At 62.4% G+C, this 54982-nt stretch carries 64 protein-coding genes and 2 pseudogenes (2 of these 66 only partly in view); 41 read left to right on the top strand and 25 right to left on the bottom strand.

Annotated features, from left to right (window positions below; translation table 11 throughout):
• From F9288_RS21830 to F9288_RS21760, 15 genes are all read right to left on the bottom strand, one after another.
• Positions 1 to 1604, bottom strand: partial view of an efflux RND transporter permease subunit gene (locus tag F9288_RS21830; protein WP_174839334.1) — the 5' portion only. It extends 1534 nt beyond the left edge of the window; the window shows 1604 of its 3138 coding nt (coding positions 1–1604); it begins with the start codon at positions 1602 to 1604; the stop codon falls past the left edge of the window.
• The gene (locus F9288_RS21825; RefSeq protein WP_174839333.1) at positions 1601 to 3091 is read right to left on the bottom strand and encodes an efflux RND transporter periplasmic adaptor subunit; all 1491 of its coding nucleotides are present in this window, start codon (positions 3089 to 3091) and stop codon (positions 1601 to 1603) included. Before F9288_RS21825 ends, F9288_RS21830 begins: the two co-directional genes overlap by 4 nt.
• Positions 3088 to 4317 carry a TolC family protein gene (locus F9288_RS21820; RefSeq protein WP_174839332.1) on the bottom strand — a complete coding sequence of 410 codons (1230 nt, stop codon included), beginning with the start codon at positions 4315 to 4317 and terminating at the stop codon, positions 3088 to 3090. Before F9288_RS21820 ends, F9288_RS21825 begins: the two co-directional genes overlap by 4 nt.
• A 135-nt stretch (positions 4318 to 4452) precedes the next feature.
• Positions 4453 to 4746, bottom strand: a complete 294-nt coding sequence (locus F9288_RS21815) for a hypothetical protein (RefSeq protein ID WP_174839331.1) — start codon at positions 4744 to 4746, stop codon at positions 4453 to 4455.
• A 102-nt stretch (positions 4747 to 4848) separates the two neighbouring features.
• Positions 4849 to 5244, bottom strand: coding sequence for a hypothetical protein (locus tag F9288_RS21810; protein WP_254621239.1), 396 nt, complete (start codon positions 5242 to 5244; stop codon positions 4849 to 4851).
• A 25-nt stretch (positions 5245 to 5269) separates the two neighbouring features.
• Complete coding sequence (locus F9288_RS21805; protein WP_174839360.1) at positions 5270 to 5713, bottom strand: DUF411 domain-containing protein; 444 nt, start codon at positions 5711 to 5713, stop codon at positions 5270 to 5272.
• 43 nt (positions 5714 to 5756) lie between these two features.
• The gene (locus F9288_RS21800; protein WP_174839330.1) at positions 5757 to 6152 is read right to left on the bottom strand and encodes a DUF305 domain-containing protein; all 396 of its coding nucleotides are present in this window, start codon (positions 6150 to 6152) and stop codon (positions 5757 to 5759) included.
• Positions 6153 to 6222: 70 nt separating this feature from the next.
• Entirely contained in the window at positions 6223 to 6669 is a 447-nt protein-coding gene (locus tag F9288_RS21795; RefSeq protein WP_174839329.1) for a DUF305 domain-containing protein, read from the bottom strand.
• A 44-nt stretch (positions 6670 to 6713) separates the two neighbouring features.
• The gene (locus tag F9288_RS21790) at positions 6714 to 7352 is read right to left on the bottom strand and encodes a hypothetical protein (protein WP_254621238.1); all 639 of its coding nucleotides are present in this window, start codon (positions 7350 to 7352) and stop codon (positions 6714 to 6716) included.
• A 77-nt stretch (positions 7353 to 7429) separates the two neighbouring features.
• Positions 7430 to 8692 (bottom strand): copper resistance protein B, encoded by a 1263-nt coding sequence (locus F9288_RS21785; RefSeq protein ID WP_174839328.1) that lies wholly within the window; start codon positions 8690 to 8692, stop codon positions 7430 to 7432.
• Positions 8689 to 10584 carry a copper resistance system multicopper oxidase gene (locus F9288_RS21780; RefSeq protein ID WP_174839327.1) on the bottom strand — a complete coding sequence of 632 codons (1896 nt, stop codon included), beginning with the start codon at positions 10582 to 10584 and terminating at the stop codon, positions 8689 to 8691. Before F9288_RS21780 ends, F9288_RS21785 begins: the two co-directional genes overlap by 4 nt.
• A gap of 93 nt (positions 10585 to 10677) precedes the next feature.
• On the bottom strand, positions 10678 to 11250 hold the full coding sequence (locus tag F9288_RS21775) for an RNA polymerase sigma factor (RefSeq protein ID WP_174839326.1): 573 nt from the start codon (positions 11248 to 11250) through the stop codon (positions 10678 to 10680).
• Complete coding sequence (locus F9288_RS21770) at positions 11247 to 11684, bottom strand: periplasmic heavy metal sensor (RefSeq protein ID WP_174839325.1); 438 nt, start codon at positions 11682 to 11684, stop codon at positions 11247 to 11249. Before F9288_RS21770 ends, F9288_RS21775 begins: the two co-directional genes overlap by 4 nt.
• Positions 11681 to 11962 (bottom strand): hypothetical protein, encoded by a 282-nt coding sequence (locus F9288_RS21765; RefSeq protein ID WP_174839324.1) that lies wholly within the window; start codon positions 11960 to 11962, stop codon positions 11681 to 11683. The genes F9288_RS21770 and F9288_RS21765 overlap by 4 nt, the downstream gene beginning before the upstream one ends.
• Positions 11963 to 12101: 139 nt before the next feature.
• Positions 12102 to 12698, bottom strand: coding sequence for a cytochrome c (locus tag F9288_RS21760; protein ID WP_174839323.1), 597 nt, complete (start codon positions 12696 to 12698; stop codon positions 12102 to 12104).
• 209 nt (positions 12699 to 12907) lie between these two features.
• Here F9288_RS21760 and copC point away from each other — a divergent pair, with 209 nt between their 5' ends.
• Both copC and copD read left to right on the top strand, forming a co-directional pair.
• Positions 12908 to 13300 (top strand): copper homeostasis periplasmic binding protein CopC, encoded by a 393-nt coding sequence (copC, locus tag F9288_RS21755; protein ID WP_254621237.1) that lies wholly within the window; start codon positions 12908 to 12910, stop codon positions 13298 to 13300.
• A gap of 4 nt (positions 13301 to 13304) precedes the next feature.
• The gene (gene copD / locus F9288_RS21750) at positions 13305 to 14240 is read left to right on the top strand and encodes a copper homeostasis membrane protein CopD (RefSeq protein WP_174839322.1); all 936 of its coding nucleotides are present in this window, start codon (positions 13305 to 13307) and stop codon (positions 14238 to 14240) included.
• Between the two features lie 9 nt (positions 14241 to 14249).
• Here the strand turns inward: copD and F9288_RS21745 are convergent, their stop codons facing one another.
• Together F9288_RS21745 and F9288_RS21740 are read right to left on the bottom strand one after the other, a co-directional pair.
• Positions 14250 to 15533, bottom strand: a complete 1284-nt coding sequence (locus tag F9288_RS21745) for a type II restriction endonuclease (protein ID WP_174839321.1) — start codon at positions 15531 to 15533, stop codon at positions 14250 to 14252.
• 100 nt (positions 15534 to 15633) lie between these two features.
• A complete protein-coding gene (locus F9288_RS21740; RefSeq protein ID WP_149524083.1) occupies positions 15634 to 15906 on the bottom strand; it encodes a flagellar biosynthetic protein FliQ in 273 nt (90 codons plus the stop codon).
• 317 nt (positions 15907 to 16223) lie between these two features.
• Between F9288_RS21740 and F9288_RS21735 the strand changes: the two genes are divergently transcribed.
• The 11 genes and pseudogenes from F9288_RS21735 (at position 16224) to arsH (F9288_RS21685) (ending at position 24424) form a co-directional block, all read left to right on the top strand.
• Entirely contained in the window at positions 16224 to 17111 is an 888-nt protein-coding gene (locus F9288_RS21735) for an NAD(P)/FAD-dependent oxidoreductase (RefSeq protein ID WP_174839320.1), read from the top strand.
• Between the two features lie 209 nt (positions 17112 to 17320).
• Positions 17321 to 19579 carry a heavy metal translocating P-type ATPase gene (locus tag F9288_RS21730; RefSeq protein ID WP_254621253.1) on the top strand — a complete coding sequence of 753 codons (2259 nt, stop codon included), beginning with the start codon at positions 17321 to 17323 and terminating at the stop codon, positions 19577 to 19579.
• A complete protein-coding gene (locus F9288_RS21725) occupies positions 19576 to 19965 on the top strand; it encodes a MerR family transcriptional regulator (RefSeq protein ID WP_174839318.1) in 390 nt (129 codons plus the stop codon). The genes F9288_RS21730 and F9288_RS21725 overlap by 4 nt, the downstream gene beginning before the upstream one ends.
• 226 nt (positions 19966 to 20191) lie before the next feature.
• A complete protein-coding gene (locus tag F9288_RS21720; protein ID WP_368076243.1) occupies positions 20192 to 20722 on the top strand; it encodes a sigma-70 family RNA polymerase sigma factor in 531 nt (176 codons plus the stop codon).
• Positions 20719 to 21360 (top strand): NrsF family protein, encoded by a 642-nt coding sequence (locus tag F9288_RS21715; RefSeq protein ID WP_174839316.1) that lies wholly within the window; start codon positions 20719 to 20721, stop codon positions 21358 to 21360. Before F9288_RS21720 ends, F9288_RS21715 begins: the two co-directional genes overlap by 4 nt.
• A gap of 234 nt (positions 21361 to 21594) precedes the next feature.
• Entirely contained in the window at positions 21595 to 21972 is a 378-nt protein-coding gene (locus F9288_RS21710) for a hypothetical protein (RefSeq protein WP_174839315.1), read from the top strand.
• Positions 21973 to 22082: 110 nt separating this feature from the next.
• A complete protein-coding gene (locus F9288_RS21705) occupies positions 22083 to 22460 on the top strand; it encodes a hypothetical protein (protein ID WP_174839314.1) in 378 nt (125 codons plus the stop codon).
• 264 nt (positions 22461 to 22724) lie between these two features.
• A complete protein-coding gene (locus F9288_RS21700; protein WP_174839357.1) occupies positions 22725 to 23057 on the top strand; it encodes a helix-turn-helix transcriptional regulator in 333 nt (110 codons plus the stop codon).
• 11 nt (positions 23058 to 23068) lie between these two features.
• A pseudogene (locus tag F9288_RS21695) lies at positions 23069 to 23248 on the top strand (arsenate reductase ArsC); the annotation flags it as partial.
• A 34-nt stretch (positions 23249 to 23282) separates the two neighbouring features.
• Positions 23283 to 23684 (top strand): arsenic resistance N-acetyltransferase ArsN2, encoded by a 402-nt coding sequence (gene arsN2 / locus F9288_RS21690; protein WP_254621236.1) that lies wholly within the window; start codon positions 23283 to 23285, stop codon positions 23682 to 23684.
• Positions 23684 to 24424, top strand: coding sequence for an arsenical resistance protein ArsH (gene arsH, locus F9288_RS21685; protein WP_174839312.1), 741 nt, complete (start codon positions 23684 to 23686; stop codon positions 24422 to 24424). The genes arsN2 and arsH (F9288_RS21685) overlap by 1 nt, the downstream gene beginning before the upstream one ends.
• Here the strand turns inward: arsH (F9288_RS21685) and F9288_RS21680 are convergent.
• Positions 24407 to 24841, bottom strand: coding sequence for a helix-turn-helix domain-containing protein (locus F9288_RS21680; RefSeq protein WP_174839356.1), 435 nt, complete (start codon positions 24839 to 24841; stop codon positions 24407 to 24409). The genes arsH (F9288_RS21685) and F9288_RS21680 overlap by 18 nt on opposite strands.
• A gap of 78 nt (positions 24842 to 24919) precedes the next feature.
• On the opposite strand from F9288_RS21680, the gene F9288_RS21675 reads away from it, so the two are divergent.
• Entirely contained in the window at positions 24920 to 25288 is a 369-nt protein-coding gene (locus tag F9288_RS21675) for a mercuric reductase (protein ID WP_174839311.1), read from the top strand.
• Positions 25281 to 25508: a GDCCVxC domain-containing (seleno)protein gene (locus F9288_RS22290; protein WP_254621235.1), complete on the top strand. Its 228-nt coding sequence runs from the start codon at positions 25281 to 25283 to the stop codon at positions 25506 to 25508. The genes F9288_RS21675 and F9288_RS22290 overlap by 8 nt, the downstream gene beginning before the upstream one ends.
• Positions 25509 to 25536: 28 nt before the next feature.
• Here F9288_RS22290 and F9288_RS21670 read toward each other — a convergent pair whose 3' ends face one another.
• Both F9288_RS21670 and F9288_RS21665 read right to left on the bottom strand, forming a co-directional pair.
• Positions 25537 to 25896, bottom strand: coding sequence for a hypothetical protein (locus F9288_RS21670; protein ID WP_174839310.1), 360 nt, complete (start codon positions 25894 to 25896; stop codon positions 25537 to 25539).
• Positions 25893 to 26255: a hypothetical protein gene (locus F9288_RS21665; RefSeq protein ID WP_174839309.1), complete on the bottom strand. Its 363-nt coding sequence runs from the start codon at positions 26253 to 26255 to the stop codon at positions 25893 to 25895. Before F9288_RS21665 ends, F9288_RS21670 begins: the two co-directional genes overlap by 4 nt.
• 101 nt (positions 26256 to 26356) lie before the next feature.
• On the opposite strand from F9288_RS21665, the pseudogene F9288_RS21660 reads away from it, so the two are divergent.
• Together F9288_RS21660 and F9288_RS21655 are read left to right on the top strand one after the other, a co-directional pair.
• Positions 26357 to 26791: pseudogene (locus tag F9288_RS21660) on the top strand (helix-turn-helix domain-containing protein).
• 6 nt (positions 26792 to 26797) lie between these two features.
• A complete protein-coding gene (locus tag F9288_RS21655) occupies positions 26798 to 27139 on the top strand; it encodes a YnfA family protein (protein WP_174839308.1) in 342 nt (113 codons plus the stop codon).
• Between the two features lie 63 nt (positions 27140 to 27202).
• Here the strand turns inward: F9288_RS21655 and F9288_RS21650 are convergent, their stop codons facing one another.
• Complete coding sequence (locus F9288_RS21650) at positions 27203 to 28078, bottom strand: MBL fold metallo-hydrolase (protein WP_174839307.1); 876 nt, start codon at positions 28076 to 28078, stop codon at positions 27203 to 27205.
• A 70-nt stretch (positions 28079 to 28148) separates the two neighbouring features.
• On the opposite strand from F9288_RS21650, the gene F9288_RS21645 reads away from it, so the two are divergent.
• The 4 genes from F9288_RS21645 to F9288_RS21630 all read left to right on the top strand — a co-directional run bounded on the left by F9288_RS21645 (position 28149) and on the right by F9288_RS21630 (position 30125).
• Positions 28149 to 28463 (top strand): helix-turn-helix transcriptional regulator, encoded by a 315-nt coding sequence (locus tag F9288_RS21645; RefSeq protein ID WP_174839306.1) that lies wholly within the window; start codon positions 28149 to 28151, stop codon positions 28461 to 28463.
• Positions 28464 to 28467: 4 nt separating this feature from the next.
• Positions 28468 to 28986, top strand: coding sequence for a rhodanese family protein (locus F9288_RS21640; RefSeq protein ID WP_174839305.1), 519 nt, complete (start codon positions 28468 to 28470; stop codon positions 28984 to 28986).
• Positions 28987 to 28993: 7 nt separating this feature from the next.
• Positions 28994 to 29773 (top strand): sulfite exporter TauE/SafE family protein, encoded by a 780-nt coding sequence (locus tag F9288_RS21635; protein ID WP_174839304.1) that lies wholly within the window; start codon positions 28994 to 28996, stop codon positions 29771 to 29773.
• 88 nt (positions 29774 to 29861) lie between these two features.
• Positions 29862 to 30125 carry a Tn3 family transposase gene (locus tag F9288_RS21630; RefSeq protein ID WP_368076240.1) on the top strand — a complete coding sequence of 88 codons (264 nt, stop codon included), beginning with the start codon at positions 29862 to 29864 and terminating at the stop codon, positions 30123 to 30125.
• Here F9288_RS21630 and F9288_RS21625 read toward each other — a convergent pair.
• Positions 30062 to 31300 carry an integrase gene (locus F9288_RS21625; protein WP_174839302.1) on the bottom strand — a complete coding sequence of 413 codons (1239 nt, stop codon included), beginning with the start codon at positions 31298 to 31300 and terminating at the stop codon, positions 30062 to 30064. The genes F9288_RS21630 and F9288_RS21625 overlap by 64 nt on opposite strands.
• Positions 31301 to 31508: 208 nt before the next feature.
• Here F9288_RS21625 and F9288_RS21620 point away from each other — a divergent pair, with 208 nt between their 5' ends.
• Positions 31509 to 32387 carry a hypothetical protein gene (locus F9288_RS21620; protein WP_254621234.1) on the top strand — a complete coding sequence of 293 codons (879 nt, stop codon included), beginning with the start codon at positions 31509 to 31511 and terminating at the stop codon, positions 32385 to 32387.
• A 7-nt stretch (positions 32388 to 32394) separates the two neighbouring features.
• On the opposite strand, the gene F9288_RS21615 is transcribed toward F9288_RS21620, so the two are convergent.
• The 3 genes from F9288_RS21615 to F9288_RS21605 all read right to left on the bottom strand — a co-directional run bounded on the left by F9288_RS21615 (position 32395) and on the right by F9288_RS21605 (position 35944).
• On the bottom strand, positions 32395 to 33411 hold the full coding sequence (locus F9288_RS21615) for a ParB/RepB/Spo0J family partition protein (protein ID WP_174839300.1): 1017 nt from the start codon (positions 33409 to 33411) through the stop codon (positions 32395 to 32397).
• Between the two features lie 46 nt (positions 33412 to 33457).
• Positions 33458 to 34660, bottom strand: coding sequence for an AAA family ATPase (locus F9288_RS21610; RefSeq protein ID WP_149523971.1), 1203 nt, complete (start codon positions 34658 to 34660; stop codon positions 33458 to 33460).
• A 189-nt stretch (positions 34661 to 34849) separates the two neighbouring features.
• Positions 34850 to 35944, bottom strand: coding sequence for a replication initiation protein (locus F9288_RS21605; RefSeq protein WP_174839355.1), 1095 nt, complete (start codon positions 35942 to 35944; stop codon positions 34850 to 34852).
• A gap of 748 nt (positions 35945 to 36692) precedes the next feature.
• Between F9288_RS21605 and F9288_RS21600 the strand changes: the two genes are divergently transcribed.
• From F9288_RS21600 to F9288_RS21510, 19 genes are all read left to right on the top strand, one after another.
• Positions 36693 to 37013: a single-stranded DNA-binding protein gene (locus F9288_RS21600; protein WP_021243468.1), complete on the top strand. Its 321-nt coding sequence runs from the start codon at positions 36693 to 36695 to the stop codon at positions 37011 to 37013.
• An 80-nt stretch (positions 37014 to 37093) separates the two neighbouring features.
• On the top strand, positions 37094 to 37993 hold the full coding sequence (locus F9288_RS21595) for a toprim domain-containing protein (RefSeq protein ID WP_056356810.1): 900 nt from the start codon (positions 37094 to 37096) through the stop codon (positions 37991 to 37993).
• 69 nt (positions 37994 to 38062) lie between these two features.
• Positions 38063 to 42280, top strand: coding sequence for a strawberry notch-like NTP hydrolase domain-containing protein (locus F9288_RS21590; RefSeq protein WP_174839299.1), 4218 nt, complete (start codon positions 38063 to 38065; stop codon positions 42278 to 42280).
• A gap of 123 nt (positions 42281 to 42403) precedes the next feature.
• Positions 42404 to 44467 carry a ParB/RepB/Spo0J family partition protein gene (locus tag F9288_RS21585; protein WP_174839298.1) on the top strand — a complete coding sequence of 688 codons (2064 nt, stop codon included), beginning with the start codon at positions 42404 to 42406 and terminating at the stop codon, positions 44465 to 44467.
• A 138-nt stretch (positions 44468 to 44605) separates the two neighbouring features.
• Positions 44606 to 45529, top strand: coding sequence for an ArdC family protein (locus F9288_RS21580; protein ID WP_174839297.1), 924 nt, complete (start codon positions 44606 to 44608; stop codon positions 45527 to 45529).
• A 131-nt stretch (positions 45530 to 45660) separates the two neighbouring features.
• Positions 45661 to 46296: a hypothetical protein gene (locus tag F9288_RS21575; RefSeq protein WP_174839296.1), complete on the top strand. Its 636-nt coding sequence runs from the start codon at positions 45661 to 45663 to the stop codon at positions 46294 to 46296.
• A gap of 25 nt (positions 46297 to 46321) precedes the next feature.
• A complete protein-coding gene (locus tag F9288_RS21570) occupies positions 46322 to 46765 on the top strand; it encodes a hypothetical protein (protein ID WP_254621232.1) in 444 nt (147 codons plus the stop codon).
• Between the two features lie 255 nt (positions 46766 to 47020).
• Positions 47021 to 47848, top strand: a complete 828-nt coding sequence (locus F9288_RS21565; RefSeq protein WP_368076239.1) for a hypothetical protein — start codon at positions 47021 to 47023, stop codon at positions 47846 to 47848.
• Between the two features lie 26 nt (positions 47849 to 47874).
• The gene (locus F9288_RS21560) at positions 47875 to 48321 is read left to right on the top strand and encodes a hypothetical protein (protein ID WP_174839295.1); all 447 of its coding nucleotides are present in this window, start codon (positions 47875 to 47877) and stop codon (positions 48319 to 48321) included.
• A gap of 243 nt (positions 48322 to 48564) precedes the next feature.
• The gene (locus tag F9288_RS21555; RefSeq protein WP_174839294.1) at positions 48565 to 49512 is read left to right on the top strand and encodes a DUF2493 domain-containing protein; all 948 of its coding nucleotides are present in this window, start codon (positions 48565 to 48567) and stop codon (positions 49510 to 49512) included.
• Between the two features lie 226 nt (positions 49513 to 49738).
• Positions 49739 to 50353: a hypothetical protein gene (locus F9288_RS21550; RefSeq protein WP_254621249.1), complete on the top strand. Its 615-nt coding sequence runs from the start codon at positions 49739 to 49741 to the stop codon at positions 50351 to 50353.
• Positions 50354 to 50554: 201 nt separating this feature from the next.
• Positions 50555 to 50968 carry a single-stranded DNA-binding protein gene (locus F9288_RS21545; RefSeq protein ID WP_174839293.1) on the top strand — a complete coding sequence of 138 codons (414 nt, stop codon included), beginning with the start codon at positions 50555 to 50557 and terminating at the stop codon, positions 50966 to 50968.
• 102 nt (positions 50969 to 51070) lie between these two features.
• Entirely contained in the window at positions 51071 to 51403 is a 333-nt protein-coding gene (locus F9288_RS21540; protein ID WP_021243482.1) for a helix-turn-helix transcriptional regulator, read from the top strand.
• A gap of 11 nt (positions 51404 to 51414) precedes the next feature.
• Positions 51415 to 51936 carry an arsenate reductase ArsC gene (locus tag F9288_RS21535; protein WP_174839292.1) on the top strand — a complete coding sequence of 174 codons (522 nt, stop codon included), beginning with the start codon at positions 51415 to 51417 and terminating at the stop codon, positions 51934 to 51936.
• Positions 51933 to 52367, top strand: a complete 435-nt coding sequence (arsC, locus tag F9288_RS21530; RefSeq protein ID WP_149523984.1) for an arsenate reductase (glutaredoxin) — start codon at positions 51933 to 51935, stop codon at positions 52365 to 52367. The genes F9288_RS21535 and arsC overlap by 4 nt, the downstream gene beginning before the upstream one ends.
• A gap of 3 nt (positions 52368 to 52370) precedes the next feature.
• Positions 52371 to 52907, top strand: a complete 537-nt coding sequence (locus tag F9288_RS21525; protein ID WP_174839291.1) for a GNAT family N-acetyltransferase — start codon at positions 52371 to 52373, stop codon at positions 52905 to 52907.
• On the top strand, positions 52904 to 53971 hold the full coding sequence (gene arsB / locus F9288_RS21520) for an ACR3 family arsenite efflux transporter (RefSeq protein ID WP_174839290.1): 1068 nt from the start codon (positions 52904 to 52906) through the stop codon (positions 53969 to 53971). Before F9288_RS21525 ends, arsB begins: the two co-directional genes overlap by 4 nt.
• Positions 53968 to 54747 carry an arsenical resistance protein ArsH gene (arsH, locus tag F9288_RS21515; RefSeq protein WP_302675340.1) on the top strand — a complete coding sequence of 260 codons (780 nt, stop codon included), beginning with the start codon at positions 53968 to 53970 and terminating at the stop codon, positions 54745 to 54747. Before arsB ends, arsH (F9288_RS21515) begins: the two co-directional genes overlap by 4 nt.
• A gap of 58 nt (positions 54748 to 54805) precedes the next feature.
• Positions 54806 to 54982: the 5' portion of a hypothetical protein gene (locus F9288_RS21510; protein WP_174839289.1), read on the top strand. Its footprint extends 60 nt past the window's final position; 177 of the gene's 237 nt are visible here — the first part of the coding sequence; the start codon lies at positions 54806 to 54808; the stop codon falls past the right edge of the window.

Genomic DNA, 54982 nt, shown 5'->3' with positions numbered 1-54982 from the left:
TTTTTCATCGTCCAGTCGAGGGCGGGCCGGTAGATATTGGTCAGCCAGCGATTGATCGGGTTGGACTGCTCGGCGGGAATGCGGCCCCGGATGAGATACCCCATCAGGATGGGGACCAGCGTCACCGAGAGGATCGCGGCCGATGCCATCGCATAGGTCTTGGTGAAGGCGAGTGGCGCGAATAGCCGGCCCTCCTGCCCCTCCAATGTGAACACGGGAATGAACGAAAGTGTGATGATCAAGAGGCTGAAGAATAGCGCCGGGCCAACCTCGGCTGCAGCATCTGTGACTACGGTCCAGCGGGTCGGATTATCGAGCAGCTGCTGCGGGTTGTCATGTTCCCAGCGCTCGATCTTCTTGTGCGCGTTCTCGATCATGACCACCGCCGCATCGACCATCGCGCCGATCGCGATGGCAATGCCGCCCAGCGACATGATGTTGGCGTTTACCCCCTGGAACCGCATTACGACGAACGCCGCCAGCACGCCTATCGGCAGGGTCAGGATCGCAACCAGCGCCGAACGGGCGTGCCAGAGGAACAGGCCGCAGACGATCGCGACGACGATAAACTCCTCGATCAGCTTGTGGGTAAGGTTATCGACCGCACGGTCGATGAGCTGCGATCGGTCATAGGTGGTGACGATCTCGACGCCGGGCGGCAGGCTCGCCTTCAGGGTGGCGAGCTTGTCCTTGACCGCGGCGATGGTTTCGCGCGCATTCTTGCCCGACCGCAGGATCACGACGCCGCCGGCGACCTCGCCTTCGCCGTTTAACTCGGCGATTCCGCGCCGCATCTCGGGGCCAATCTGGACCGTGGCGACATCGCCTAGCCGCACGGGCACACCGCCCATTGCGGTCCGCAGGGGAATGGCCCGGAAATCGTCGAGCGTCTTCAGATAGCCCGAGGCACGGACCATATATTCGGCCTCGGCCATCTCCAGCACGGAGCCGCCCGCTTCCTGATTGGCCTGTTGGATCGCCTGCACGGCCTGCTGGTGCGTGATACCGTAAGCGGCGAGCTTCACCGGATCGAGCAGCACCTGGTACTGCTTGACCATGCCGCCGATGCTGGCGACCTCGGCAACACCGGGAACGGTTTTCAGCTCGTAGCGCAGGAACCAGTCCTGAAACGCGCGAAGCTGGGCCAGATCGTGCTGGCCGGTCTTATCGACCAGGGCATATTCATAGACCCAGCCGACACCGGTTGCATCGGGACCGAGCGCACTGCGGGCGCTCGCCGGCAGGCGGCCCTGTACCTGATTGAGATATTCGAGCACGCGGCTGCGCGCCCAATAGAGATCGGTGCCGTCCTCGAAGATCACATAGACGAAGCTGTCGCCGAAGAAGGAATAGCCGCGCACCGTCTTGGCACCCGGCACCGACAGCATGGTGGTCGTCAGCGGATAAGTGACCTGATTCTCGACGATCTGCGGCGCCTGTCCCGGATAGCTGGTGCGGATGATGACCTGCGTGTCGGAGAGGTCCGGTAGCGCGTCGATCGCGGTTGATCGCACCGCCCAGACACCCACGCCGATAAGGGCCAATACACCGATCAGGACGAAGAAGCGGTTCCTGACCGACCAGCGGATGAGATGGGCGATCACTGCCCCGCCACCTTCGCCATGCGCCGCACGGTCGGTCCGGCCGGCGGTTGATCGAACCCGAAACGGACACGATCGCCCGTCTTCAGGCCGCGCGCGACGTTCGGATCGGGAAGCTGGAAGGTCATCGTCATCGCCGGCCAGCCAATCGCCGGCACCGGCTCGTGGCTCAGCGTCACCGAATTGGCGGTAAGCTGCTCGATTTTGCCTACGGTCTCGTAGAGCGCGGCCGTAGCTGCGCGTTTGCCAACTGCCATCGGCACACCGCCACCGATCGGCCGTGCCTGCACGCCGGAAAGACTAGCCTCGGAGTCGATCAGGAATTGGCCCGAAGCGATGACCTTCTCGCCTTCGGAGAGCCCAGCGAGGATCTCGGTGTCGTCCCCGGATTCCCTGCCGGTTTGCACCTCGGCCGGCCGGTAGCGGCCCTTATCTAGCGCAAGCATCACCAAGGTCCGCTTGCCGGTGCGGATCAGCGCCTCGGAGGGTACGAGCAATGCTGGCTGTGCGCTGCCGCCGAACGACACGGTTGCGAACATGCCCGGGCGCAGACGACCACCACGATTGGGTAGTTCGATCCGCACGGTGAGCGTCCGGCTGTCGGCCTGCGTCGTAGGCAGGATCGCCGAGACACGGCCCGACAATGTCTCGCCGGGGAATACGGCAAGCGTGGCCTGCACGGTTTGTCCGGGCTTGAGCGGTCCTGCGATGGCTTCGGGCACGGCAGCATTGAGCCAGACCGTGCCAAGGCCGTTGACCTCGGCAAGCGTCTGTCCTGCCGTCATCGTCATGCCGGCCCGCACATCTAACGTCTTGATAACGCCGCCGGTTGGCGTGGAAATCGTGATGACATTGTGCGGCCGACCCGTTCGCTCAACCGATGCGACCGTACCAGACGGCATGCCAAGCAGTATGAGCCGCTGGCGCGCTGCCTGTATCAAAGCCGCGCTCCCGGTGCGGCGGACCGCCAGGAACTCGGCCTGTGCGCCACCCCATTCGGGAACGAGCAGGTCGGCGAGTGGGGCACCGGCGCCAATGATGTCGCCAGGCGCCCGGGCATAGACCCTTTGAACGAACCCGCCAGCGCGCGCCTGGACGATCGCGACATCGCGCTGGTTGAAGTCGATCGTGCCGGTGGCGGTCAGGCTGCTGGTCAGTTGTCCCCGTCGTACGGCGACCGCGCGCAGCCCCAGCGTTTGGGACGCAGCGGGATCGATGCGGATGCCCGGCGCGTTGCCGCCGCCTTCATCGGCATATTTGGGGATGGTCTTCATCCCCATCGACGAAAGCGTATCCGGATTGTTGTAGTGCTCTTGCGGCACCATAGGATCGTACCAGTAAAGCGCCTTACGACCGGAATCGGCTGTTTGCGTAGGAGCGGTTTCGCTCCCACCGAGATGGGCGATGCCATAGCCTGCGCCACCAGCGACGAGGGCGAGCGCTGCGGCGGCAAGACCCAGCCGGGCGCGCGGTGATATCTCGAGGCTCATCGATCTTCGCTCCGGTATGTGAGAGTCAATCGCGCGCCGTCAGCGGCAACCAGCGCCTCGCGGTCGAGGACAGTGAGGGTTGCGTCGGCCAGCGCGGCATAAGCGTCGGCGACATCGACAAGACTGGCGCGTCCAGCACCGTAGCTGGCGGTCTCCAGTTTCACGCGCTGCTCGGCCAGCGGCTGCAGCGTTCCTTGCGCGCGCATCCATTGTTCGTGGTGCATGACATGGTCGGCGATATCGGCATCGAGGTCGGCAGCAAGAGCGCGGCGCGCCGCTTCGCGTTCGGCCAGAACGCGCCCGGCATTGGCCTGGGCAGCGGCGATTCCGGCGTTCTGACGATTGCGGGTGAAGAACGGCAGGCTGACCGTCACGCCAGCAGAGACATAATCGCCGAAACGGGGATCGCGGCGCTGATAGGCGACATTCACGCCGAAGTCAGAACGCCGACCGGCATCCGCCACCCTTACATCGGCATCGGCTTGCCCAGCCTGGGCATCGATCATCTGGATGGTGGGATGGCGATCGAGGCCAGCACGAAGCTCGGTCCCATCGACCGGGAATTCGGGGATTGGCCCGGCAATCTCAGGCGCCGGATCGCCGGTCCACCGGGTCAGTGTAGCGCGGGCCCGCGCCACGCTCGAGACCAGTTCGCTGCGGCGATCCTGCATCATGGCGACCGCCTGCTGACCGGCAAGTGATTGCGCCGGCCGGGCGTTGCCCGATGCGATCGCGCTCGGTGTCGTTCTTACGACACGCTCGAGGTGGGACAGAACGTCGTCGAGAGCGGCCAGCCTGCGCTCGGCATAGGCCAGATTGATCCACGCCAACGCCGTACCTACCTCGACGGTGCGCGCCTCGACCGCCGTATCAGCCTCCGCCGCCCTGATGTCGCTATCGGCGCGCGCCTGCTGTGCATGGCGCTTGGCGAGGTTGGGAATGTCCTGAGACACGCCCACCCGCGCCATGGTAAAATTGTCCCGCTGCGGCTCGAACGCGAGCGGTCCTGATATCGGGAAGCTGTCTACGCCCACTGCGAGGGTGGGATCGGGCAGCGTTCCCGCGGCCCCACGCGCCGAACGCGCGGCATCAGTGCCAAGTGTCTTCGCTCGAATGGAGGGAGCATCGTGCTTAGCCTGGCGAAGCGCCGCATCGAAGGTCAGCGGACCGGCGAACGCAATCCCGGGGATCGCCGCGAGCAGCGGCGCACAAACAAACAATCGCATGGAAAACTCCTGATCGGAGGACCGGATCGGCCGCGCACACCATGACAGGCATATCAGTGGCGGCGGAATGGGGGGCATTCCGCCGCCACTGCTGGCCTAGCCGTCTATGCGACCTGAAGCGGCCAGAACTTTTGCCTAACCGACCGACGGGGCCGACGAAGGCGATGCCATGCTGTGCATCTGCTTCATGCAATCAGCAGCGTCGGCGCTGCTCATCTTCATCATGTCGCAGTCGCACGCCACCACTTGCGTGGTATCAGGCACCCAGACGCGCCGCTGTCCCTGGAGCGACGCACGCGGTCCATATTGCGGGACCGACTTCCACTCATAATGGCCGGACTGTTGGCTGTGGTCCGGTTGGCCGGCGAATGCGGCGACGGGTGCGGCAAGGGCTACGCCCAGCAGCGCATAGAAAACACGGTTCTTCATGACTGTAATCCTTTGGCAAATCATCGGGGTAGCCGCAGGTTGGACAGGAGGTTCGATACGCGACAGGCGCAACGACCCTTCCAGCCTTACGGCCGAGTTCGATCAGCCAAGGAGAGTCGGCGGTTCCGGTTCGGGAGCAAGGTCACTGCCGCGCAGGACAGTGGTGGTCGACCAGAAGGCCAGGGTCGGATCGGCCGCGCGCACCGCAAGCGTCGGTGCGTCATTGCGAACCGCCATGGGAATGACACAGCCCATCGCGGCGATGCAGGCGAGCGTCATGCCCTTGCAGGGTTTCTGCGCGGGCTGTTGTTGCTGCGTCATCATCTTCATGCAGTCTTCGGACATGCCGGAATCGGCCGTCCCGGTCATCGCCATCGATACGGACACTGCAGGCGGTGCTGACGCAAAGGCGGCTTCTTGGCCGAGCAGACCGATCAGGGCTCCGAGCAGGAGAAAGAGGGGAAGCGCACGTTTCACAGCTGTAACCGAATACGCCAATCTTGATCCAAGAGCAACGCCATGCTCATCCGCCGTGCCGCGCGTAGATAGTTTCGCGACCGGCACCAAAAGCAATGACATTGAAGGGTTGGGCCGGCTGTCCCGGAACTTCCATGCCTGGTGATCCGAGAGGCATGCCCGTTACGGCAAGACCGCTCACACCACGAGGACGCTGCGCGAGAACGCGCTTCATGTCCGCGATAGGGACGTGTCCCTCGAAAACCATGCCGTCGACGATCGCTGTATGACACGATGAAAGTCGAGCGGGCACGCCGTGCGTGCGCTGAAAGGCAGATCGTTGCTGATCATCGATTATGGCCACGCGCCGGCCGAATTGCTGGCGGACCTGGGCGGCCCATTTCTCGCAGCAACCACATCCTGGATCGCGATGGACTGTGATAGGTACAGCCGCGGCACTGGCGACCGAGACAGACGCGGCGAACGCAGCAAAAACGAGTTTCAGTGGCATATACACCTTCAGTTATCCCCCGCCCTTGGGCGGGGGAAAGTCTCTACTGCGCACGCTTGTGGTGAGCCCTTAGCCAGCCCTGCAGCTCGCCCACTTCCCGAGTCTGCTCGGTAATCGCCTTGGTCGCCATCGTTCGAACCTGCGCGTCCTTTGTGTCGCGCAAGACGATGCGTGACATCGCGATCGCGCCGCGATGATGCTCGATCATCTTGCGAACCCAGGTTTCCGTCGCGTCGCCGCCCATGGCGGACATCATCTTCTGATGCATCTCCATCTCGGCCGGCGGATACGGGTTGGCCGGCGTAGGGTTCATCATCTGGCCCATGTCCATCTTCGAATGGTCCATGCCCTGCATTTGCGCGATCGCGGGTGTGGTCAACAATCCGACGATCATGACGGCGATTATTTTCTTCACAATTCTCTCCTCATCGCCCCGCATTGTTAATACGCGCGAGCGCGCCAATACCCTCGCAAGCCTGCGCTAATTTTCGAGAATGGGATGGCGAAACCTACTTGCGGGCGAGAATAGCCTTCATCTCATCAATCTCGCGCCGCTGGGATTCCTCGATGCCACCGCACAGCCGGACGATTTCCGGGTCCTTCAAGGTCGCCTCGCGACACATGAGGATCGCCCCCGAATGGTGCGGGATCATCGAACGCAGGAATGCCGTGTCACCGATCGTCGTTTGCGTGCGGATCAGGGCGAACGATCCAGCAAATATCACAACCGAGCCGACCAGAAGAGCAGCATTGGCCACCTTTGATGGGAACATATGACCCATTGCGAGGATCATCAGCACCACCATCGGCGCGACCATCATCAGCGTCATGTAGACCATATTGAGATTATTGTAGAAGCTCCCCAAGCTGTCGATCATGACGAACATCACCAAATACATGATGATGCCGCCGACCAGCGTCTGCAGCGCGAGGCTTGCATAAGCATTCTTCATCATCGGTCGTCTCCTTTGGCCCCCGCCCAAGAATTCCCCATGTTCGTTCAGTTCTTGCGGCGGCGTTTTCGCGGCCAGCGAAAATACAAAAGGGCAGAACCAGCGATCGCGAGCGCAAGCCCCCCAGCGGCGAATCCAATCAGCCAAGGTGTGTTGAAATCCTCATGGTTCTTCCAGTCCATGATGTGGAGGCCCCAGAAGAAGTCGTAGAGACGCCAGGTGCCGTTCCTGACGGCGACGATTCGACCGCTGTTTTGCGCAACATAGATACGGGTCGCGTCGCGGTCCGGGAAATCGACCCGCCATGCCGGCAGCGTCGCCTTATATTCGGTGCTGGCGGTCAAAATGGCGCGTACGTTCGGCGTCGGCGCCACGCCGCGATAGGCTTGGACCGCGACTGCTCGCGCCATTGCAGCATTTAGAGGAGGGATGCGCTTTCCAGTCTCGGCATCCTGGAGCACTACCGCACCATCGGCCAGCTCGACCTCGGCGACCTCGCGTCCCAGCAGCAGACGATATCGGACCTCGCGCGCGGGTTTGTTCGCCTCGCGCAACACGATATCCAGCGGTGCACGGAGACGAGCTTGATCAAGCGTCGCTGGCGATACCCGCTCCACGAGACGTTCACCGCGAACCCGGTCGATCGGCAGCACGCTCATGATCAGGCCGCTGGCAAACCATAGCAAGAGCTGGACACCGATGATCAGAGCCAGCCAGCGGTGGACGCGGCTAGCCCCGACGTGGAGCCGAAGCCGGTTGCTCCTCAGAACCAGGTCCGCACGCCAATGACGAAACTGGTCGCCTTGACGCCTTTTCCATCGGCGCGGGCATAATCCGCAGTCTGCCCGAATTTTCGATCGTAGGACACGCCGATATAGGGCGCAAACTCACGTCGAATCTCATAGCGCAGGCGCAAGCCCAGCTCCGCGTTGGAGAGGCCCGACCCGATCCGGGTTTCGGGCACATCCTGGGCCGAAAGATTCAATTCGACGCGGGGCTGAAGGATCAAACGCTGCGTGAGGCGCTGATCGTAATAGCCCTCGATCCGTCCCAGCACCTCGCCCTTGTTCGATAGAAACACGGCTGCTTCTGTTTCGAACCAGTAAGGCGCGACGCCCTCGATGCCGATCGTTGCGTAGGTGCGGGAGGGATTGGGCTTGAAATCGTAGCGGACACCCGCCTGCACATTCCAGTAGGGATCGAGTGCGCGACTGTAGAGCGCCTGAACTTCGGCGCTATCGACGCCTTCTCGAAAAGCCCCCTCGCCCTCGGTCTTTACGACGAGCCGATCGAGATCCTTGCCGAACCACGCTTCGCCATCCCACCGATAGCCATCGCGACCATTTCGGACCTGATATTCGGCCAGGTTGAACAGGATCATCGAGGATGTGCTGCCGCCATGTTCGTTGTGCAACATAGCGCGGGAATCGGCCATCGCGCCGTTCTGGTAAATCCGATCCGCATAATGATCGCTCGGCGGCAATGGTGCCGGCGCGTTGCCCGGTACAAGGCTCGTGCCCCCTGCCCCATGCCCCGCCATCTGCCCATCCATCGCCATCCCGGGCATCGACGACATGTCATGCTCCATCGGCTGACCACTTCCAGCAGCAGGCATATTCATGCCGGGCATATCATGTTTCATAGCGCCACCCGCCGTGTCCGGCATTGTCATGCCAGGCATGCTCGACATGTCATGTCCGGCATGGGGATCGGCCTTCGGAGATGCCTCGCTTCCCGTCTTTCCCGACATATCCATTCCGGGCATGGTGCCCATTCCCGACATGTCGTGGGCGGCGGCATTGGGTTTCGCCGCAGGTGTCGCGCGCCTGGCGGGTGTTGGTCTGGTAGCCGGCTTGGCCGACGTTTTGCGCTTGGCGGGCGTAGCGGGCTTTGCTGCAGGCCTTTTCTTCGCGGGCGCCTTGGCTGCAGGCATGTTCATGCCCGGCATATTCTGCATGGATTGCGCGCTCGCCGGTACTGCGAAAGCGAGCGGCGCGGCGCTGATCAGGAGAAGAAGCGACTTCATGCGGCTTCTCCCCGGGGACGGACAGAGACTACGCGCATCATCCCGGCGTGCATGTGGTAGAGCATATGGCAGTGGAAGGCCCAATCTCCGACGGCGTTGGCGGTGAGATCGAAGCTCACCTTGCCGCCCGGCGCGACGTTCACCGTGTGCTTGCGCGGCGAATATTCGCCATGGCCCGTGACCAGCTCGAAAAAATGTCCGTGAAGATGGATCGGGTGCGACATCATCGTGTCGTTCACCAGCGTGACACGCACCCGTTCATTTTCGAGAAACGGAATCGGCTCCCGCTTGTCGCTCAGCTTCACGCCGTCGAACGACCACATATAGCGTTCCATGTTTCCGGTCAGATGAATCTCCATTGCGCGGTCGGGTGCCCGCACGTCGGGATTGCGGTCGACCGCCATGAGATCGCGATAGACCAGAACACGGTGCCCGACATCGTCAAGGCCCTGTCCGGGCTCTCCCGTGCGATCCATCGGCATAGGAGAGATCGTCTGCACGCCAGGCCCCATCTTGACCTGCGGGGCTTTGCTGGCGTCGCGCATATTCATGCCGCCCATTCCGCCCATCGCCATGCCGCCCATCGCGTCGCCGGCAGGCGCACCCATTCCAGGCATGTTCGCCATCGAACCATCGGCCGGCTTGTCCATTGCGGGCATCGAGGCCCCGGATTCCATGTTCATTCCAGCCATACCGCCTGCGGCGGCCCCGCTTGCCGACATGTCATGTTCCATCGCTGAGTGGTCCATGCCTTGCATGCCACCCATATCCATGTCCCCCATGCCCATGTCTTTCATATTAGCGAGGGGACGTTTGCGTAGCGCAGGCACTTCAGCTGCCATGCCTTCGCGCGGAGCCAAGGTTGCGCGGGCCATGCCCGACCGATCGACGGATTCGCCGACCAGCGTATAGGCGCGATCATCAGTCGGTGTGACGATGACGTCGTAAGTCTCGGCCACCGCGATCTGGAACTCGTCAACCTCGACAGGCCTGACGTTGAGCCCGTCGGCCTGAACGACCGTAAGTTTGAGGCCGGGAATCCTGACATTGAATGTCGTCATCGCAGAGGCGTTGACGAAACGCAGCCGGACGCGCTCGCCGGGCCGGAAGAGCGCAGTCCAATTGTCCTGCGGGCCATGCCCGTTCACAAGGTATGTATAGGTCGAACCCGTGACATCGGAAACGTCGGTCGGGTCCATACGCATATTGCCCCAGTCGAGACGTTCCTTGAGTGGTTGGTCTTTCTTGGCCAGCAGACCGGCCAGCGTTTGGCGCTGATAGTTGAAATAGCCCCCGCCGACCTGCTTGAGCTTCCGGAAAATCGCGTGGGGGTGCATCTGGCTATGGTCGGACAGCACGACGACATGCTCGCGATCCGAGCGGATCGGGTCCTCGCCTTCCGGATCGATGACGATCGGCCCATAATGGCCCATCTGCTCCTGCAACCCCGAATGACTATGATACCAGTAGGTCCCCGCCTGCACGATCGGGAACTCATAGACGAAGGTCGACTTGGGCTTGATGCCGGGAAAGCTGATCCCGGGCACGCCATCAAACTGGAATGGTACGAGTAAGCCATGCCAGTGGATCGAGCTGTCTTCGTCGAGATCGTTGATCACCGACAGGCGCGCCGTCTGGCCCTGGCGCAGCCGGATGAGGGGTGCCGGCACCGTGCCGTTGATGCCAATGGCATGGCTTGCCCGGCCATCGATCATCATCATCTGATGGGCGATTTTGAGCGTGATGTCGTTCCCGGTGACGATCGGGAGCGGCTTCACGATCCCGGCCGAAACGGGCTGAGCCCATGCCGGCATCCAGGCCGACAATGCCAGACCACCGCCGGTCAATGCGGCACCGCGGAAAAGGTCGCGGCGGTTCAATACCGGGGGCATAGTATCTCCTTGTTCAACATGCAGCACTCCGGGTCCGCAAAGGCGCTCGAGCGCGGTATCTCTCTGTCCTTACGCGCGAGCGGGGCGCACCCCTCATTCCTCGGCCAAGATTTCCGCAAGGCGCGACCGCGCACGGTAAAGGCGCGTCTCGACCGCCTTGCCACTTATCGAGAGCGCAGTTGCCGCTTCCGACTGATTCAGCCCTTCGACTGTGCGGAGCAACAGAACTTCCCGCAACGAGACCGGTAGCGCGCTAATTGCGGCGGCCATTCGTTTGATCTCCATTTTTGAGTCGGCGCTGGCATGCGCGGAGGGTGCATCATCCGGCACTTGTTCGATCTCGGCGTCGGACGCTGCATAACCGAAGGTGAAAAGCTGCCGCACCTTCTGGCGGCGGTGCCAGTCGCGGCATTTGTTAATCGCGATCCGGGACAGCCAAGCCCGGAGCGGCCGCGCGCCATCATATTTTCGCAGATGGCTGAACGCGGAGACGAAGCAGTCCTGGGTGAGGTCTAGCGCGTCCTCGGCATTCCCCACCAGGCCGCGTACCAGTCGAAATATCGCAGCCTGGTGCCGATGCATGATCTCTGCGAAGGCCGGCTGCCGACCCGCGAGCGTTAGCGCCGCAAGTTCACCGTCCGAGCACGCGCGAAGATCCAGACTCACCGTGCATCGTCGGTGAGCGCATGTACCACCGCCTGATCGAAGGTCTTGGCCTGATCAGGGCGCAAGATCTGGCGCATCGCGAAGATATGGCCAAGCGTTTCCTTCTGCAGCTCGCCCATCGCCTGATGCGACTGATCGACGGCCGCCGTGACACCCGGTCCGTTGCCATGTTCGGCTTCGATCGCGGCCGCGAGACGCGCGTTGTCCGCTCTCAGTTCGAGCTCCAGCGCGCGACGACGCACGGCAAAGCGCTGCTCAAGCAGTTCGATCTGCGCCTTCTGACGGTCGTCCAGGTCGAGCTTGCTGTGCAACACGTCGTGGAGTTCGACACCGGCCGCCTTGGGCTGGGGGAAGAAGTGACGCCCAAGGAAGACGCCCGCAACGGCTGCGACGAAGGCGACGACAGCTACCAAAACAAGCAACTTTGCCTTCATTGAGAGCCTACCAGCAGCGTCGAGGGGGCAAGCGGATTGGATGGCCCGAACGGCGAGAGCGTAACCGATGCCTCGGCAGGCGGCGTAAATCCGTTGCTGGCGATACCGAGCAGCACTGCTCCAAAGGCGGCCACTGCACCAAACCGGAGTTGAGAAGCGGCCGAAACCTGCGGCAATGCCGCAATGCGTTGGAACACGGCCTCCTCCAGACCGATCAGGCCCGGATGATCCGGTTCATTGCGCAAGCGGGTCAAAAGCCCATCCAAGTCTGTTTTCATCGCAAATCCCAATCTCTATCTGTTCAGCGCGCTGGCACGAGTGCCGCCCCCTCTGCCGTTCGCTCAACCGGCCCTCAGGGATTGCGTGCCCCGCGGTCGGTTTGGCTGAACGGCGACCTGTCGGCAGGCGGACACATTGTTACGGCATCATCTTTTTCATGCCAGGCATATCCTTCATCATCGCGTCATGGTCTTCAGGCGCACTGGCAAGTGCTGCCTGATATTGCGCCGGGGTCATCTTGGGCAGTTGCCGCACGAAAGCCACCATGTCCCAAATCAATTCGTCGCTATGCGTTTTACCCCAAGCCGGCATCGCAGTCAGCTTGACCCCATGCTTGATGATCCAGAATTGCTCCTTTGCCGATCTCTGTGGCTCCCGGAAAAGCTCGGGAGCCTTGGGATAAAGGCCTTGGCTGATCTCGGACTTTTCCAGCCCCGGTGCGAGATGGCAGCCGCTGCACATCTCGGTGTAAAGTCCTGCGCCGCTCTGCAGCCGTTTCACGTCCGCTAGGTTGGCTGGGACGCCCACGTTGCGAGCCCGGACGGCGATCGAGCGATCACGAAGCTGCTCTATCAGCCAATAGACCGGTCTGGTGTGCGGCGAATCCGCCCCGATGTCATAGGCGCCCACATATACGACAATCCCAGCCAGTGCACCGCCGACCAGCGCCGCGACCGCGATGAACGGGCCGCTCGGAAAATGTTTCCGAAGCCATGCCTTCCTTGAATCTTCCATCGCGTCCTCCCCAGCCAAAAAGCTCTCAGTCGATTGGTGATGTCGCACCCATCCACTTGATCATACGCGCGGCGAGCTTCCACCCCTCATCCGCCGCGCAGGTCTGCGGCGCACACCAGTGGCGCCCCGAATTCGAAGAAATCGTGCCCGTCGGATGAGGGGTCACGGTGCGCGGTGCGTAAATCGCTTTGTCGGCAGTATCGCCACCCATGGAGAAATCGATGTTTCGTAAAACTGCTTTTGCCGTCGCCATGGCGGCGTCTGTGTTCGCCGCTACCGCTGTTCAGGCGCACCCCAAACTCACCAATGCCACGCCCGCGGCCGATGCCGCCGTTTCGGCTCCGGCCAGAATTCAGCTCGTCTTTTCCGCAGCACTGGTCGCGCAATTTTCCGGGATCGACCTGACGATGACCGAAATGCCCGGCATGAAGATGGGGCCGATGAAGATGAACGGTGTCAAGGCGACCGTGGCCGCAGATGGCAAGACGCTCGTAGCCACGCTTGCCAAGCCGCTGCCGGTTGGAACCTACAAGGTCGACTATCACGTCGTCTCTACCGACACCCATCGCATTCAGGGCAGCTATACCTTCAAGGTCCAGTAAGAGCGTGCCGGACATCATAGCGATTGCGGTCAGGCTAGGGCTTTATCTCGATCTCATGCTGCTTTTCGGGTTGCCGATGTTCGGCCTATATACGTTACGCGGGACCGAGCGAGCATCCGGCTCGGTCCTGCGCTTTCGCTCGGTGTTGGCGACGATCGCGCTCGCCGGCATCGTATTATCGATCTTGGGCATGATAGCCTTGGCTGCCTCGATGGGCGGTGTGCCGGTCGATCAAGTGGACCGCGCCACTGTCAATCTTTTGATATCGGGCACAGCGATCGGCACCGTCTGGCAAGTTCGGGTGGCAGCACTCTTACTGGTCCTGTACTTTTCCATTGTCGGGTGGCGACGCCCTGCATTCGCGCTCTGGTCAGTTTCAGTAACGGCAGCGATCGCTCTCGCGACTTTGGCCTGGACTGGTCACGGCGCAGATGATGAAGGGTTGTGGGGATGGATCCATCTTGGCGCCGACATCACTCATCTGTTGGCCGCAGGCATATGGATTGGAGCGCTCTCCGCCCTGTGCCTGCTCATTTTTCGCCCAGCGGCCCGCATGGCGATCGATCATGTCCACCTGTCTCACCGGGCGTTGGAGGGCTTCGCAAAGGTAGGATCGATCGTCGTGGGTCTGCTCATCCTGTCAGGCTTCATCAACAGTTGGATCCTGGTAGGACCGTCCAACCTGGCGGCGCTTTTTACGAGCCTCTACGGCATGTTGCTGGCAGTGAAACTGGTGCTGTTCGGCGCGATGCTGTTCTTGGCCGCCGCTAATCGCTTCTTCCTTACCCCTGCCCTGGCGGGAGCGATCGAAACCGGGGAAATATCATCGGCGATCGGGTCACTTCGCCGCAGTCTCATTGTCGAGAGCGGCTGTGCGCTCACCATTCTCGCGCTTGTTGCCTGGTTGGGATTATTGGCCCCCCCTGCTTCGGGGATGTAGACATGCTGCCTACGGCAAAGCACGCGATATGGCCTTGATTGCTTTAAGGCCCGAACCGAACCGGGCAATCGCCTCTCTGTGGCGCTCGAGCTCGCCATAGGGAAGATAGGCAATCTCAAGATCTGCGATGCGACTGAATGCTGGCCGCGCGAGTTGTGCCCGCACTTCGCTCTCCCGTGCATCGGGGGCCACAAGGAACAGTCCGGCTGTGGCGTGCAGTTCGCTCCCGCTCAAGGCAAGGTCGAGCATCCGGACGATGCCCGAATAAATCGACGTCGAATGCTCGACTTCGAAGGCGGCCGTGACTCGGTCCCCGCCTCGCTCGAGCCAAAGCACATCGATAAGGCGGATGGCATCAGCGCCGGTCGATGTTGAAATTGAAGCTGGCAGGCTCTCAAGACACCCGTCCCCCAAGCGCACGCCATCGTGAAGTCGCCCCCGATCGTTGGATGCTATCCAGATATCGTAGCCCAACGCACGGCCTATATCGCGGAGCCAAGCCTGGATTTCCGAATGGGTTCGATCGCTCTCTCCCTGTTTCTGAAGGGCCTTGTTGAGCGTTTGCGCTTCGGCCCTGGCCTGTTCGAGACGGACCGCCCACGATCCTACCGTCTGGTCTTCCTCGTCACGCGGCGGCGCCGGGTAGCGGCCCGAGCCGATATCGAACAGGAGGCCGCCAATGGCGCCGAGATCGTTCGACAGCAGATCGCGAAACCGTTCGTTCAGGTCCAGCACACCCGAGCGCATCGCGAGAAAATGCTGCCAGCTTCCGAGCTTCACCCTGCCACCGGTCAGCTTGTTATAGCCGTTGACGATCGCCGTGTTGAACGGCGGCACGAGGGTCGGATGCAGGAAGTAGAGGAGATTGGCGACCGCAGGCCCAAGCCCCTTGATGTTCAGCCGATCGATCGTGTGAATACCTGCAATGATTTCTTCGGCAGTGTCGCAACAGGCGCAGTGATCGAGCAACCGGCCGAACGCGCGTTGGTTCGCTGGATTTTCATAGATGTCAGGGATGCGCAATTTGGGCTTCCAGAGAAACGCATGGTCAGCGCCTTTGAATATCTGCCTCTGCTCCGCGACTGAATGAACGACCGTTTCCAGCGAAGAGCCCCGATAGGCCACGCCAAACCGACCGTCTTCGATCTCTGCCACTACCTGAGCCAGACCACGCCGGATCGAACGGAAGTTTTTGATGCGCTCGTCCCAAAGAAACCAGCTTTGATAGGTCGCGTTGGGGTCTTCCTTCCATCGTTGGATCAGTTGCCGCGCAAGCAATTCAAATTCCGCCAAACCCCGTTCCCCCACTCACGTCGATCTTCTCCAACGCTAGCACTCCGCCCCGTATACGAACAGTTTTTGCGCGGCCGCCCAGGACGAAAGGCGGCCCGCGTCATCTGATGTCGTCGGGAATATGCATCAGCAGGTCACGGGTGTAGTCGATCAGAAGATCGCCAACGGTTGCCCCGTAAAGCGCGAGAAACAAGATGAACGCCAGGAGCTTGGGGACGAAGCTCACGGTCTGTTCGTTGATCGACGTCGCGGCCTGGATCATGGAGATAATGAGTCCGACCACCAACATGATTATAAGCGGTGGTCCAGCGACGAGCATCATCACCCAAAGCGCTCTGCCCATCGAAACCGAAAAAGGGCTGTAGGTCTCCATCTCTCCCCCGTCGATGATGGTGTCGTCGCCCCCCTGACGTTGCGACCAGTGGTTGTTGCGGGGGCGAGCAACATGGTGCGCGATCGGGTTTATACCCGTCCGTCTGCCCCACATCCGCTCGCCCCCGCGCCACGCTGCGACCCGTGGGCACCTGAGTTGTCCATCCTGCTTGGCGATGGTCTTCATCTGAATTTACGCAGCGACGCGGTTTACCCCTCGCGACCCACCGCTTTTTTTCGAAGAACGCGCAGGCTTTCGAGGGAAGAAGGGGCGTGCCGCGTAATAGGAGTGACGAGCGAGGTCAGCGAAAGGCAGGCATGTACGACTGCGTAATCATCGGAGGCGGCCCCGCGGGGCTGACAGCAGCCACCTACCTGGCCCGGTTTCTGCGTTCTACGCTGGTGATCGACGCTGGCGACGGCCGCGCCACCCGCATCCCGACGACACATAACCTCCTCGGTTTTCCAGACGGTATCTCAGGCGAAGATTTGCTTGTCCGTATGCATCGACATGCTGCGCAGTACGGTGCCGAATTGGTCACTGGGGTCGTCGATCGCATCGACCGGGTCGGGACGGGTTTCGTCGTCCATACGAATGCCAAGACTTTCAGCGCACGGACAATATTGCTTGCGCAAGGCGTGACAAATCATCGACCGCGAATGGCGCAGGAAACGCATGATCGAGGCGTCGCCCAAGGACTGATACGCTATTGCCCGATCTGCGACGGCTATGAGGTCCGCGGCAAGCGAGTGGCTGTGTTGGGTTGCTCCGACCATGGCGCGGCCGAGGCTCTGTTCGTTCGCCGCTACAGCGACACCGTGACCTTGCTCGCCCAAGACAGTTCGCAACTGTCGGTATCCGAGACGGCAAATCTCGCTCGAGGCGGTATTGCCGTCAAACGCGCTCCGGTTCGGGATCTGTCAATTGATGGAGAAATCCTGCTCGCAAATCTGACGGATGGCCAATTGCTCCATTTCGACACCCTTTATGTTGCCCTCGGAACCTCTCCTCGCTCGGAATTGGCGCGAACTGCTGGCGCAGAGCTGAGCCCGACAGGTTGCGTCGTCGTCGATGAGCACCAGCAAACGACGGTCGCCGGCCTGTTTGCTGCCGGCGACATGGTTGAAGGGCTGGATCAAATTGCCGTGGCGGCAGGTCAGGCGGCTAAGGCCGCGACGGCCATCCACAATCTGTTGTCGGGCTAAGGCGGCAGCGCTGGGTGAGCCAAGCAAAAAAATAAGTGGGTCGGGCTTGACCCTGACATGATGTCAGACCCCAGATTGCATTTCGTCGATAAGGAGACGAGCCTGTGACTGACCCTGTTCCTGCTAGCAATTCGGGCGCCCACAGCTGCTGCGCCGGCAAGCACGGCGAAGGCAGCGACACGAAGACGGCCAAGGATCCGGTTTGTGGCATGATGGTCGATCCGGCCGCAACGCCTCATCATGCCTCGCATCACGGCGAGGACTATCATTTCTGTAGCGCAGGCTGTCGCACCAAGTTTGTCACCGACCCCAAGCGGTATCTGTCGGGCGAGGGCAACACGGCCGCGGTCGCAGCGCCGGGTGCGATCTGGACGTGCCCCATGCACCCGGAAATTCGTCGCGATGGTCCGGGCACCTGCCCGATCTGCGGCATGGCGCTCGAACCCGAAGAGCCGTCGCTTGATGATGCTCCCAATCCTGAGCTGGTCGACTTCACCCGGAGAACCTGGGTGGCTGCTGTTCTTGCCATCCCGCTGCTGGCAATCTCAATGGTCGCGGAGATGCTCGGCATGGATTTCGTGCCGCCGACATGGTCGTCCTGGGTGCAACTCGCGCTGACGGCGCCGATCGTCCTGTGGGCAGGCTGGCCATTCTTCCAGCGCGGTTGGACTTCGATCGCGACATGGCACCTCAACATGTTCACGCTCGTGGCGATCGGCGTCGGCGCGGCGTTCGCCTATAGCGTGGTCGCCACTGTAGCGCCGGGTCTGTTTCCACCCTCCTTCCAGATGCACGGGATCGTGCCCGTTTATTACGAGGCGGCAGGCGTCGTGGTGACGCTGGTCCTGCTCGGACAGGTGCTCGAACTGCGAGCTCGAGCTGCGACCGGTCGCGCGATCCGTGCGCTGATGGATCTTGCGCCCAAGACCGCTCGGCGGATCGATGCCGAGGGCAAAGAAGTGGAGGTAGATCTCGCCGAAGTGATGGCCGGCGACCATGCCCGCGTGCGCCCAGGCGAGGCGGTGCCGGTCGACGGCGTTGTTATAGACGGGCGCTCGTCGGTCGACGAGTCCATGATAACGGGAGAACCTGCCCCCGTCCTCAAGGAGAAGGACGCAACTGTCACGGGCGGCACCGTCAATGGCACGGGAACGCTGTTGATCGAGGCGCGCGCGGTCGGGACGGATACGGTCTTGGCGCGGATCGTGAAGATGGTTGCGGAAGCCCAGCGCAGTCGCGCGCCGATCCAGGCGGTTGCTGACCGCGTATCGGGCTGGTTCGTGCCGCTCGTCGTCGCGATCGCGATCGCGACATTCATTGTCTGGAATTTCGTCGGTCCTGAGCCGCGCTTTGGTCATGCCCTGCTCAATGCGATCGCCGTGCTCATCATCGCCTGTCCCTGTGCGCTCGGCCTGGCGACGCCAATGTCGATCATGGTAGGAACCGGCCGCGGCGCGCGCGCCGGTGTGCTCGTCAAGGATGCCGAAGCGCTGCAAATGATGGAGAAGGTCGACACGCTGGTGATCGACAAGACCGGCACGCTGACCGAAGGCCGCCCGGCCCTTACGACCATCGAGTTGGCTGAGGGGTATGAGCACAACATGGTGTTGTCGGCCGCAGCCGCTGTAGAAGCCCTATCGGAACATCCGCTTGCCCAGGCCATCGTCGAAGCCGCGCGTAAAGCCGAGCTTCCGATTGCGAAAGTCGAGCAGTTCGAGTCCCAGACCGGGCTTGGTGTCAGTGGCAAGGCCGACGGGCGCGACGTGGTGGTCGGCAATGCCGAACAAATGCGTCGCGTTGGCGTGGATCCGTCGTCCTTTGATAACGTAGCCGACAAGCACCGCAGTGAGGGCGCGGGCGTGATGCTCGTAGCGATCGATGGCCACCTGGTCGGCCTCCTCGTGGTCGCAGATCCGATTAAGCCATCGGCGGCCTCCGCGATCGCCGCCCTGCGCGAGGAAGGGCTGCGGATCGTGATGCTGACCGGCGACGCGAGAGCGACAGCCGATGCCGTGGCGCGGGCGATCGGCGGCATTGACGAAGTCCATGCCGGGCTGAAGCCCGAGGACAAGGCCCGCATCATTGGTGAACTCAAAGCAAAAGGCGCAGTGGTCGCGATGGCCGGCGACGGGATCAACGACGCCCCGGCGCTGGCGGCGGCGGATGTCGGCGTCGCCATGGGCACCGGGACTGACGTCGCCATCGAGAGCGCGGGCATGACACTGACCAAGGGCGATCTCGCCGCGATGGTTCGTGCACGCCGGCTCGCGGTCGCCACCATGCGCAACATCCGGCAGAACCTGTTCTTCTCGTTCGTCTTCAACGGGGTCGGCGTACCGATCGCTGCCGGTATCCTCTACCCCATCGCCGGCATCTTACTGTCGCCGATGATCGCTGGCGCCGCGATGGCACTGTCGAGCTTCACGGTGGTGACCAATGCGCTCAGACTCAACCGGGCCAGGCTATGAAGATCGGCGAGGCATCGAGCGCCAGCGGCGTTTCGCAGCGCATGATTCGCCATTATGAGAAGATCGGCCTGATCGGTGCCGCGCCGCGCCGCCAGTCTGGCTATCGCGATTATTCCGATGCCGATCTCCATCGACTACGGTTCATTGCCAATGCCCGCGACCTGGGCTTTCCGATCGAGGATATTCGGTCGCTGCTCAGCTTGTGGTCAGACGGTACGCGTGAAAGTGCCGACGTAAAGCACATCGCATTGACCCGTGCCGACGAATTGCATCGCAAGGCGCTTGGATTAGAGGCACTCAGAAGGTCGCTGCTGGACCTCGCCGAGCGTTGCAACGGGGACGAAAGGCCAGATTGTCCGATCATCGACGCATTACAAACCAAATGATCAGGCCTAGCTTGCACACTGATAGGCCATCGATCAGTCGCCCGCGCACCGCCGACTTAGGGTGATCGCAGAATCTCTTTCTGCGCGTGCGCTAAGGGGCTGGCTGGATACCGTGCTGCCATGATAGCCCGACAAGGCTCACGGTCTTTGGGGATATATGATGTCGATCGGCATGCGCGACTGCGCGACATAAATGAACATAAGATCCGAAGAGCCGCTGTTGCGCATGATGATGCTAGCCGGCCTGGAAGGTGATGATGCTGCGTATAAGAAACTTCTGTCGCGGCTGAGCGCCTATTTACGCGGCTACTTCAACGGCCAGTTCGAGCGAGTAGGCCGCAGCGCCGCCGATGCAGAAGATCTTGTTCAAGAGACATTGATCGCGCTTCATACGCGTCGGCACACTTACGACCGCAGCCAATTGCTGACGCCTTGGGTGCATGCGATTGCGCGGTATCGAATGATCGACTTTTTGAGACGAACGAAGGGCGTACGCCTTGCCATCCCGGTGGAGGATGCCGAAGATCTGATTGCCGACGAAGAGTCACCCGGGATCGAAAGCCGCCTCGACCTGGAAGATCTCCTCAGTCAGCTCAAGCCCAAGACGCGGCAGGTTATACAACTGGTGAAGCTCGACGGATTGAGTGTTAGCGAAGCGGCCGAGCGATCGAACATGTCGGAATCGGCGATCAAAGTGACCGTGCATCGCGGATTGAAGGCGCTGGCGCAGCTGGTCAGCAACAGGAATCCGCTATGAGGACAGATGATCTTATCGACATGCTGGGAACGAATGTCGAGACCGTAAACGGTGCCAAGCGGCGCGTCGCGCTTCTGGGCGCCATCGGCATTGGCGCCGCAGCCGCTTTTTGCCTCGTTGCCGTCATCTTTGGCATGCCAGGCCAAGCTCTTGGTGCACGCTTCCTTGGGCTCACCGCGTTGACGCTTGCCTTCACCCTCAGTTTGACGATTGCCGGTGCACGCTTCCTAAGCATAGCCGCGCGGCCCGGCAAAGTCGGCCGCGGTGCGCTTACGGCAATCGCCGTGCTGTTTTCCGGTCTCGTCCTGGCGGCCGGCGTCGCTCTGTCGCGGGAAAACCCCGCGGAGTGGCGAGCGATGATCTTCGGGCCGCAATGGGCCGCGTGCCTCATGTGTATTCCGGTGGCTGCCGTTGCGCCCTTCGTGGCGCTGGTGTGGTATCTTCGCGACGAGGCTCCGACACGGCTTCGCCTGACGGGCGGCGTCGCCGGTCTGGTCGCCGGGGCAATTGGCACCACCGCATTCGCCCTGCACCATCCAGGAGGATCACTTGCGTTCGTCGCGATCTGGTTCGGTGTCCCTCTCCTGCTGTGCGCTCTGATCGGCGCGCTCCTGGGCCCGCGTTTGCTGCGTTGGTGATAGCTGGCAACCGCGTCGTGCGCCAATTCGGCGATCCCGGAGAACACGCGCACAGTGGATGCCGGGGGATTCAGGCGGCGGCACGACGAGCACGATTCTGGCGATGGCTCGCTATCCTCGCTGTTATCAGGGATAGCAAGGACAAATTTTATTTCGTGATGCGGATTGTAACCTTTTCGGCCTCGACGACGAACTCCTCAATGACCGGCTGATCGGTCATGACAGGAACTGATAGTGCTCAAACGCGCGTTCCCTTTGCTGCTTTTGCTCAGCGCCTGGATTGGCCTGTTTGGTCAGCAAGTGGCGTTTGCGCAAAACTCTGCGCTTGCAAGGCCGGTAACGGTCGCGCAGCAAAGCGCAGGAATGGGCGGCATGGATTGCGCGGGGATGGCCATGAAATCGGCCTCGAAGAGCGAGAACTCCGTGCCCTGCAAAAAGATGACCTCCGACTGCGTAGTACAGATGAGTTGCGCCACTCTCGTTGCTCTGAACGAAAATCATGGATCAACGGCGGCGGTATCGCGCGCGCCTGAGATATTTCATCGCATGCCCGTCTCGTTTCTTGCCGGCCGCTCCGACGGTCCTGAGCCTCATCCTCCGAGCCTGATCTGAATTCGTAACACGCGCGGATGCGCCGTGGGGGATCGCGATCGATCCACCCGACGAAGCTCGCGCGCCCTCCGTTCGAACTCACTTCAAGCTCAATTCAAAGGATGATTATCATGACCAAGTTCATTTCTACCGCCGCCATCTTCGCGTCCGCCACGTCGATGCTCGCTGCCCTCGCGGTTCCCTCGGCCGCGAACGCCCAGGACGTCAGCAACGTCAGCACTGGCAATCATTATGAGTGGCGTGCGTCACCGCAATATGGTCCGCGCATGCCTCTTCGGGCGCCGGTTCGTGTTCTCGTCGATGCGAACGGCAAGCCTGTGACCCAAAAGCTGCCTGTCGTTGCGCTCGCGATGAACGACGGATCGGGCCACTATGAATGGCGGGCGCTGCCCAATTATGGACCAAGGGCGCCGCTCCGAACACCCGTGCGCACTTGGGTTCCGTCCACTGAAATGGCGGCAATGGCGGCCGAGAGAGCCCAGAACTAGAGCCCGTTTTTCCGATCTCCACGTCCACTACAGCCGGCAGAGCGAAAGCTCGGCCGGCTTTTTCTTTGTTGGCCGCGCCATAAGGCGGGCACCGACACGAACTATGACCTTCTAGGCCTTCCACGGAAGGCTCGTTGCCGAGCTAAGCAGCTATGGAAACTGCCCTTGGCGATGAAGACTTTTCCGTCCGAGGCTCCAAGAGCGAAAGCCAATTCGAAGAAACAACACAATTGCCATATCCATAATATCCACTACAGTAGATATATGGATACCCAATCAACCATCGCGGCCTTAGGCGCACTCGCACAGGGTACTCGCCTCGACGCTTTCCGGCTTCTGGTTCGGCACGAACCAGAGGGGCTCGCCGCTGGCGAAGTCGCGCGCGCACTCGATGTCCCGCAGAACACGATGTCAGTACATCTCGCCACCTTGGCGCGCGCCGGACTGGTCCGCGCGGAACGGCGCAGCCGAATCATCAACTATCGCGTTAATCTCAACCAGTTGAAGGCGCTGACTCTGTTCCTCGTCAAGGATTGCTGCGGCGGCAAGGCGGAGCTGTGCGAGCCGCTGATCGCCGAACTCATACCCTGCTGCTAATGGAGACCATCATGTCCGATCGTATTCTCAACATCCTCTTTCTGTGCACCGGCAATTCGGCACGCTCGATCCTGGCGGAAAGCGCGCTCAACAAGCTGGGTGAAGGGCGCTTCCGCGCCTTTTCGGCCGGGAGCTTCCCCAAGGATGCGGTCAATCCCGATGCCATCGCCCTGCTCGAGCGGATCGAATACCAGCATGATTGCGAGCCCTCTCAACGCAGCATCATTGTTCGAGCTGGCGGCCGAACTCGCTGACGCGGGCTTACCGATCAGCGATCTTACCGAAACGGATCGTCGCTTCTTTCGGTTCGAGGACGACGGCGGCATCATTGGCTATGGCGGCATCGAAGGCGATGGGCCTGATCGGCTATTGCGTTCCCTGATCGTAAAGCCCGAGCGATGCGGTGCCGGTTTGGGCGCGGCCGTCCTCGGCGCCAGCGAGCGGCTGGCAACCGATGAAGGGGTAGCCGCCCTCTATTTGCTCACCACCACGGCTGAACCGCTCTTCCGACGGCACGGCTATGAGACCGCCGAGCGCTCCACTGCGCCGGACACCGTCGCCAGATCGGCCGAGTTTCGAACGCTCTGCCCGGCGAACGCTGCCTCACTCTTCAAGCGGATTACCTGATGTCGCGTCTTCGTAGCCTTGCCGACCCCGATCATATGCCAGCGCTCGATCGTGACGTTGTTCGCCTTGATCTCGCAAACGGCCTCGGCTCGCTCGACCATCCACCGCGGATCCTGCTGCTCTATGGTTCGCTCCGCGAGCGTTCATTCAGCCTGCTTGCGGTCGAGGAAGCAGCGCGCCTGCTGGTCCTGTTCGGCGCCGAGGTGCGTATATTCGATCCGTCCGATCTTCCACTGCCCGACCAGGTCAAGGGCGACGATCACCCGGCCGTCCATGAATTGCGCCAGCATGCACTGTGGTCGGAAGGCCAAGTCTGGTGCAGCCCGGAACGGCATGGACAGATCACCGGCATCATTAAGGCACAGATAGACCACTTGCCGCTCGAGTTCGGCGGTATGAGACCCACCCAGGGGCGGACGCTCGCGGTGATGCAGGTATCGGGCGGATCGCAGTCATTTAACGCGGTGAACACGTTGCGCCTGCTCGGGCGCTGGATGCGGATGTTCACGATCCCGAACCAGTCGAGCATCGCGATGGCATTCAAGGAGTTCGACGAAGCAGGTCGCTTGAGGCCGTCCAGCTATTATGACCGCATCGTCGATGTGATGGAGGAACTGGTCCGTTTTACCGTGCTGACGCGCGGCCATGCGGACCAGCTTGTCGATCGCTATTCCGAGCGCAAGTCTGCGGCAGCCAAGCGGGACGCTGCGAACGACCTGGCATCACGATCGATCGCCTAACCTGATCCCGACCGCTTCCGCGGTGCAAAGCGTTTCTAGCAAGGGACAGCCCATGGTGTCGCCCGCCTCACAGGCATCGACGGTGTCGCCAAGCGCTCGTTCCATGCGGCGAAGATCGGCGATTTTCACGCGAACATCCCGTAGATGCTGGCTCGCCAGATCTAGCGCCTGCGCACACGAAGCACCGCCGCCATCAGCGAGCGCGAGCAGCGCTCGTACCGCGTCGATCGGGAAGCCCAGTTCACGCGCACGTCGCACGAACGACAGTCGCCGCACGTCCGACGGTCCATAGGCGCGGTATCGACCACGGCGCAGTGGCACCGGAAGTACGCCGATACGCTCGTAGTAGCGGATCGTCTCGATGTTGCAGCCGGTACGCTGCGAGAGTTCGCCGATCGGGATCGTGGTGCCGGATATCGTTATCATAAAAATCCGCTTGAGTCTGTAGTCACTACAGACGCTAGGGCAGTCGCGAACCCATCACAAGGAGTCGCAATGCCAGAGCCATTACCCGACCTGCCTGCGCCGAAGGGGGTGGGCGCCGCCTCTCTCACTCTCGGTGGGATTGCGGCCAGTTTTGCGGTCGCGGCCTGTTGCGGCCTGCCGGTAACGCTCGCCTCATTAGGCATCGGATCGGCATGGCTGGTCGGGGTCGCCGATGTCGCGGTGCCCTATCGCGTCCCGTTGCTCGTTTCCGGCGCATTATGCCTGCTGGCAGGAGCCGCGCTTCTCATTCGTCAGCAAGCCGCCGCTGCCCGTTGCGGACCGGACGGCGCATGCACTTCTCGCACAACGCGGCTATTGACCCTTACCGGCCTGTTGATCGGTGCCGTGCTGCTCTGGCTGGGCTACATCTATGTCTGACATTATCCCAGAGCTAAGATCGACGATCACCTGTCCCGAATGCGGCACGGTGAAAACAGAGCAGATGCCAACGAACGCCTGTCAGTTTTTCTACGACTGTTCCGGCTGCAAAGTCGTGCTCCGGCCCAAGCTCGGCGATTGTTGTGTATTTTGTTCGTATGGAAACGTTCCGTGTCCGCCTATCCAGATCGAGGGAAAGGGGGCCAGCTGTTGCGGCTAGCTTCAATCATCGTCGCATTCGAGTTTGATCAGCGGCGAAGGATGGACGCGACCGGGCCTTCGAACATCGGCCACATATAGGCCAGCCCCATCATCAGCGTCGCAAAGGCCATGATGAGGAGCGTGGACTTGGCCGGGCGCTTACCCGACCGCCATGATCGATAGGCAACCCAGAACCATCCCGCGAAGACGGCAACACAGGCAATGGGTGTCATCCAGCTATAAGCATGCGAGAACCACGCGAGGACGCCGCCAACGGACGCGAGCATCGCTGCCGGTATGGCGAGAGGGAGCACGCAACACACGCCACATGCGAGAGCAGCGACGGATGCGGTCGCAGCGACTGCGCCGACGGCGCGGTTATCTTGCGGTTTCACCTCTGTTTTCATGCGCCGCAACCTCCCGTGCAACCACAGGCGGCCGGCTGCGGTGTCTTCTCTTGGAACGGTTCAAACACTGTCTCGGCGGCACCGCGAGCGGCTTCGGGCGCCGTTATGACGAGCTTGAGAGACCGGCGCTGCACCGTCAGGTCGAACGAGAGGAAGGCGCAACACTCCTGCTCCTGCGCGATCATCTGACGCACATCGCCGATCGCGGACGGTGCATATTGGAGTTCGAGGCGCAGATCCTGCCTACGCGCCTTCTTCAAGGCGCGAGAGTTGAGGTCCGCGATCCACACCATCCGGGCCTTGAAGCTCCCGCCATCCAACGTGCAAATGATTGGCTCGGCGTCGACGGTCTCGCTCATAATTGCTCCAGCTTGATATTTCCGCGACATCGGCATCGCTGCTGGCCAAGCCATACAAGTTCAAGTAACTTGAGGTTCAAGCGCTAATTTCAGGACCTACAATGACAGGACACAAGATCGGCACATTGGCCGAGCGCACCGGCACGAGCGCGGCCACGATACGCTATTATGAGGAGATCAATCTCCTACGTCGGCCCGATCGCCAAGAAGGAAATCAGCGGCGTTATGGCGAAGAGGATGTGCGTCGCCTCACCTTCATTCGCCGCTGCCGTGATTTTGGCTTCTCGATCGAGCAGGTGCGGATATTGGTATCTCTCGTCCAGGATCGCTCGCGGTCCTGCACCGAGGCCCGGGACCTCGCTCAAGCGCATCTCACCGATATTCGCAGCAAACTACGTGAGCTCAAAGCGCTCGAGAAGAGCATCGCTTAATTCGTCGAGGTTTGCGCGGCGGAATGTGCTGGTGGCCCCGGCCCCGACTGCGTGATCCTCGAAGACTTGTCCTCGAACCGTCAAACTACCTGCCGCGGAGTCTAAAGATCTATGCCCACAATCGCTGCCTATATGGGCGCCGCTCTCGCGGAAATTGCCGGCTGCTTTTCATTCTGGGCATGGCTGCGCCTGGAAAAATCTCCACTGTGGTTGGTCCCTGGAGTGATATCGCTGGCGCTGTTCGCTTGGCTATTGACCCTAGTCGATAGCGACGCTGCAGGCCGAGCTTATGCAGCTTATGGCGGCGTCTACATCTGCGCCTCGCTTTTTTGGCTATGGTCCGTCGAAGGCGTCCGCCCGGATCGCTGGGACCTCATCGGTGGCACAGTCTGCCTTGTCGGCACAGCCATCATTTTGCTCGGACCGCGTGCTGCAACGGTGCCGACCACCTAACGCGAAATACCGATGGTTCCAGAGCTTTCCGAAAAGGGGATCGTTAGAGGGAATCGTATGGCATCACCGATGGTCGGCTTGCCATTTGACCGGAATACGCAGGTAGGTGACGCCGTTCGCCTCGGCTTTGTCGAAATGACCGGCGCGGATGTTGACCTGGATCGAGGGCAGCAGCAGCTTGGGGACCGATAGCCCGGCGTCGCGCTGCTCGCGCATGGCGACGAAATCGTCTTCGCTCACGCCGTCATGGACGTGAACACTTGACCGGCGCTGTTCACCCACCGTCGTCTCCCAGCGATAGTCATCTCGACCCGGCGCCTTGTAGTCGTGGCACAGGAACAACCGTGTCGCGTCCGGCAGCGCGAGTAACCGATGGATCGAGCGATAGAGCGTGCGGGCATCCCCGCCGGGGAAATCGGCGCGCGCTGTACCATAGTCCGGCATAAATAGCGTATCGCCGACGAACGCCGCATCGCCGATCAGATAGGCGACGTCAGCCGGGGTGTGGCCAGGGACGTGCAGCACCTCGACCTCCAGTTCGCCGATCGCGAAGCGGTCGCCATCCTCGAACAATCGGTCGAAGTCCGAACCATCCGTCTTCAGGTCGTCCATGGCGAACACCGGGCGGAAGATTTTCTGCACGTCGCGGATATGCGCGCCGATCCCGATCCACGCGCTGGTGTGAGCCTTGATGAAGGGTGCGGCGGACAGATGGTCGGCATGGGCGTGCGTCTCCAGCGCCATCGCAATCTGCCAGTCATGCGCGCGCGCGAAGGCGACGATGCGTTCGGCCGAGCGCGTATCGGCCGCGCCGCTCGCCATGTTGAAGTCGAGCACCGGGTCGATCACCGCCGCTGTCCGCGTCGTAGGATCGCCCACGAGATAGCTGATCGTGTTGGTCGGCTCGTCGAAGAATGCCTCGATGAAGGGCTGGGTCATGATTTCCTCCGTTAGCTCTTGCCAATATATTAGAGGTTACTACATAAGCAATACCTAATGGAGTGGAACGATGCTCAAACCGCCGATGGACCTGGCGATCTTCGAGGAGAAGGCCGGGCAGGTCGCCGACACGCTGAAGGCGATCGGCAATGCGCGCCGATTGATGCTGCTGTGCAAACTGGTCGAGCATGGCGAGGTGACGGTCGGCGATCTGGCGCGCGATGTCGGCTTGTCGCAATCGGCATGCTCGCAGCACTTGGCCAAAATGCGCGACGAAGGGCTCGTCACTTATCGGCGGGAGAGCCAGACGCTTTGGTACGCCATCGCGGATGCCCGCGTCGAAACGCTGCTCGCCACCCTCTACCACCTCTATTGCAAGGATTGATGCGATGACGCTTACAACCCTTTCTCCCGCCGACGCCCGCGCCGCGATCGATGCCGGTGCGCGCCTGATCGACATTCGCGGTGCCGATGAACATGCGCGTGAGCGCATCCCCGGTGCGATCAACGTGCCACTCGACCGGATCGGCGATCTTGGGCGTGACGGTCGCCCGGTCGTCTTCCACTGCAAGTCAGGCATGCGTACCACCGCCAATGCGGCGCAGCTTGATGCGGCAGCAGGCGATGTGCCCGCCTATATCCTAGAAGGCGGCATTGATGCGTGGCGGACAGCTGGGCACCGCACCGCCGCCGATCGGTCGCAGCCGTTGGAAATCATGCGGCAGGTGCAGATTACCGTCGGTGCACTGGTGCTGACCGGTGTTTTGCTCGGTCTGTTCGTCGCCCCAGGTTTCTTCGGCCTCTCGGCCTTTGTGGGGGCAGGGCTGATATTCGCCGGTGTGACCGGGTGGTGCGGCGTGGCCAATCTGTTGCGCATCATGCCGTGGAACCGGCGCGCGGCGGCCTGAGGCGATCATGGACGCCGCCACCATTATCGCCGCGCTCGTCTCGGGAGGCGTGATCGGTCTGATCCTCGGCCTGGTGGGCGGGGGCGGCTCGATCCTTGCCGTGCCGCTCCTGATCTATGTCGTCGGCGTCGGGTCGCCGCACGCCGCGATCGGTACGGCCGCGGTTGCTGTGACGGTCAATGCCCTAGCCAGCCTGATCGGCCACGCGCGTGCGGGCCGCGTAAAATGGCGGTGCGCGGGGGTTTTCGCGGTGTCGGGCATGATCGGCGCAGCCGGGGGCGCGGAGCTCGGCAAGGCGTTCGACGGCAAGCGGCTTCTCATCCTGTTCGGGCTGCTGATGATCGGTGTCGGCCTGTCGATGCTGCGCAAGCGCCGTGCGATGGAAGCACCCGACGTGCGGCTGACTCGCCACAGCGCGGCGATACTGCTGCCGCGACTAATTCCGATCGGGCTGGGCGTCGGATGGGCCGCCGGATTCTTTGGGATCGGGGGCGGATTTCTGATCGTGCCAGGGCTTATCCTCGCGACCGCGATGACGCTACCTTTTGCCATCGGCACGTCGTTGGTCATCGTCAGCGCGTTGGGCGTGACCACCGCCGCGTCCTATGCCATGTCCGGCCTGGTCGATTGGAGCGTGACGGCGCTGCTGGTTGCAGGCGGGGTCGGCGGGACGATCGCAGGTATCGGTCTTGGGAAGTTACTTGGCACCCGCAAGGGACTCTTGGAGCGCAGTTTTGCCATCGTCGTTGTCGCCATCGGAACTTACGTCACGGCATCGTCGCTTTGAACCGGATCATCTCCACAAACGGGTTTTCGTAGCAAAAACCGGTGCCTACGCATTGCGCGAGATCGGAAGAATTGAGTGCACCCCGTCAATGTTGGACTGGTTCGATAATCCCGAGCAGCGCCGTCGTAACGGCAGCATCCTCAGCAAGGGCGAGGGCCACAGGGTGCCCGCACGCGCCTCTTCTTCAACCGTCTCGGCGAACTCCGCGTCCACAACTTCGAGAAAGCAGCGCCATCGCGCCTCTGGGCTGAGGCTCCTGACTGCGGCAGTAACGCTCTGGGTCGGCGCCTATCCGATTTTTGCCATCAGTCGCCCTGCGGCCCCCTGCTCCGCCGCCAGATTCCGATTGTAGGCAAGCGGCATGCGCGGGCTTTTCCAACGCAGTGCATCCATGATGCCAGCCAAATCCTCGCCGCTCGTGAACAGATCCTGATTGAGCCCAATCCGCGTCGAGTGCGCGCTGATGCCCTTGAGCAATCGCGCCAGATCCTCTGCTGTCAGATCGGGCAGCGCGCCGAGATCGAAAGCCCGCTGGATGATCGACCGGAAGATCGGCCCGACTGATCCCGGATGCAGCGCGACGGTGCCAATGTCATATTCGACGCGCGCCTTCACCGCGGGCTTGGAGAGCGTCTTGCGCAGATCCCAGGTCTCCCGGCCCGAGATGCTGTCGATTGGCCGACCCCGCACGGCGGCGCGGGCCTTGTAGCGCCGCACCTGCACCCGCCGGAATATAGGCCCCGCTATGATCTCGGCCGCCTCGCACCAGGCCGCGATCGCCGACACGGTACGCGGGCTGAGATAGGCGGTTGCCCCCTCCCCGTCTTGGTCGCCCTTGCTTCGCAGGATCTGCAGGAGCCGCGCCTCGGGATCGATCGCCTCTTCGATATGCTCGACGGCCACTGCCACGAGTTCGGAGGCGCGCAATCCGGTGTCGTAGGCGGCAGACAGCAGCGCGCGATCGCGTAGCCCCGGCAGATCGTCTCCGCGGCTCTCGAGCAAAGCGCGGATATTGAGCCCGCGCGCCTTGTCGCGCTCGACGTCGCGCACCGGCCCCTTGAACCGGAGCGGCCGCGCCTGCTTCTGCGCGGCCCCCTTCTCGCGGCGCACCGCCTGCAGCCGCAGCTTGACCAGCGGGGCCGGCGTCGGATCCTTCAGATCGAGCAGCTGGTGGATCTTGGCGATCGACGCCTTGTAGCGGGACAACGACGCGGGACGGCTCCCCTTCCCGGCCCGCGCATCGAGATAGTCGGCCACGGTCTCGGCCGTCGCCGGCAGCGCGATCCGATTGGTGCGCTGGCACCAGGCGTCGAACGCCTCGACGTCGGATTTAAGCGCGCGGATGCTGTGGGACGACGAGGCGGCCTGATACGCCGCGATCAGCGCCTCGTTGACGGTGATGCGTTCGCCGGCGCGCATCTGCACGATCGTCCACGTAAGGTCGGTCGGGCCCCTGCCGGCCGGCAGGACCGCCTCACGCGCCGCTAGAGCGGTTTCTGGCCCTTCCAAGTCGGTTTCGGTGCTCATGACGCTCCACGCTCCTCAGGCGCGCTTGTACGTCACCTTATAAAGGGCGGTCAATTCCGCTTATGCGATAACTGCAATTATCAAATGTCCATATTTCGATAAGGTAGGACATGGAAACAAACTGTCCGCTTTGGTTTCCCCAGAGGGTGCGATAGAATCTGGATTGATGGCTTCCCCCTCCCCTTCCCATGCCTCCAGCGAGCTGGCAATGCTCCTGCTCGGCCGACTGGATGGACGACTGCAGAACAGCCCATGGGCTGACATTTGGCTAGCCCGTGCGCGGTTGCAGGGCGCAGCCCAACTGGCCGGCCTCGCCGGCGTGCCTATCGACGTCCGTCATCTGCAGGACTGGATTTGCGGACGCACATCCCCGCCTCGCGCCTCTGAAGGGTTGAACGATCCCGTCTCGGTGGCGGCGGTGTTTCATCTCGCAATCGAGGCCAGCGTTGGCGACAACGGGCCGCTGGCGCGCGCGACGCTCAACGTCTTTCGCACTGTGCTGGATGATCGATCCGAAGCCGAAGTCTGGGCAGGTAGCGACCTGGCCTATTTCGGTCCCGCGTGGCGGCAGGCTCGCATCGAAGCACAAGCCCCCTACCCTTCTCCCTCGCTGCTCTCCGTCGCCGATCGGATGGCCGCCATGCTCAAGACGGTCGTCGTCGCCGAGCAGTCTGCGGTGGACGTGACGGCGATCGACGGTCGGACGCTCACCCTTGAGCCGCGGGCGCGCGATCGCGCCTGGTTGGTGGCCAGCCATGTCCCCGCCATGCTCCATCATGCCGGACTTACCCTGGGCATCCTGCCATCTCTCATTTTATTGCCGAAATTCCCGCCATCCGACGTAGGTGAGTTGACCAATGTCATTTCGCGGTCACTGCTCGTTGCCTGCCAATCCGGCCTGAAGGATCTCGACTGGATCGAGCGCCAGGGGTCAAAGGCATTGGCAGTGTCCGCAACGCGCCGAAGCCGGGCACCACTCCTTGCCCGGCTTGCGCTCGCCTATCCTGGGCTTCGTCCGTCTGCCGTGGCGCGGCTTCTCGACGTTACTCCGCAGGGGGCGCGCAAGCTGGTGGCTAAACTCGGGTAACGCAGCGCTACCGCCAATGCGTATCGAGCAGGGTCTTGATAGCAGCCTCCGCTTCGTCCCGTGATCCGCCGGCATGCGGGAGCAAGGTGATCCTAACCCCCTTGCGATCCTTGCCTTCGAACCGAAGCAACGGCTTTCCGTTCTGCGACGCCACGGTTTCGCTCGATCCTGACCTCTTGGGGGATCCTGACTTCTTGGGGGGATCAGCCGCCAGCGCCAGCGCACGAATAATATCCGGCACGGCGACCGGAGCGCCCTCCCCTCCCGATCGCGCCCTCAAGGCCGCCGCTTCGGCAAATACCCGCTGGCGACGATCATCCGGTTTCAGCAATGGCTTGATCGTTGTGACGTGCTTGATCCGCAAATCCTGTGGATTGGGAAAGGCGATCATCAATTCGGTCGGCAGACGCGCGAGGTCGAGATAGCGGCTCAACCAGCTTTCAGTGACATTGATCCGCTCGGCCATGACCTTCTGCCTGCCCTCATAATAGGCTTCCAGCGCGCGTAGATAATCCCGCGCGCGCTCGAGATCGCTGAGGTCTTCGCGCGCCCTGTTCTCAATGTCCGCTATGCGGAACGCTTCCTCGTCCGACAGTTCGCGAATATCGACGAGAAAGCGGAAGTCGGGATAATTGTGGCTACGCAGCCAGCTGATCGACCAATGGCGCCGCGCGCCGCAGATCACCTCGAAATCATAATCGGGTTCGCCCCGCACACGGCGGACAATTGCGGGCATCTCCTGCCGCCCTTGCGCCTTCATGCTCTCGATAAGATCGGCGCACCGCTCTTCGTTGAGCAAGGCATATTCGCGGTTATGCCCAGCCCACATCCGACAACGCGCGGGATCAACCAATTCATGGGTGCGGCTGACGACCGTCCCCGCCGCCAGTTCGGCCAATCGATTCTCCCGGCCTGTTAGGACATTGGCGCCCAACCCAGGCCGGCGCGGCGCGGGCGCACCCTCTTCGGGCGGATTGATTCCAGCGGCCAGTTCTGCTGCGAAACTCGCATTTTTTCTGCTCATGAAGCCGTTCCTTCACCCGGAATTGCACCGGTGCAATTTTGCCGTTTCACGCCAGACCTTCCTTGCGCAAACGGCTCAAATGGCTGGGCCACATCGCCCGAATATCCAACTCGAGTTCGGCATTCACCCCATCGAGATAGGTGAGGCAGCGGTTGCGGACGGCGCTGCTCGTCACCGGACCGTCAAGCTCATAGACCGTCATCAAACGGGCGGTCGCGTTGTCGATTTCGGCCGAGTCCTTGAGCGGAGTGCGCACCATCGCCTGACCGAACAGCGTCCGCATCAGATTGAGCAGTTCCTTCTGCATCGACTTGTTCTCATCGACCTTGGACGCGACGAAGCGCAGGAATCTGAGCGTCGGCGCGAAACCGCGTTCGGCCAGCGTTTCGATGGTCTCATCAAGCATCGCCAGAAACGCCGCGGTCGAGGAAAAGTCCATCACGGTTGGGGGCACCGGCACGACGAGTGCGTTCGCGGCGCGTAACACCGACAATGAGATGGCGCCGAGGGCCGGGGGCGGATCGAGGACGATGACATCAAAGCGATCGGAGATGCTGGCGATACCCTCGGAGAGGCGATCGATAAGCCCGCCCTGCCCTCGCGCCATCCGAGCCGCGATCTCATATTCCGACTGGAACAGCCGCAAGTTTGCCGGGATCAGTTCGAGACCGTCGAAATGCGTTTTGCGCAGCGCATAATCGAGCGAGGTCATCTCCTCCTCCCTGAGGAACGGGTAAAGCGTGTCCTCCTCGCTCAGGTCGAGATCAGGCACATAGCCGAACAACGTCGTCGCGGAGGCCTGACTGTCGCAGTCGATAAGGGCAACGCGGTAGCCCTGGATCGCGAGATATTGGGCAAGGTGGACCGACAAGGTCGATTTGCCGACACCGCCCTTGAAGTTTTGGACGGCGACGACACAGCATGGATCGTCAGCCGCCCGCCAGGGCCTGGTGCCGAACAGGCCTCGCATGTCGTTAAGTTGAGCAAGGGTGTAACCAACCCTGCGATTATTCTCGGTTCGCGGTGGTGGCGGAAGACGCCCATCCTTTTCGGCGTCGCGGATTGCAGCAGGCGTTCGCCCGACCAGATCAGCGGCCTTTCCGATCGGGAAGGTGGGCTCGCGGCGTTCATCCGCCCGTGCGCTGCGCGCAGAGTCGCGGAGGCGTTCCAGCACCGAGGAGGTACGCTGGGCAAGCGTCGCCACCGAGAGAAGGTCATGGGTGTCGTCGATGTCTAGTGATGCTGCCACAGGGCGCCCCTTTGCGAAACTGGGGGCATAGTAGCGTTACTTGCGCTTTTTCGTCAAATAGAAGCGAAATTTCGAAAGTAGGGCGCTCCTATGGACGACAATAGCGCCGAAAGTGGCGGCCGATGGCCTTTCAGGCGGCCCATCCTGACTCGGTGGGGGCACGACGAAATTGCACCGGTGCAATTTCGCTTATGGTCGCCCCCGTCGGGCGACGAAGCTCTCGCAAAAGCCCGTCCACGAACTGGTGAGTTTCGCGCCCTTGAGCTTCGCCAGACGGTCGCCCATCTGCTGGCGATAGGCGTCAGCGATAAGATCGATATCCCAGCCACCGCCATGTGACCGGGCGATGGTCGCCAAGCCTTCCGCGTTGAACCGGATCGTACCTTGTGGAAAGACGATCTCCGAACTTTTCTCCGGCGCGACCAGTGCGCTGATGGCGGCCTTCACGACCGATCCCACTTCCACCGTTTCGGCGACCGTCTCGACAGCGCCCTCCCGGCGTGCCTTGCGCCCCGTCGAGTGCCGCTCGATCTCATCGACGGTCGCGATCTGCGCCGGCGCATCCTTCGGCTCGAAACGAAACTCGATCTCGGTTACCGTCCGTCCCTGTCGTATCTCCTTCCACTCCACCCGGAAGTGGGCCAGCTGGTCGATCTCGGCCTTCGCCTTCTCGAGCACCTTGCGGCGGAGCTGCGCGAAATCCTTATACACGTCCGGCGATATGCCCAGCGCTGCGCGCAGCGCCGCCATATCGCCCTTCCACGTCGACTGGCGACGATGGAGCCGCAGCGATCCGATCTCATAAAGCTTGAGGGCATAGCTCGATCGAAAGCCGAGCACCGCCTGTCGATTGAGGACGGCATAGCTCTCGGACTCCTGAATGAGCTTGCGCGCGTCGGGCGTAAACTCCCATTCAATCCACCCCGCATCCGCACCGTCTGTATCTTCAGCCTCTTCGCGGGACGACGAGATCAGGGAAAAGCGCAGCGTAGCTTTCTTGCCGCGCCATGATCGGTCGTCGATCGCGAAGAGGGTGCGGTGAAGTTCCTCCAGCATGTCGGAGATACGTTCGTTACCCTTATGACCGCGGCGGATATCCGCCTTGCGCATGCGATGAGGCCGGTCCTGCCAGGCATCCCCGCCTGCGGTCAGGATCATCAACGCGAGCAACCGGGACGCCGTCAGGCTGAGCGATTGGCCTTTCACGAACTTGATCTCAACGATGCTGCCGGGTTTGGCGAATTCCTCGCCACCCTTCGCCTGCAAGGCCGCTGCAACACGCATGGCACGGCCTGGCGCCGAATCGGCTTGCGCCTCTTGCGCTGTATCGGCGCTTAGATTTTCCGCATGTTCCATGTCATATAGGCCGAGCGCATGTTGGGCAGATTCGCCTGATTGCTGCCTGACCTGTCCTCGCTCGTCAAGTCAGGGCAGGCTGAAACACTTTTGTCGCCCCCATCCGGTCAGGTTGGAATCATATGGCGCTTCTGGAAAAGCCGTGAGATTCCGCCGAGTCGCAATGCGATTCGCACTCTGCCCGTTTTCGGCTCGCTGACGCGCGATAAACGCGCCAGAATGCCACCATTCCAAAGCGCGGGATCGCCAGATGCTCTCGCCCCCAATCGGTCAGGATAGCCCCAATAGGTCAGCTATCTCCCCCCGACCGGTCAGGATGACGCCCCGCCGGGTCAGGCAAAATCCCCCGCGTGGTCAGGATAAACGCGACAGATCATTGAAATTACAGACCTTTTCGGCACCGAATCTGAATCACTTAGAATCATGAATCCTTCCGCTGCGAGCAGCGGCGTTGTTTTAGAATGATTCTAAAAGACCAAGCAGGCGATTCGCTGAGCCTCTCCGGTCGGACAGCGTAACCGATCCCCCTAGCTGGGGGGATACCTCCAGATCGGTGTTCCACGATAGCATCACGGTCTCGATCCTCGGCAGCTCCGCCCTGCGACGAGATCCTCAGCGAACGATCGTAGCTGCATCATCGCTCGTCGCCGCTGGGCAGACGCAGTGAGGAGGTTGCATGATCAATTTTGCCAAATTCGAGATCATCGGACGGATCGGTGAAATCGACGCCAAGCCCAAGGTCACAAACATCTCGGTATGCGCGAACTATCGCCGCCGCGGAGAAGGCGATCAGTGGATCGAGGATAGCTACTGGAACCGAGTCGTCATTTTCAGCGACGGCCAGCGGAAATATATCGATGAGAAGGCCCAGGTTGGCGATCTCGTGCGGATTGCCGGACGGCTCCGTGATACCTCCTACGAGCGCGACGGCACCACCCACTACACGACCGACCGGATCGTCGAAGAGTTCGGTGTGCTCGCAGCAAAGGCGGCATAAATCGCAGGACGCAGCGCCGATCGGCAAGAGGAGAGGGGGCATGCGCGGAGCGACCTTGGATTTCGATTGGAGTTTCGCCCATGCCCGCCACCATCGATGCAGCAGTCCGCGCCAAACAAATCGTCGAGAGCCTGGGCGGACGCTGGTCTGGATCGCGCGGAGAGTGCCGCTGCCCCGCCCATGACGATCACTCCCCCAGCCTTTCGGTCCGCCTGGGCACCAAGGCGATCCTGTTCAAATGCTTCGCGGGATGCACGTCGACCGATATCCTCAAGGCTCTGGATCGTCAGGGTTTGCACGATCGGGTGCCGGTTCACGTCGAACCACGCGCTCCGGCGCGCGATCTGAGCGGCTTGGCCAGGTCATTATGGCAGCACAGCATCCCCATCGCCGGCACACCCGCTGAAGCCTATCTTCATGCCCGGGGCCTTTACGCGCCAACGTCCGACCTTCGCTTCAACCCCCAGACGATCATAGGGAAGGGTAAGGATCGGCACTGTCTTCCCGCAATGATCGCTGCGGTGAGAAACGAGCTGGGCCTGGTCGCGGTCCACCGGACCTTCCTTGATCCCACGGACATTTTGCGGCGCCCCTTCCGCAAGCCCAAGCTGGCGCTGGGTCTGCTCGGGTCTGGCAGCGTGCGCTTTGGGGAGCCGGATGACGTTCTGGGCATTGCCGAGGGGATCGAAGATGCCTTGTCCGCCATCGACTGGTTCCAATTGCCGGTCTGGGCCGTGCTTGGTGCCGAGCGCTACGCTCATGTCGGCATACCGTCGCATGTGAAGCGCGTCATCGTGTTTGGCCAGCGGAACACGGCGGCGAAGATCTGCCTGAAGAGGGCAGGGGAGCACCTCAGCGCCAACGGGCGAAGGGTCGAGGAATGGCTCCCATCCGAGCATGACGATTGGAACGATGCTCTGCGCGATCGGCTTGCCCGCAACGCCGTTCCTCGCCCCGTGGTTCACACGCACTTCCACTGAAGAGAGGAGAGGAGGCCTCCGGCTTGTTGATCCGGTGATGGGCACCGGGCGATGCAATGGAGGCTTACAATGCGCACCTCAGCTGCTGCTCTCGAACTCGATTTTACCGAACCATCCATCACCGCGGCGAAGGCGATCCATGCCGTGCTGCACCAGGGCGATGGCCTGGACCGGCCTGGCTTGCTCCGGACGATGGAAACCGCCTATGGTTCAACCGCAGCCGATGGGCATTGGTCACTCCGCGACGCCTATGATGTGCTGGAGCTGGGCCAGGTCCTGCACCTCGCCACGCTTGACCTGCCGCAAGAGCCGGCTGAGTGCCTTGCAGCCCTGACCGCGCTCACCGCATCCCTGCCGACGCATACCGTGCGCAGCGAAGAACAGATCGCGCTCCAGCAATTTTCTACACCGGCCGCGATTGGCTATCTTGCCACGCTCGCCGCTCGCATTACCGCCGCGGATACCGTCCTGGAACCCTCCGCCGGCACCGGGCTCCTCGCGGTATTCGCCGCCCGCGTTGGCGCCAAGCTTGTCCTCAACGAGATCGATCCCGCGCGTGCCGCTATGCTCGAGGCAGCATTTCCCACCGCACCGGTCAGTCGCCACGATGGCGAACTCATCCACGATCTGCTGCCGCTGTCGATCCGCCCGACCGCCGTGCTCATCAACCCGCCCTTTTCCCGCAGCATGGGCAGGCATGCCGACCCGCTTGCCGCGTTCCGTCATCTGCGCGCCGCCCTGAAGCGGCTTGGTGCCGGGGGGCGCTGCGCTGCTATCCTTCCCGATCGCGTGGATACATCAAGCCGCGCCTGGACAAAGGCGACCGAGGGTTGCGCGATCACGCTCCACGTCGAACTGCCCGCGAAAGCCTATGCCAAACATGGCACCAGCCAGGTCGTGAAGCTGATTGTTCTGGAAAAAAGCTCCCAGGACGACGTGGCCCTCATCCGGTGCAACTCGCTCGCCGAGGTGCTTGCGGCGATCAGCACACCGGCAACGAGCCTTACGGCGACACCGCGATGCTCGCCAGTGCGCCTTGCTCCAACCCGTGCGCACAGATCCCTGCTCGGCGGTCTTTCGAGCAGGCCCCGGCTTTCGGCCCCGATCGCGAAGGCCGCCCCGTCTCTCGGCGCGCTCGATATCGGCTACGATGTCTTTGCCGAACCCGTACCAACCGGCGAAGCGGTCGGTGTCTACTTGCCGTACCGGCCGAGCCGCATCGCCATTCCCTGTGCATCCGCGCATCCGACCGCTCTGGTGGAATCGAGCGCCATGGGCTCGATTACGGCACCGCGGCCCTCTTACGTTCCCAAGCTGCCCACCCGCGTTGTCGCAGACCGGGTGCTGTCCGACGCTCAGCTCGAAACGCTGATCTATGCCGGTGACGCCTTCGAGCGAGACATTTCTGGCCTGTTCAAGGCGGCCGAGGAAGGATTGTCGCTTGCGCCCGACCAGGACGGCCGACCTTATCGGACCGGGTTCTTCCTTGGCGACGGCACGGGTGCCGGCAAGGGCCGTCAGGTTGCGGCCATCATCCTCGACCAGTGGCTGCGGGGGCGCCGCAAGCATATCTGGATATCCAAGACCGAGACGCTGCTCGAGGATGCACGGCGCGACTGGACCGCGGTTGGCGGTCTCGCGCTCGACATCCAGCATCTCAATCAGTGGAAACTCGGCACGCCGATCGGCGCGGCCGAGGGCGTGCTATTTCTCACCTATGCGACGCTGCGCTCCAACCGCGGCGACAAGGGCACCCGTCTTCAGCAGATTCTCGACTGGGTCGGTGACGATTTCGACGGCATGCTGGTGTTCGACGAGGCGCACGAAATGGCGAGTGTCGCCGGCGGCGAAGGCCGTTTCGGCACCAAGGACGGCTCCGATCAAGGCATCGCCGGCGTGCGCCTGCAAAACCTGCTGCCTCGCGCCCGCGTCCTCTACGTGTCCGCAACCGGCGCGTCGGACGTCAACAATCTTGCTTATGCCACCCGGCTTGGCCTGTGGGGTCCGACCACCGCCTTCGCCGATCGCCGCGCCTTCGTCGACAGTTTGCGTCGTGGCGGGATCGCGGCCATGGAATTGATCGCTCGCGACCTGAAGATGCAGGGCCTATATGTCGCGAGGGCGCTCAGTTTCGCCGGCGTCGAATATGACATCCTCGAACATCGCCTTACGCCCGACCAGGTCGAGGTCTATGATGCCTATGCCGATGCGTGGGCGATTATCCACGCCAATTTGCGCACCGCGCTCGATGCCACCCGGGTGACGGACAGCTTCTCCAACGACACCTACAACAGCGGCGCGAAGGCCGCTGCCCTGTCGATCTTCGAATCTACCAAGCAGCGTTTCTTCGGCCAGATCCTGATCGGCATGAAGCTGCCGTCGCTGATCCCGGCGATTCGTGCCGATCTGGCCCGGGGCGAGAGCGTCGTGATCCAGCTGGTCTCCACGTCCGAGTCGATGCTCAACCGGGCACTGGCCGCGCTGAATGCCGAGGACCGGGCGAATCTGGACATCGAGCTTTCACCCAAAGAGTTCGTCATGTCCTATCTCACGGCGGCCTTTCCTGTCCGACAGATGAAGACCTTCGTCGATGACACCGGCAAGACCCGCTCCGAGCCGATGTCCGACGAGGAGGGCCGTCCCATCTTCAGCCAGGAAGCGATCGAGATGCGCGACAATCTCGTCGAGCGGTTCTGCTCCCTGCCGATCGTAGGGTCCGCCCTTGATCATATCATCGGGCATTTCGGGAGCGATGCGGTCGCCGAGGTTACGGGACGCAGCCGGCGTATCGTCGTCGATGCGCACGGTCGCCAGCGTATCGAGAGCCGTTCGCCGCGAACAAACCTCGCCGAAACCGACGCCTTCATGCGGAACGAGAAGAAGATCCTGATCTTCTCGGATGCTGGCGGCACTGGGCGCAGCTATCACGCCAGCCTCACCGCCGAGAACCAGTCGCGCCGCAACCATTATCTGCTCGAGCCTGGTTGGCGCGCTGACGCTGCCATCCAGGGTCTTGGCCGTACCCACCGCACGCATCAGGCAACCGCGCCGCTGTTCCGTCCGGTATCAACGGACTGCCGCGGCGAGCGGCGCTTCATCTCGACGATCGCCCGCCGCCTCGACAGCCTTGGCGCCCTGACACGGGGCCAGCGCCAGACGGGCGGCCAGGGTCTGTTCGACCCGCGGGACAATCTTGAAAGCGACTATGCCAAGGAATCCCTCGAGGCATGGTTTCGCCTTTTGGCCGACGGCAAGCTGCGCTCGACCACGCTCGACGAATTCCAGACCCTCACCGGACTTGAGCTGGAGGGCGAAGGCGGCGGGCTGAAGGAGGAGCTGCCGCCCATTCAGCGCTGGCTCAATCGCATTCTCGCGCTGCGGATCGCGCTGCAGAATGCAATCTTCGATGAGTATCTCGGTCTGATCGAGGCCCGGATCGAGGCGGCGCGCGAAGCCGGCACGCTCGATCTTGGTGTCGAGAGCATCAATGCCGAACGCATCACGATCCTCGATCGCACGGTGATCCGGCGCGACCAGACGAGCGGCGCGGAAACCGAGATCCTGCGCCTCGAAACGGAGGAGCGCTACAAGCCGGTCCCGCTGGACCGCGCGTTGCGGATCCTCGGCGACGACGCGCGCCCAATCGTCAATCGCAAGTCCGGCAGGGCCGCGATCCGGTGCAGCACCTATTCGCTCACCGACGACGATGGCGAGATCGTTCGCCGCTACGAGTTGGTTCGACCGACCCGTTCCGAGCGGATGCGGCAAGACTTGCTGCTCGAAACGATGTGGGAAGAGACCAGCGAGAAGGAATTTTCGGCGCTGTGGCAGGCCGAGGTAGAGGAGATGCGGGACAAGACCCGCACCAGCACGCTCTATTTGGTCGCGGGCCTGCTCCTGCCGGTCTGGGATCGCCTGCCCGACGATCATGTTCAGGTCTGGCGGCTGAACACCGATGACGGCCAGTCCTTCCTCGGCCGGATCGTCCCTGCACCGCTGGTGTCGAAGCTCGCGGACGCCTTCGGGATCAATGCCGCCATCACCGTGTCGGGCGACGATACCGCAAAGCATGTGATGACGACCGGCGAGATATCGTCCGTCGGAGCCTACCGGCTCAAGCGCAGCCTGGTCGCCGGCCAGCAGCGCCTCGAACTGCTCGATTGGCCGCACACGCGGCTTGCCGAACTCAAGGCGGCAGGCTGTTTTACCGACATCATCCAGCACAGGACGCGGATGTTCGTCCCCGTCGCGCAGGCCGCCGCCGTCATCGAGCGCATCACCGCCTGACGATCCAGGTCCTCTCTCCGCGCTCAGCGCAGGAGAGGGGAGGGAGCCTTCGGCTTTGTGGGCCTGATGAGCAGGCTCGCGTGACCGTCGAGGCGGCGCGCCAGTTCCAGATGGAGACGACCGATGATCCAGTCCGTGAAGGTCAAGAACCTCTCGCTGTCCAAGGACAATGTCCGCAAATCCAGCCGTGAGGCCGGTATCGACGCCCTCGCTGCCAGCATCGCAACGCAAGGCTTGTTGCAGAACCTCATCGTTACCCCGCTCAAGAAGGCGGGCCATTTCACCGTTAAGGCGGGCGGGCGCCGGCTGCGCGCACTCCAGAGCCTGATCGAACAGGGCACGTTGCCCGCCGACCATGTCGTGCCTGTCCTCGTCCTTACCGACGACGACAACTCGGTCGAGGCCAGCCTGACCGAGAACTTCCAGCGCGTTCCGATGAACCCGGCGGATGAAAGCACCGCGTTCAACTTCCTCATCCAGAAGGGGATGACCGCCGAGGACGTTGCCAAGCGACAGGGCGTCACCACCCGCTTCGTCGAGCAGCGGGTGCGGCTTGCCGAGCTCGCGCCGAGCGTGTTCCAGGCGCTCGCCGCCGGCGAAATCACCCTGGGTGTCGCCCAGGCCTATGCCGTGACGAGCGACATCGATCGTCAGGCGCGAGTCTTCACACAGATGAGCACTTCCTATTACGGCGATCAGCCCGACAACATCCGGCGTGCGATCCTCAACGGCACGATCAAGGCGAACGATGCCAAGGCGCGGTTCGTCGGTCGCGATGCCTATGTTGCGGCAGGCGGCCGCATCGAGGGTGATCTCTTTGCCGCCGAGGGGGATGAGAACTGGATCGACGTCGATCTTCTCGAAGATCTTGCCGGCAAAAAGCTGGAAGCGGCCGCTGCCCAACTCGCGCAGGCGGAGGGCCTCGCGTTCGTGACGCCAATCGCGGCCACTCACGTTCCCTATGATCTCGAGCGTCAGCTTCATGAATTTCACGCGCCCGCGCGGCCGCTCAGCGAGGAGGAAAGCGCGCGTGTCGAAGCGCTTTCGGCCGAAAATGACCAACTCGTCGAGCAGCTTGAGTGTGAACTGACCGACGGGACGCCGGAAGCTGAAGCGGCGAACGATCGCCTCGACGAGATCGAACGGGAGCTTGAGGGCATCGAGGATTCCCGTCGCGAGATCGATCCGGCGGTCCGGGCGCAGATCGGGACGTTCGTCTATATCGGTGGCGATGGCGAAGCCCGCGTTCACACCCGCATGTTCAGTGAGAAGCCCGTTGTCGATCCGAATGCTCCGCCCAAGGCGACGGGCGGTGCCAATGGTGAAGACGGCGCCGACGACATCGATCATGGACCCAAGCTCAGCGCTACGCTGATTGACGAACTGGCGACCCAGCGCCGGCAAATCCTCGTCGCCCATATCGCCAGCGATCCGGCGATGGCGCTGGACCTCACCATCTTCCTGATGGCGCAGAATGTCGTCTTCGAGCAGAATTACGTCCGCAATCACTCGACGCTCAAGTCCGGCGGCGCGCAATTCCCGATCTTCGGCTTCCGCGACGAAGGGTCGATGGCGTCGCAGACCATCGAGGATCAGCGCCAGCGTCTCGATACGAGTTGGGCCGGTTACAAGACCATGACCGAGCGCTTCGAAGCCTTTCGTGCGCTCGACGACGAGGCCCGCGGCAGTTGGGTGGCCTTCTCGATCGCACGTACGCTGGAACCGAGCCTGAACATTGCTGAGGGCGGACGGTCCAACGGGTTCCATGACCATCTTGGTCGCGCGCTCGACATTCAGGTCGAGCATTGGTGGCGCCCCACGGCCGAAAATTTCTTCGGCCGCGTCAAAAAGGAGGTCATGCTCGCCGCGCTCGAGGACATTGGCGGGCCGATCCTGCGCGGGCGCTACAAGGACGCCAAGAAGGGCGACCTTGCCGCAACCTGCGCCTCGCTCTGCAACGGGCAGGGGATCGTCGAGGCCGAAATCCGCGAAAAGGCGACGGCCTGGCTGCCTGATGCCATGCGCTTCGACGCCATCGAGCAGCCCGAGACCATCGCGCTGCGCTCGACGTTTATCGACGAGGCCGATGATGTCGATCCCGGCGATGATGGTGATGATATCGATGATGAGTCGGATCTGGAGGACGAGCCGCACGACGATCAGGAGGATTTGAGCGAGGCGGCCTGACGCCCGTTTGCACGGTTCGAGGCGACTGGGGGCGGCACTCTTCGCGGAGTGTCGCCCCTCCTTTTGTGCCCCGGCGGCAGGCTCTCTGAGGGGAGGGTGCTGGTCCGGGATCGCCTCTACCAGATCAGGAGAATGACCGTGGCAAAGACCACCGATAAACCCTCGCCTGCCGACACCATCACCAACGCGATCATCGACAAACTCGAAGCGGGCGTACGCCCTTGGGTGAAACCATGGCGGCCGGGCCTTGGCGGCCGTCCCCTTCGCGCGACCGGCGACCCGTATAAGGGCATCAATTGCTTCTGGCTGTGGCTCTGCGCCGAAGGCGCCGGCTACCATTCTCGCACCTGGATGACCTATAAGCAGGCGCAGGCGCTGGGCGGCCAGGTCCGCGAAGGCGAGCGGTCGCAAATCGCCATCTTCTACAAATCCTACAGCAAGACGGTGGAGTCGCCCGTCACCGGCGACTCCACGGACGAAATGCGACGCGTGCTGCGATCTTATGCCGTCTTCAATGCCGATCAGATCGAGGGGCTGCCGGAGAAGTTTTATCCATGCCCCCTCAGCGTTGTCGCCCCCGACGACGAGCTGCCGGCTCGCGCAGAGCGCTTCCTCGATGCCCTTCCGGCGAGGGTTCACCAGTGCGGCGATCGGGCCTTCTACGACCGTGTTGCCGACAGCATCACGATGCCGCCCGTCGCGTTGTTTTCCACCCGTGCCTATTTCGCTTCGACGTTAGCGCATGAGGCAGGGCATTGGACCGGCCATCCTGACCGGCTCAACCGAGAATTCGGCAGGAAATTCGGCGACAACGCCTATGCTTTCGAAGAGCTTTGCGCCGAGATGACATCCGCCCTGCTTGGCGCGGATCTTGGCCTCCCGACCGCCCATATCGACGATCATGCAGCGTATATCGGCTCGTGGCTCGCGGTGCTGCGCAAGGATTCCCGCGCCATCATGACGGCTGCGGCAAAAGCCGAAGCGGCCGCCGCCTTTCTGCTCCGCGCAACTGGCCTCGCCACGCCGGACGTCGCCCAGGAACAGATCCGTGAAGCAGCATGATCGCGGCGATCGCCCGCCCAGACCCCGGCGGCTACCGCCGGTTCGCCGCAGCGTTCAGCCACGCAAGGACAGGGGAGGAGAGGGAGCCTTCGGCTTTTTGAGCGCGCCAGAGCGCTCAGAAGGAGGCTCCCATGCTCTACGATACGCTCTACCGCCACAATCAGGCCCTTTCCCCCGCCGGTCTGGACCATCTGTCGGCGGCGCTCCACGCCCTCAACGCCGCCGTCGACGATTGTCAGCGTGCCGGCAAGCCTGTCGCCGGCGACGCGGCAATCCTTCTTCTCATCCGCCATCTGGCAGACGTTGCCGAACGCGATACGCCCAGCGTGAACGTCCTTCGCCTCCGTTGCGAAGCGGATCGCCGGGCGGTCGCCGCCGCGCCAGCGCTGCTCGACATCGCCGGGAAGAGCGTCGGCGGAAACTACCACGCCAAACGTACCTTCCACTATCAGGCGCGTCGCGCGCTTGCACGTCTCGCCGCGGCCATCGGCCTCGACGCGGACGACGCCCGTATCAACACCGTCATGGGTGCCGATCACGAAGACGGCACGACGGAGTTGCGCCACGCGGATCTCGCCGTTCGCGTGGTCCCGCGCGGCTTCCTCCCGGACAGCGAGGTATCGATCAGCCGCTGTCGCGACGGGCAGGAGGTTGGCAAGCCTCACCGCGCGCCGATCTCCGAGTTGCTCGACGTGGCCGCGTTCCAGCGTCGGCTTGCCGGCACGCCCGGCGATATCGGCACTGTGCGCCTCGCCGCCGCCGCCTGAACTCCCCAATTGCAGGAGATCCCTCATGGGTTGGCTCTTCATGCGCGATATGGATGGCTACGCCACTGCGCGCTCTTATCTCGACAACCAGTTCACCTATGCGCACGCGGATCATCGTCTCACGGTTCTCGCGTCTTCGATGGTCGGTTCGACCTATTACGCGGCGTGCGAACGGATCGAGGCGTCCGGCGCTCGGGCCGTCTTCGCCGTCGTGTGCCTGACCAAGCAAAGCACCGGCGCGCGCGACGGCTGTACGTTCGGCTACAAAGATATGACGGAAACGATGGGACCGTGCGAAAGCGACTGCCCCGCTGCAATTCTCGATGAATTGACCGAGACCGACAGCATCTACGCTTCCGAATGGCGCGCACGCTGTCGTGCCAACCTGGTTCGTCGCAAGCTCGAACGCGCGAAGCCGGCCCCGAAGCCGGGACAGACCATCGTCTTCGACGAGCCTTCGTTTCAATGACGGCGAAGATCGCGACCGCTTCACGGTCATTGCCAATCCGAAGGGCAAGGCACCGCTCTTTCGCGATCCCATAACCGGCGCCGTGTGCCGGATCGCAAAGTTCAAGACGCGTGCATACCGGCTTATCAACCCGACCATCGTCCCGAAGGACGCGACCGATGGTTGAGCGCGCGCCAGTGATCGCGGCCTGGGGCGCGGGCGTCGATTCCACCGCCATGATCATCGGTTTCCGTCGAGCGAGGCGAGCCGATCGATATGGTGTTGTTCGCCGATACCGGATCCGAGAAGACCGATACCTATGCGTTCATTCCGGTCTTTCGTCGTTGGATGGACCGTCACGATGTCGCGTCCGAGATAGTCCGCTACGAACCGCGAAATTTCAAGCATTGGCCGCCCTATGATAGCTTGGGCACCAACATGCTGACCAACGCTACCCTGCCGTCCAAGGCATTTGGGCGGGGGTCGTGCTCGCTCAAATGGAAGGTGGCGCCGCAGGACAAATGGACGGCGCAATGGGCGCCCGCGATACGGTGCTGGGGAGAGGGCGGACGTGTCGTCAAACTGATCGGCTATGACTGTTCCAGTGCCGATCAGCGACGCTATGCGCATGCCGAGGGATATGCCGACCCTCGCTATGACTATCGGTATCCCCTTCGCGAACTGGGCTGGACCAGAGCGGATTGCGCTGCGCGTATTGAGCGCGCGGGCCTCCCTGTACCGCCCAAATCCTCATGTTTCTTCTGTCCCGCAATGCGGCCGCACGAAGTGGAGGCGCTCTCCAAGGATGAGCTTCGCACCATCGTTCTGATGGAGGCCCGCGCAAAACCGCGCTTGCGCACGATCGAAGGCCTTTGGCGCAAGCCCGTTGTCGGGCGCGGCGGGGCGTTACCGAGACCGGGCAATATCACCGCGTATATCCGTGCGCTCGGCCTTCTGCCACCGAGCGAGGTTGATCGGATCGTCGCGGATGCACCGCTCGCGCTGGTCGCTTTCCAGGCGGCGCAAGCGCGCAAACCCGTCGAGCAGCGCATGTCGATGGCGCGCTGGCTCGACGCATTCCACCGAGGTCAGTCCGCAGGCTGACCCCCTCACTAGCTACGGAGACTCTCATGGCCGATCGCGCTTCCGTCGCGATCCGCATCGGCGGATCGCTGTCCCCTGACCTCCTTCCCGGCTTCTGCGCTGCTGTCGCGAGCGACGGCGCCTTCACGGATTGGGAGGGCACCGCGTTCGATCCGGACGATCTCGATACGAGCGTTCCCCTGTACCTGGCCGATCATGAGGTTGCCTGGGGCCGGTTCGAGGCGATCGAGACTTTCTGTGTCGATCATGCCCTTGTCTTCGCCCGCTGGGCTGGCGGCGCTCCTGGGGCGTTCGGCCCGGAGCGGGTGGTCTTTGACGGCACGACCGTTCGGCGTTTCAGCGCCTCGGACGATGACGAGATCCTCATCTCGGCGGAAACGGTGCGCGGTCTCGGCAGCTACGCGGCGGTGCTGTCGCATCTCGCAGCGGCGGAAATGGAGATACCCCCGTTCCGGATCGACGGCAGAGGCTGAGGGCAAGGCGAAACTGGTCTGTGTCGACACCTCCCCGCCAGAGGATGCCGCATATGGGCGCCCGCGAGGCGCTGGCAACCCGCGAACGGCGGGCCGAGTTGCCGTGTGCCACGGCTGCCCGCACCACCCCTTGTTCGCGAGTTTCCCTCGGCTGTGCCTCGGTGCCAGCCCCTCTTTTGCGAGCGCCCGGAGGATGCGCATCCGGCGGAGAGGCCGCCGGCACAGACAGAAAGGCTCGCTATCATGTCCACATCGCTTGCAGCCGCACTCGCGGCACTGGAGCTAGGGCACCTCGAACCCCGCGCTGAAGACCTCAGTGGCATGGCGCCGCCACCAACCGAGGCCCTGGAGCACACCGTCACCGCAATCTGGAGCGATCTCTTCACGACGATGGGAAACACCTCGCTGGAGCGCGACATCGAAGACCTGGGCTGGGGCCTGGTGAACCTCTTCCACCGCGCCGCCGCCAAGAAACACGGGCTGGTCGATCGATTGACCGACGACATCCGCCTTCTCCTCGCCGAACAGGACGGCTCCGAAATCAGCACGGCCAATCTTGAGGAGAAGATCGATCTCGCCAAGAAGGTCGAGGAATCCGCTGGTGCCTTCGAGATCATGCGCGATGTCGCCGCCGCCCACTATATCCGGGAGACCGGGAGATCGTGGGTGCCATCGTCCGGCAACCGCATCTCGCTCGGCGTCACCGCCGGGATCGTCGATGGCCATGCCTTCCTGCGAGCGCGCCGCGAGCGGGCTCTGAACGCCAACACCGCGCAGGGTACGCCCGTTGTGTTCGCCGGTGGCCGCCTCAGCTTCGCTAACGACGAAGATATGAAGACGTTCGCCGATAACCTGCTGGCCACCCTCAACAAGGTTCGCGCCCATGTCGGCGACATGTATCTCGTACACGGCGGCGATATGAAAGGTATCGAGCGTCTTGCAGCGTCCTGGGCCGAGCAGAATGGCATCCAGCAGGTGCGGTTCGGTCTCGATCGCAAACTCGGGGATCGCGCGGGCTTCCGTCGCAACGAGCAGATGCTCTCGCTCAAGCCGCGGTTCGTGGTCGCCTTCCAGGGCAACGGCGTGACGGAGCGGCTTGTCATCGAAGCCAAGGCTCGGGGACTGCGTGTCGTTGATCGACGCGGCCCATTGGGAAGCCCTCCTTCAGCTGCCCGTCGCGGTGCGGACTGAAGCCGCGGGCCGCCGGTTTTCCGGCGGCCCTTTTTCGCTCCGTTCACCGTCGTCCCCTCGGAATTCCCGCAGGCGAGAGGGGAGGGCGCCGAGGCCCTTCTGGTGTCGCTGAGCAGCACTGGAACCCGTCGGCGGTTTTGGCGGCCGGGACGCGGTTCGCAGTCCACCGGCCATCCGCGTTGCCGACGCTGCGCCGGCTGTCGCCCTTACCACGAACTAGAGAGAGATGATGATGCACGAATTGCATGATGAGGAACTGCGCGCTCTGCTGGCGTTCCGGCAGCGTCACGGGCGCTGCTGGAAGGCCGCGCTGCTGCTACGCTGGTCGGCCGGCGCCGACACCCATGAACCGGGTTCGGCGCATCTGCGCCATCTGCGCAATATCGCAGGACCGCGCTGGTTGATCGGGCTTCCTGCCGGTACGCTCGATGATGCCGCGCGCCGTTTCGCCGGGATCGCCGATCCGGCGCTGGTCGCCACTTTCATGGCGAATGCTGTGGGATTTGCCCGCGGTGCGGCGGGTAGCGTGAAGATCGCCCCCGCGAGTGCCGCACATTCGCTGGCGATCGCGATCGAACTCGGCCTCAAAGCCTTTCTGATGAAGGCCGGCTACGCCGACGACTGGAACCGTGTCCATATTCGGCATGACCTCGAAAAGGCCCTGGCGCTTGCGATGGAGGCGGGCCTGTCGGGCCTGCCTCCAGAATTGCCGGAACTCGCAGCGATCCTTTCGCCGGCCTATCGCCGCCACCAGATCGACGCCTTGTTCCGGGCCGGAGCGTCACCCTTCGATGTGGCCGACGCCTCTCACTGCGTCGACCATCCCTTCTTTTTGACCTGATCCCTAAGTCGGTCGTTCGGTCCTTCCAACCCGCTCCCCTTCGGGCCGAGTTGCCGTGTGCCACGGCTGCCCGCACCACCCCTTGTGTCGGCGTTCCCCTGCGCGGCTGACGCGCTCCGGTGGAAGCACCGCCCATGCCCGCCTTTTTCGGGGGTCAGTCGAAGGGACGGTCCCTTCGGCACCCAAAAAAGGAACCTCGACATGCAGAACCTCGTCATCCTCGCCGGCAATGTCGGCGCCACGCCGGAAGCCCGCACCACCCAGAGCGGCACCAAGATCACCCACTTCAGCCTCGCGACCTCGCGGCCCAAGCGCGACAGCAACGGCAAGATCGTCAAGGACGACAATGGCCGGCGGATCGAAGATACCGAATGGCACCGGATCACCTGCTTCAACGGCGTCGGCAAGACCGTCGAACAATATGTCGACAAGGGGATGAAGGTGATGGTGCGCGGCCGCATCCATTACACCCGCTGGACCGACAACGAGAATATCGAGCGGTACGGCGTCGAGATCATCGCCGACGAGGTGACCTTCCTCACCCGCGCCAAGCCCGCCAGTGGCGACCAGGGCGGCAATGACAGCTCGATCGATGACGACGAAATTCCCTTCTGAAACCCGCGAAGGCCCGGTGGCAGCAACCACCGGGCCTTTTGCTGTTTCGGCATTCCTCTGCTCGGGCTTGTCAGAAATCCATATATCCAATATTATCGATATATGGACAATGATTCTGCTATCAGCGCACTGGCGGCGCTTGCCCAAGGCACTCGCCTTGATGCGTTTCGCTTGCTGGTGCGTCATGAGCCCGATGGCCTGGCCGCGGGCGAAGTCGCCCGCCAGCTCAATATCCCCCAGAATACGATGTCATCGCATCTGGCCGGGCTTGCGCGTGCGGGCCTGATCCGTGCCGAGCGCCACAGTCGCCAGATCATCTACCGCGCCGACCTCGATCAGCTCAAGGCGCTGACCCTGTTCCTGGTCAAGGATTGCTGCGGCGGCAGGGCGGAACTGTGCGAGCCGCTGATCGCGGAGCTTGTTCCCTGCTGCTGACGGAGCCCTGTATGCCCGACCGTATTTATAATGTCCTGTTCCTGTGTACCGGAAACTCGGCGCGTTCCATCCTTGGCGAAGCGGTCATGAACAAGCTCGGCGAGGGGCGTTTCAGAGCCTATAGCGCCGGGAGCCAGCCAAAAGGGCAGGTCCACCCAATGGCATTGTCGGTGCTTCAGGGGCTCGGCTTCGATACCGCCGATATGCGGTCCAAGAGCTGGGATGAGTTTGCCGGTTCCGGCGCGCCGCAGTTCGATTTCATCTTCACGGTCTGCGACAATGCAGCCGGTGAGACCTGTCCGGTATGGATCGGTCATCCCATGACAGCGCATTGGGGCATTGAAGACCCTGCCGCGATCGAGGGCGAGGGGCAACGCGAGGCCTTCCTGCAGGCGCTGCGCTATTTGCAGAATCGCATTGCGCTGTTTCTGGCGCTCCCGATCTCGAGCCTCGATGACATGGCGATGCGACGCAAGCTCAAGGACATCGGACAGAGCGAAGGCGCGAGCGCCAAGGCGGAGGCGAGTGAATGACCGTGGACATCATCATCTACCACAATCCCGAATGCGGGACGTCGCGCAATGCGCTCGCGATGATCCGCAATGCCGGGATCGAACCGCATGTGGTCGAATATCTGAAGACGCCGCCTTCACGCAGTCAACTGGAAAGCCTGATCGCACGCGCCGGGATCGGTGCGCGCGCCTTGTTGCGCGAGAAGGGCACGCCCTTTGCGGACCTCGGCCTGGGCGATGAAGGCCTTTCCGATGCGGCGCTGATCGACGCAATGATGGCCCATCCCATCCTCATCAACCGTCCGCTCGTGGTCTCGCCGCTCGGCGTCAAGCTCTGCCGCCCTTCCGAAGCGGTGCTGGAACTCATCCCCGCGGCCCAACGCGGTGCTTTCGCCAAGGAAGACGGCGAGCAGGTCGTCGACGCTGCCGGCAACCGCGTCACGGCAGGCTGAACGATGGCAGCGTTCACGGTCCGGCCGGCGGTCCTCGCCGACGCGCCGGCGATCGCCGCCATCTACGCCCATCATGTCCGGGAGGGCACCGCCAGCTTCGATACCAGCCCGCGCTCGGTGATGGAGACCGAAGCCAAGATTGACGTATGCATTGCGAAAGGCTGGCCGTTCCTCGCCGCCCAGCAGGGCGGCCATGTTGTCGGCTATGCCTATGCCACGCAGTTTCGCGATCGGCCTGCCTATGCATCGAGCTGTGAGAACTCGATTTATATCGATCCCGGGCATCAGCGCCGAGGTGTCGGAAAAGCGCTGCTTGCTGCTCTGCTGACACAGGCCGAGGTGGCAGGATTTCGCCAGATGATTGCCGTCATCGGCGGGGGTGAAGCGGCATCGATCGCCCTCCATGCCAAGCTCGGCTTCGAACATGCCGGAACGATGCGGTCGGTGGGACGCAAGTTCGGACGCTGGCTCGACACCATCTACATGCAGATCGCGCTGGGCGTCGGTGACGCCGCCCCACCGCTCAAGGAACCGCAATGACCCAGACCCGTCGACCACGGCTATCCTTTCTCGATCGCTATCTCACCTTGTGGATTTTTCTGGCGATGGCCCTGGGCGTAGGCCTTGGCACGAGCATCGAGGGCCTACCTGCCGCGATCAACGGCCTGTCCTGGGGCACCACGAATATACCGATCGCGATTGGCCTCATCCTGATGATGTATCCACCGCTGGCCAAGGTTCGCTATGAGGAGCTGCCGCGCGTCTTCGAGGACAAGCGGGTGCTGGCGATATCGCTTGTCCAGAACTGGATCATCGGCCCGGTGCTGATGTTCCTCCTGGCCGTCATCTTCCTGCGCGCCGAGCCGGCCTATATGACGGGTCTCATCTTGATCGGGCTGGCCCGATGCATCGCGATGGTCATCGTCTGGAACCAGCTTGCCAAGGGCGACAATCAATATGTCGCGGCGCTGGTGGCGTTCAATTCGATCTTCCAGATCCTGTTCTTCAGCCTTTATGCCTGGTTCTTCCTCGCCTTCCTGCCGCCCTTGTTCGGGCTGGAGGGCAGCGTCATCAACGTCAGTTTCTGGATCATCGCGCAAGCGGTCGCGGTCTACCTCGGTATCCCTTTCCTCGCGGGATATCTGACCCGGAAGGGTCTTGTCGCGGCCAAAGGGCGCGACTGGTACGAGGGCGTATTCCTCCCCAAGATCGGTCCGGTCACGCTCATCGCCCTCCTGTTCACGATCGTTGCCATGTTCAGCCTGAAGGGCAGCGAGATCGTCACGCTCCCTGGTGACGCCGTCCGCATCGCCATCCCGCTGACGATCTATTTCGTTGTCCAGTTCTCGATCAGCTTCTTCATGGGCAAGCTTATCGCCAGCGACTATCCACGCACGACGGCGGTGGCTTTCACGGCTGCGGGCAATAATTTCGAACTGGCCATTGCCGTCGCGATCGCCGCTTTCGGGCTGGCGTCCCCGGTCGCTTTCGCAGCCGTCATCGGCCCACTGGTGGAGGTGCCAGTGCTGATCCTGCTGGTGAATGTCGCCTTCTGGTTCGGTCGCCGCTGGTTTCCCGATACCGTGCCCGAGGAAGGCCGATGAGCGAGGACATCATGGCCTTTGAACGCCTGCGCCAGCTATCCGAGCCGGATTATCTACCGGCTCTGAAGATGGCATTTGCCCGCCGGCGGCCCGCGCTTGGTCTCGGCCCGAACGATCCGCCGCCGCGCATTCTTCTCCTCTATGGCAGCTTGCGGGAGCGATCCTACTCGCGGCTTGTGGTGGAGGAATCTGCGCGGCTGCTCCAGTTTTTCGGATGTGAAACGCGGATATTCGATCCTTCTGATCTGCCGCTTCCCGACCAGGTCGAAGGGGACGATCACCCGGCCGTTGCCGAACTACGGGCGCATTCCTTGTGGTCGGAAGGGCAGATCTGGTGCAGCCCGGAACGGCATGGGCAGATCACCGGTATCATGAAGGCCCAGATCGACCATCTGCCTCTGGCGTATCAAGGCATGCGCCCGACACAGGGGCGGACCCTGGCTGTGATGCAGGTCAGCGCGGGTTCGCAATCCTTCAACAGCGTCAACACACTGCGCATCCTTGGCCGGTGGATGCGCATGTTCACGATCCCCAACCAGTCGAGCGTGGCCAAGGCGTTCGCCGAATTTGACGATGACGGCCGCATGAAGCCGTCGAGCTATTATGATCGCATCGTCGATGTGGTCGAGGAGCTTGTGCGCTTTACCGTCCTGCTGCGGCCGCATGCGGACCAACTCGTCGATCGCTATTCCGAACGGAGCGAAGCGGGCATTCCTGTAGACCCATCGAACGATCTCTCGTCGATCGCGATAGCGCCCCAAACCATACGGGGATGAGCCATTGGCATGCGGCAGACCATCAGTCCCCATCCTACGACTGGTCAGCCAAGTGCTTTTGGGCATCATCGGCATTCCATTTGTGGGAATGGGGGCGATCCTATTGCTGTGGGACACGGCTGGCAGTGCTTTTCTGACTGGGGCCGATCTCGCTGCACGGCTTGTGGCCGTTGCAGCGATCGTGGGCGGCACTTTCTTTGGCTTCTGTGCTCATATCGAAGCTGACTATTGGCGT

Source organism: Sphingomonas sp. CL5.1, from assembly GCF_013344685.1.
In the GTDB taxonomy this organism is placed as follows: Bacteria; Pseudomonadota; Alphaproteobacteria; order Sphingomonadales; family Sphingomonadaceae; genus Sphingomonas.
Note: the sequence above shows the minus strand (reverse complement) of the source record. Positions and strands in the feature narration are given on the sequence as shown.

Excerpts from the sequence above, each read along its gene's own strand:
- F9288_RS21825 (WP_174839333.1), bottom strand. The coding sequence starts at position 3,091 with ATGAGCCTCGAGATATCACCGCGCGCCCGGCTGGGTCTTGCCGCCGCA.
- F9288_RS21820 (WP_174839332.1), bottom strand. The coding sequence starts at position 4,317 with ATGCGATTGTTTGTTTGTGCGCCGCTGCTCGCGGCGATCCCCGGGATT.
- F9288_RS21815 (WP_174839331.1), bottom strand. The coding sequence starts at position 4,746 with ATGAAGAACCGTGTTTTCTATGCGCTGCTGGGCGTAGCCCTTGCCGCA.
- F9288_RS21805 (WP_174839360.1), bottom strand. The coding sequence starts at position 5,713 with ATGCCACTGAAACTCGTTTTTGCTGCGTTCGCCGCGTCTGTCTCGGTC.
- F9288_RS21800 (WP_174839330.1), bottom strand. The coding sequence starts at position 6,152 with ATGCGGGGCGATGAGGAGAGAATTGTGAAGAAAATAATCGCCGTCATG.
- F9288_RS21795 (WP_174839329.1), bottom strand. The coding sequence starts at position 6,669 with ATGATGAAGAATGCTTATGCAAGCCTCGCGCTGCAGACGCTGGTCGGC.
- F9288_RS21785 (WP_174839328.1), bottom strand. The coding sequence starts at position 8,692 with ATGAAGTCGCTTCTTCTCCTGATCAGCGCCGCGCCGCTCGCTTTCGCA.
- F9288_RS21780 (WP_174839327.1), bottom strand. The coding sequence starts at position 10,584 with ATGCCCCCGGTATTGAACCGCCGCGACCTTTTCCGCGGTGCCGCATTG.
- F9288_RS21770 (WP_174839325.1), bottom strand. The coding sequence starts at position 11,684 with ATGAAGGCAAAGTTGCTTGTTTTGGTAGCTGTCGTCGCCTTCGTCGCA.
- F9288_RS21765 (WP_174839324.1), bottom strand. The coding sequence starts at position 11,962 with ATGAAAACAGACTTGGATGGGCTTTTGACCCGCTTGCGCAATGAACCG.
- F9288_RS21760 (WP_174839323.1), bottom strand. The coding sequence starts at position 12,698 with ATGGAAGATTCAAGGAAGGCATGGCTTCGGAAACATTTTCCGAGCGGC.
- copC (WP_254621237.1), top strand. The coding sequence starts at position 12,908 with ATGGAGAAATCGATGTTTCGTAAAACTGCTTTTGCCGTCGCCATGGCG.
- F9288_RS21740 (WP_149524083.1), bottom strand. The coding sequence starts at position 15,906 with ATGGAGACCTACAGCCCTTTTTCGGTTTCGATGGGCAGAGCGCTTTGG.
- F9288_RS21735 (WP_174839320.1), top strand. The coding sequence starts at position 16,224 with ATGTACGACTGCGTAATCATCGGAGGCGGCCCCGCGGGGCTGACAGCA.
- F9288_RS21730 (WP_254621253.1), top strand. The coding sequence starts at position 17,321 with ATGATGGTCGATCCGGCCGCAACGCCTCATCATGCCTCGCATCACGGC.
- F9288_RS21725 (WP_174839318.1), top strand. The coding sequence starts at position 19,576 with ATGAAGATCGGCGAGGCATCGAGCGCCAGCGGCGTTTCGCAGCGCATG.
- F9288_RS21720 (WP_368076243.1), top strand. The coding sequence starts at position 20,192 with ATGATGATGCTAGCCGGCCTGGAAGGTGATGATGCTGCGTATAAGAAA.
- F9288_RS21715 (WP_174839316.1), top strand. The coding sequence starts at position 20,719 with ATGAGGACAGATGATCTTATCGACATGCTGGGAACGAATGTCGAGACC.
- F9288_RS21705 (WP_174839314.1), top strand. The coding sequence starts at position 22,083 with ATGACCAAGTTCATTTCTACCGCCGCCATCTTCGCGTCCGCCACGTCG.
- F9288_RS21700 (WP_174839357.1), top strand. The coding sequence starts at position 22,725 with ATGGATACCCAATCAACCATCGCGGCCTTAGGCGCACTCGCACAGGGT.
- arsH (WP_174839312.1), top strand. The coding sequence starts at position 23,684 with ATGTCGCGTCTTCGTAGCCTTGCCGACCCCGATCATATGCCAGCGCTC.
- F9288_RS21675 (WP_174839311.1), top strand. The coding sequence starts at position 24,920 with ATGCCAGAGCCATTACCCGACCTGCCTGCGCCGAAGGGGGTGGGCGCC.
- F9288_RS22290 (WP_254621235.1), top strand. The coding sequence starts at position 25,281 with ATGTCTGACATTATCCCAGAGCTAAGATCGACGATCACCTGTCCCGAA.
- F9288_RS21670 (WP_174839310.1), bottom strand. The coding sequence starts at position 25,896 with ATGAAAACAGAGGTGAAACCGCAAGATAACCGCGCCGTCGGCGCAGTC.
- F9288_RS21665 (WP_174839309.1), bottom strand. The coding sequence starts at position 26,255 with ATGAGCGAGACCGTCGACGCCGAGCCAATCATTTGCACGTTGGATGGC.
- F9288_RS21655 (WP_174839308.1), top strand. The coding sequence starts at position 26,798 with ATGCCCACAATCGCTGCCTATATGGGCGCCGCTCTCGCGGAAATTGCC.
- F9288_RS21650 (WP_174839307.1), bottom strand. The coding sequence starts at position 28,078 with ATGACCCAGCCCTTCATCGAGGCATTCTTCGACGAGCCGACCAACACG.
- F9288_RS21645 (WP_174839306.1), top strand. The coding sequence starts at position 28,149 with ATGCTCAAACCGCCGATGGACCTGGCGATCTTCGAGGAGAAGGCCGGG.
- F9288_RS21640 (WP_174839305.1), top strand. The coding sequence starts at position 28,468 with ATGACGCTTACAACCCTTTCTCCCGCCGACGCCCGCGCCGCGATCGAT.
- F9288_RS21635 (WP_174839304.1), top strand. The coding sequence starts at position 28,994 with ATGGACGCCGCCACCATTATCGCCGCGCTCGTCTCGGGAGGCGTGATC.
- F9288_RS21630 (WP_368076240.1), top strand. The coding sequence starts at position 29,862 with ATGTTGGACTGGTTCGATAATCCCGAGCAGCGCCGTCGTAACGGCAGC.
- F9288_RS21625 (WP_174839302.1), bottom strand. The coding sequence starts at position 31,300 with ATGAGCACCGAAACCGACTTGGAAGGGCCAGAAACCGCTCTAGCGGCG.
- F9288_RS21620 (WP_254621234.1), top strand. The coding sequence starts at position 31,509 with ATGCTCCTGCTCGGCCGACTGGATGGACGACTGCAGAACAGCCCATGG.
- F9288_RS21615 (WP_174839300.1), bottom strand. The coding sequence starts at position 33,411 with ATGAGCAGAAAAAATGCGAGTTTCGCAGCAGAACTGGCCGCTGGAATC.
- F9288_RS21605 (WP_174839355.1), bottom strand. The coding sequence starts at position 35,944 with ATGCGTGTTGCAGCGGCCTTGCAGGCGAAGGGTGGCGAGGAATTCGCC.
- F9288_RS21600 (WP_021243468.1), top strand. The coding sequence starts at position 36,693 with ATGATCAATTTTGCCAAATTCGAGATCATCGGACGGATCGGTGAAATC.
- F9288_RS21595 (WP_056356810.1), top strand. The coding sequence starts at position 37,094 with ATGCCCGCCACCATCGATGCAGCAGTCCGCGCCAAACAAATCGTCGAG.
- F9288_RS21590 (WP_174839299.1), top strand. The coding sequence starts at position 38,063 with ATGCGCACCTCAGCTGCTGCTCTCGAACTCGATTTTACCGAACCATCC.
- F9288_RS21585 (WP_174839298.1), top strand. The coding sequence starts at position 42,404 with ATGATCCAGTCCGTGAAGGTCAAGAACCTCTCGCTGTCCAAGGACAAT.
- F9288_RS21575 (WP_174839296.1), top strand. The coding sequence starts at position 45,661 with ATGCTCTACGATACGCTCTACCGCCACAATCAGGCCCTTTCCCCCGCC.
- F9288_RS21570 (WP_254621232.1), top strand. The coding sequence starts at position 46,322 with ATGGGTTGGCTCTTCATGCGCGATATGGATGGCTACGCCACTGCGCGC.
- F9288_RS21565 (WP_368076239.1), top strand. The coding sequence starts at position 47,021 with ATGGTGTTGTTCGCCGATACCGGATCCGAGAAGACCGATACCTATGCG.
- F9288_RS21560 (WP_174839295.1), top strand. The coding sequence starts at position 47,875 with ATGGCCGATCGCGCTTCCGTCGCGATCCGCATCGGCGGATCGCTGTCC.
- F9288_RS21555 (WP_174839294.1), top strand. The coding sequence starts at position 48,565 with ATGTCCACATCGCTTGCAGCCGCACTCGCGGCACTGGAGCTAGGGCAC.
- F9288_RS21550 (WP_254621249.1), top strand. The coding sequence starts at position 49,739 with ATGATGATGCACGAATTGCATGATGAGGAACTGCGCGCTCTGCTGGCG.
- F9288_RS21545 (WP_174839293.1), top strand. The coding sequence starts at position 50,555 with ATGCAGAACCTCGTCATCCTCGCCGGCAATGTCGGCGCCACGCCGGAA.
- F9288_RS21540 (WP_021243482.1), top strand. The coding sequence starts at position 51,071 with ATGGACAATGATTCTGCTATCAGCGCACTGGCGGCGCTTGCCCAAGGC.
- F9288_RS21535 (WP_174839292.1), top strand. The coding sequence starts at position 51,415 with ATGCCCGACCGTATTTATAATGTCCTGTTCCTGTGTACCGGAAACTCG.
- arsC (WP_149523984.1), top strand. The coding sequence starts at position 51,933 with ATGACCGTGGACATCATCATCTACCACAATCCCGAATGCGGGACGTCG.
- F9288_RS21525 (WP_174839291.1), top strand. The coding sequence starts at position 52,371 with ATGGCAGCGTTCACGGTCCGGCCGGCGGTCCTCGCCGACGCGCCGGCG.
- arsB (WP_174839290.1), top strand. The coding sequence starts at position 52,904 with ATGACCCAGACCCGTCGACCACGGCTATCCTTTCTCGATCGCTATCTC.
- arsH (WP_302675340.1), top strand. The coding sequence starts at position 53,968 with ATGAGCGAGGACATCATGGCCTTTGAACGCCTGCGCCAGCTATCCGAG.